This is a genomic window from Aeromonas sp. R10-1, assembly GCF_040908465.1.
GTDB lineage: Bacteria > Pseudomonadota > Gammaproteobacteria > Enterobacterales > Aeromonadaceae > Aeromonas > Aeromonas caviae.
Genome location: NZ_JBFODT010000005.1, coordinates 281,898 through 333,511 on the forward strand (window position 1 = coordinate 281,898; position 51,614 = coordinate 333,511).

At 62.0% G+C, this 51,614-nt stretch carries 64 protein-coding genes, 3 other RNA genes and 1 pseudogene (2 of these 68 cut by a window edge); 50 read left to right on the plus strand and 18 right to left on the minus strand.

Features of this window, described 5'->3' with window-relative positions; translation table 11 throughout:
- The 14 genes from AB5Y93_RS02560 to AB5Y93_RS02625 form a co-directional block, all read left to right on the plus strand.
- Positions 1–295, plus strand: partial view of a ParA family protein gene (locus AB5Y93_RS02560; RefSeq protein WP_010673940.1) — the final stretch only. The gene continues 500 nt to the left of window position 1, outside the view; the window shows 295 of its 795 coding nt (coding positions 501–795); the start codon falls outside the window, past its left edge; it ends in the stop codon at positions 293–295.
- On the plus strand, positions 292–1,158 hold the full coding sequence (locus AB5Y93_RS02565) for a chemotaxis protein CheW (RefSeq protein WP_010673941.1): 867 nt from the start codon (positions 292–294) through the stop codon (positions 1,156–1,158). Before AB5Y93_RS02560 ends, AB5Y93_RS02565 begins: the two co-directional genes overlap by 4 nt.
- Positions 1,159–1,227: 69 nt before the next feature.
- Positions 1,228–1,716, plus strand: coding sequence for a chemotaxis protein CheW (locus tag AB5Y93_RS02570; protein WP_010673942.1), 489 nt, complete (start codon positions 1,228–1,230; stop codon positions 1,714–1,716).
- Positions 1,717–1,787: 71 nt separating this feature from the next.
- Positions 1,788–2,174, plus strand: coding sequence for a DUF2802 domain-containing protein (locus tag AB5Y93_RS02575; RefSeq protein WP_010673943.1), 387 nt, complete (start codon positions 1,788–1,790; stop codon positions 2,172–2,174).
- Positions 2,175–2,393: 219 nt separating this feature from the next.
- The gene (gene ccmA / locus AB5Y93_RS02580; RefSeq protein ID WP_128296031.1) at positions 2,394–3,029 is read left to right on the plus strand and encodes a cytochrome c biogenesis heme-transporting ATPase CcmA; all 636 of its coding nucleotides are present in this window, start codon (positions 2,394–2,396) and stop codon (positions 3,027–3,029) included.
- 3 nt (positions 3,030–3,032) lie between these two features.
- Positions 3,033–3,701 carry a heme exporter protein CcmB gene (ccmB, locus tag AB5Y93_RS02585; protein WP_010673945.1) on the plus strand — a complete coding sequence of 223 codons (669 nt, stop codon included), beginning with the start codon at positions 3,033–3,035 and terminating at the stop codon, positions 3,699–3,701.
- A 166-nt stretch (positions 3,702–3,867) separates the two neighbouring features.
- Positions 3,868–4,608 carry a heme ABC transporter permease gene (locus AB5Y93_RS02590; RefSeq protein ID WP_010673946.1) on the plus strand — a complete coding sequence of 247 codons (741 nt, stop codon included), beginning with the start codon at positions 3,868–3,870 and terminating at the stop codon, positions 4,606–4,608.
- A gap of 2 nt (positions 4,609–4,610) precedes the next feature.
- Complete coding sequence (gene ccmD / locus AB5Y93_RS02595; RefSeq protein ID WP_039039901.1) at positions 4,611–4,817, plus strand: heme exporter protein CcmD; 207 nt, start codon at positions 4,611–4,613, stop codon at positions 4,815–4,817.
- Entirely contained in the window at positions 4,814–5,305 is a 492-nt protein-coding gene (ccmE, locus tag AB5Y93_RS02600) for a cytochrome c maturation protein CcmE (RefSeq protein ID WP_103243523.1), read from the plus strand. Before ccmD ends, ccmE begins: the two co-directional genes overlap by 4 nt.
- A gap of 79 nt (positions 5,306–5,384) precedes the next feature.
- The gene (locus tag AB5Y93_RS02605; RefSeq protein WP_323920844.1) at positions 5,385–7,340 is read left to right on the plus strand and encodes a heme lyase CcmF/NrfE family subunit; all 1,956 of its coding nucleotides are present in this window, start codon (positions 5,385–5,387) and stop codon (positions 7,338–7,340) included.
- Complete coding sequence (locus AB5Y93_RS02610) at positions 7,337–7,867, plus strand: DsbE family thiol:disulfide interchange protein (RefSeq protein WP_041215578.1); 531 nt, start codon at positions 7,337–7,339, stop codon at positions 7,865–7,867. Before AB5Y93_RS02605 ends, AB5Y93_RS02610 begins: the two co-directional genes overlap by 4 nt.
- 10 nt (positions 7,868–7,877) lie before the next feature.
- Positions 7,878–8,360: a cytochrome c-type biogenesis protein gene (locus AB5Y93_RS02615; RefSeq protein ID WP_039039897.1), complete on the plus strand. Its 483-nt coding sequence runs from the start codon at positions 7,878–7,880 to the stop codon at positions 8,358–8,360.
- Positions 8,357–9,619 (plus strand): c-type cytochrome biogenesis protein CcmI, encoded by a 1,263-nt coding sequence (gene ccmI / locus AB5Y93_RS02620; RefSeq protein WP_368228748.1) that lies wholly within the window; start codon positions 8,357–8,359, stop codon positions 9,617–9,619. Before AB5Y93_RS02615 ends, ccmI begins: the two co-directional genes overlap by 4 nt.
- Before the next feature lie 78 nt (positions 9,620–9,697).
- A complete protein-coding gene (locus AB5Y93_RS02625; RefSeq protein WP_368228749.1) occupies positions 9,698–10,510 on the plus strand; it encodes a VacJ family lipoprotein in 813 nt (270 codons plus the stop codon).
- Positions 10,511–10,620: 110 nt separating this feature from the next.
- Here AB5Y93_RS02625 and sodB read toward each other — a convergent pair whose 3' ends face one another.
- The gene (sodB, locus tag AB5Y93_RS02630) at positions 10,621–11,205 is read right to left on the minus strand and encodes a superoxide dismutase [Fe] (protein ID WP_010673954.1); all 585 of its coding nucleotides are present in this window, start codon (positions 11,203–11,205) and stop codon (positions 10,621–10,623) included.
- A gap of 287 nt (positions 11,206–11,492) precedes the next feature.
- On the opposite strand from sodB, the gene AB5Y93_RS02635 reads away from it, so the two are divergent.
- The gene (locus tag AB5Y93_RS02635) at positions 11,493–11,837 is read left to right on the plus strand and encodes a Grx4 family monothiol glutaredoxin (RefSeq protein ID WP_010673955.1); all 345 of its coding nucleotides are present in this window, start codon (positions 11,493–11,495) and stop codon (positions 11,835–11,837) included.
- Positions 11,838–11,904: 67 nt separating this feature from the next.
- On the opposite strand, the gene AB5Y93_RS02640 is transcribed toward AB5Y93_RS02635, so the two are convergent.
- Entirely contained in the window at positions 11,905–13,116 is a 1,212-nt protein-coding gene (locus AB5Y93_RS02640; RefSeq protein WP_010673956.1) for an RsmB/NOP family class I SAM-dependent RNA methyltransferase, read from the minus strand.
- Between the two features lie 211 nt (positions 13,117–13,327).
- Here AB5Y93_RS02640 and AB5Y93_RS02645 point away from each other — a divergent pair, with 211 nt between their 5' ends.
- The 4 genes from AB5Y93_RS02645 (at position 13,328) to AB5Y93_RS02660 (ending at position 17,370) form a co-directional block, all read left to right on the plus strand.
- Positions 13,328–15,295: a reprolysin-like metallopeptidase gene (locus AB5Y93_RS02645; RefSeq protein ID WP_368228750.1), complete on the plus strand. Its 1,968-nt coding sequence runs from the start codon at positions 13,328–13,330 to the stop codon at positions 15,293–15,295.
- Positions 15,292–15,615, plus strand: a complete 324-nt coding sequence (locus tag AB5Y93_RS02650) for a hypothetical protein (RefSeq protein ID WP_128313477.1) — start codon at positions 15,292–15,294, stop codon at positions 15,613–15,615. Before AB5Y93_RS02645 ends, AB5Y93_RS02650 begins: the two co-directional genes overlap by 4 nt.
- Before the next feature lie 157 nt (positions 15,616–15,772).
- A complete protein-coding gene (gene pdxH / locus AB5Y93_RS02655; protein ID WP_368228751.1) occupies positions 15,773–16,411 on the plus strand; it encodes a pyridoxamine 5'-phosphate oxidase in 639 nt (212 codons plus the stop codon).
- Positions 16,411–17,370, plus strand: a complete 960-nt coding sequence (locus AB5Y93_RS02660; RefSeq protein ID WP_010673960.1) for a LysR substrate-binding domain-containing protein — start codon at positions 16,411–16,413, stop codon at positions 17,368–17,370. Before pdxH ends, AB5Y93_RS02660 begins: the two co-directional genes overlap by 1 nt.
- A 213-nt stretch (positions 17,371–17,583) precedes the next feature.
- Here AB5Y93_RS02660 and AB5Y93_RS02665 read toward each other — a convergent pair whose 3' ends face one another.
- Genes AB5Y93_RS02665 through AB5Y93_RS02675 form a run of 3 tightly spaced genes read right to left on the minus strand, consistent with a single transcriptional unit; the run spans position 17,584 to position 20,029 of the window.
- The gene (locus AB5Y93_RS02665) at positions 17,584–18,765 is read right to left on the minus strand and encodes a M20 family metallopeptidase (protein WP_368228752.1); all 1,182 of its coding nucleotides are present in this window, start codon (positions 18,763–18,765) and stop codon (positions 17,584–17,586) included.
- Positions 18,765–19,214, minus strand: coding sequence for a hypothetical protein (locus AB5Y93_RS02670; protein ID WP_010673962.1), 450 nt, complete (start codon positions 19,212–19,214; stop codon positions 18,765–18,767). Before AB5Y93_RS02670 ends, AB5Y93_RS02665 begins: the two co-directional genes overlap by 1 nt.
- Entirely contained in the window at positions 19,211–20,029 is an 819-nt protein-coding gene (locus AB5Y93_RS02675) for a DUF3100 domain-containing protein (RefSeq protein WP_010673963.1), read from the minus strand. The genes AB5Y93_RS02670 and AB5Y93_RS02675 overlap by 4 nt, the downstream gene beginning before the upstream one ends.
- 260 nt (positions 20,030–20,289) lie before the next feature.
- On the opposite strand from AB5Y93_RS02675, the gene AB5Y93_RS02680 reads away from it, so the two are divergent.
- Both AB5Y93_RS02680 and AB5Y93_RS02685 read left to right on the plus strand, forming a co-directional pair.
- On the plus strand, positions 20,290–21,480 hold the full coding sequence (locus AB5Y93_RS02680; RefSeq protein WP_368228753.1) for a GNAT family N-acetyltransferase: 1,191 nt from the start codon (positions 20,290–20,292) through the stop codon (positions 21,478–21,480).
- A 152-nt stretch (positions 21,481–21,632) separates the two neighbouring features.
- The gene (locus tag AB5Y93_RS02685; RefSeq protein ID WP_010673966.1) at positions 21,633–22,139 is read left to right on the plus strand and encodes a GNAT family N-acetyltransferase; all 507 of its coding nucleotides are present in this window, start codon (positions 21,633–21,635) and stop codon (positions 22,137–22,139) included.
- Positions 22,140–22,211: 72 nt separating this feature from the next.
- Here AB5Y93_RS02685 and AB5Y93_RS02690 read toward each other — a convergent pair whose 3' ends face one another.
- Positions 22,212–22,712 (minus strand): SRPBCC domain-containing protein, encoded by a 501-nt coding sequence (locus AB5Y93_RS02690; RefSeq protein ID WP_010673967.1) that lies wholly within the window; start codon positions 22,710–22,712, stop codon positions 22,212–22,214.
- Between the two features lie 182 nt (positions 22,713–22,894).
- On the opposite strand from AB5Y93_RS02690, the gene AB5Y93_RS02695 reads away from it, so the two are divergent.
- Positions 22,895–23,335, plus strand: a complete 441-nt coding sequence (locus AB5Y93_RS02695; protein ID WP_041212649.1) for a GNAT family N-acetyltransferase — start codon at positions 22,895–22,897, stop codon at positions 23,333–23,335.
- 133 nt (positions 23,336–23,468) lie between these two features.
- Here the strand turns inward: AB5Y93_RS02695 and AB5Y93_RS02700 are convergent, their stop codons facing one another.
- The 6 genes from AB5Y93_RS02700 to uxaC all read right to left on the minus strand — a co-directional run bounded on the left by AB5Y93_RS02700 (position 23,469) and on the right by uxaC (position 30,091).
- Entirely contained in the window at positions 23,469–24,089 is a 621-nt protein-coding gene (locus tag AB5Y93_RS02700; protein WP_128296023.1) for a bifunctional 4-hydroxy-2-oxoglutarate aldolase/2-dehydro-3-deoxy-phosphogluconate aldolase, read from the minus strand.
- The gene (locus AB5Y93_RS02705) at positions 24,082–25,029 is read right to left on the minus strand and encodes a sugar kinase (RefSeq protein ID WP_182954547.1); all 948 of its coding nucleotides are present in this window, start codon (positions 25,027–25,029) and stop codon (positions 24,082–24,084) included. Before AB5Y93_RS02705 ends, AB5Y93_RS02700 begins: the two co-directional genes overlap by 8 nt.
- Before the next feature lie 21 nt (positions 25,030–25,050).
- Positions 25,051–25,599, minus strand: coding sequence for a YgjV family protein (locus AB5Y93_RS02710; RefSeq protein ID WP_139736699.1), 549 nt, complete (start codon positions 25,597–25,599; stop codon positions 25,051–25,053).
- Positions 25,596–27,083 (minus strand): UxaA family hydrolase, encoded by a 1,488-nt coding sequence (locus AB5Y93_RS02715; protein WP_368228754.1) that lies wholly within the window; start codon positions 27,081–27,083, stop codon positions 25,596–25,598. The genes AB5Y93_RS02710 and AB5Y93_RS02715 overlap by 4 nt, the downstream gene beginning before the upstream one ends.
- Positions 27,084–27,092: 9 nt before the next feature.
- Entirely contained in the window at positions 27,093–28,556 is a 1,464-nt protein-coding gene (locus tag AB5Y93_RS02720) for a tagaturonate reductase (protein WP_201968722.1), read from the minus strand.
- Between the two features lie 122 nt (positions 28,557–28,678).
- A complete protein-coding gene (uxaC, locus tag AB5Y93_RS02725; protein WP_069652824.1) occupies positions 28,679–30,091 on the minus strand; it encodes a glucuronate isomerase in 1,413 nt (470 codons plus the stop codon).
- 436 nt (positions 30,092–30,527) lie between these two features.
- On the opposite strand from uxaC, the gene AB5Y93_RS02730 reads away from it, so the two are divergent.
- The 4 genes from AB5Y93_RS02730 to exuR all read left to right on the plus strand — a co-directional run bounded on the left by AB5Y93_RS02730 (position 30,528) and on the right by exuR (position 34,294).
- Entirely contained in the window at positions 30,528–31,517 is a 990-nt protein-coding gene (locus AB5Y93_RS02730) for a TRAP transporter substrate-binding protein (RefSeq protein WP_368228755.1), read from the plus strand.
- A 44-nt stretch (positions 31,518–31,561) separates the two neighbouring features.
- Positions 31,562–32,083 (plus strand): TRAP transporter small permease, encoded by a 522-nt coding sequence (locus AB5Y93_RS02735; protein WP_043154535.1) that lies wholly within the window; start codon positions 31,562–31,564, stop codon positions 32,081–32,083.
- On the plus strand, positions 32,083–33,384 hold the full coding sequence (locus AB5Y93_RS02740) for a TRAP transporter large permease (protein ID WP_043154537.1): 1,302 nt from the start codon (positions 32,083–32,085) through the stop codon (positions 33,382–33,384). Before AB5Y93_RS02735 ends, AB5Y93_RS02740 begins: the two co-directional genes overlap by 1 nt.
- 130 nt (positions 33,385–33,514) lie before the next feature.
- A complete protein-coding gene (gene exuR, locus AB5Y93_RS02745) occupies positions 33,515–34,294 on the plus strand; it encodes a transcriptional regulator ExuR (RefSeq protein WP_045525244.1) in 780 nt (259 codons plus the stop codon).
- A 280-nt stretch (positions 34,295–34,574) separates the two neighbouring features.
- Here exuR and ssrA read toward each other — a convergent pair.
- Both ssrA and smpB read right to left on the minus strand, forming a co-directional pair.
- Positions 34,575–34,934: a transfer-messenger RNA gene (ssrA, locus tag AB5Y93_RS02750) on the minus strand.
- 122 nt (positions 34,935–35,056) lie between these two features.
- Positions 35,057–35,545, minus strand: a complete 489-nt coding sequence (gene smpB, locus AB5Y93_RS02755; protein ID WP_010673973.1) for an SsrA-binding protein SmpB — start codon at positions 35,543–35,545, stop codon at positions 35,057–35,059.
- 248 nt (positions 35,546–35,793) lie between these two features.
- Between smpB and AB5Y93_RS02760 the strand changes: the two genes are divergently transcribed.
- Both AB5Y93_RS02760 and AB5Y93_RS02765 read left to right on the plus strand, forming a co-directional pair.
- A complete protein-coding gene (locus AB5Y93_RS02760; RefSeq protein ID WP_010673974.1) occupies positions 35,794–36,228 on the plus strand; it encodes an SRPBCC family protein in 435 nt (144 codons plus the stop codon).
- Positions 36,221–36,577, plus strand: a complete 357-nt coding sequence (locus tag AB5Y93_RS02765; RefSeq protein WP_039039886.1) for an RnfH family protein — start codon at positions 36,221–36,223, stop codon at positions 36,575–36,577. The genes AB5Y93_RS02760 and AB5Y93_RS02765 overlap by 8 nt, the downstream gene beginning before the upstream one ends.
- Before the next feature lie 67 nt (positions 36,578–36,644).
- On the opposite strand, the gene AB5Y93_RS02770 is transcribed toward AB5Y93_RS02765, so the two are convergent.
- The 4 genes and pseudogenes from AB5Y93_RS02770 to AB5Y93_RS02785 form a co-directional block, all read right to left on the minus strand.
- Entirely contained in the window at positions 36,645–37,280 is a 636-nt protein-coding gene (locus AB5Y93_RS02770; protein ID WP_223919685.1) for an NAD-dependent epimerase/dehydratase family protein, read from the minus strand.
- Positions 37,281–37,380: 100 nt separating this feature from the next.
- Complete coding sequence (locus AB5Y93_RS02775; RefSeq protein WP_029314185.1) at positions 37,381–37,719, minus strand: outer membrane protein assembly factor BamE; 339 nt, start codon at positions 37,717–37,719, stop codon at positions 37,381–37,383.
- Between the two features lie 132 nt (positions 37,720–37,851).
- Positions 37,852–38,907 (minus strand): annotated as a pseudogene (gene yiaY, locus AB5Y93_RS02780) (L-threonine dehydrogenase); the annotation flags it as partial.
- A gap of 249 nt (positions 38,908–39,156) precedes the next feature.
- On the minus strand, positions 39,157–39,840 hold the full coding sequence (locus AB5Y93_RS02785) for a helix-turn-helix transcriptional regulator (protein WP_109421871.1): 684 nt from the start codon (positions 39,838–39,840) through the stop codon (positions 39,157–39,159).
- A gap of 443 nt (positions 39,841–40,283) precedes the next feature.
- Here AB5Y93_RS02785 and AB5Y93_RS02790 point away from each other — a divergent pair, with 443 nt between their 5' ends.
- The 22 genes from AB5Y93_RS02790 to AB5Y93_RS02895 form a co-directional block, all read left to right on the plus strand.
- Complete coding sequence (locus AB5Y93_RS02790; RefSeq protein ID WP_368228756.1) at positions 40,284–42,497, plus strand: DNA-binding protein; 2,214 nt, start codon at positions 40,284–40,286, stop codon at positions 42,495–42,497.
- Between the two features lie 42 nt (positions 42,498–42,539).
- Positions 42,540–43,262: an AAA family ATPase gene (locus AB5Y93_RS02795; protein ID WP_069652694.1), complete on the plus strand. Its 723-nt coding sequence runs from the start codon at positions 42,540–42,542 to the stop codon at positions 43,260–43,262.
- 36 nt (positions 43,263–43,298) lie between these two features.
- Positions 43,299–43,904, plus strand: a complete 606-nt coding sequence (locus AB5Y93_RS02800; protein WP_182935434.1) for a hypothetical protein — start codon at positions 43,299–43,301, stop codon at positions 43,902–43,904.
- Positions 43,888–44,448 (plus strand): transcriptional regulator, encoded by a 561-nt coding sequence (locus tag AB5Y93_RS02805; RefSeq protein WP_182935435.1) that lies wholly within the window; start codon positions 43,888–43,890, stop codon positions 44,446–44,448. Before AB5Y93_RS02800 ends, AB5Y93_RS02805 begins: the two co-directional genes overlap by 17 nt.
- Positions 44,449–44,505: 57 nt before the next feature.
- Positions 44,506–44,736: a hypothetical protein gene (locus AB5Y93_RS02810; RefSeq protein WP_010673991.1), complete on the plus strand. Its 231-nt coding sequence runs from the start codon at positions 44,506–44,508 to the stop codon at positions 44,734–44,736.
- A 41-nt stretch (positions 44,737–44,777) separates the two neighbouring features.
- Positions 44,778–45,398: a DUF3164 family protein gene (locus tag AB5Y93_RS02815; RefSeq protein ID WP_368162838.1), complete on the plus strand. Its 621-nt coding sequence runs from the start codon at positions 44,778–44,780 to the stop codon at positions 45,396–45,398.
- A gap of 14 nt (positions 45,399–45,412) precedes the next feature.
- On the plus strand, positions 45,413–45,610 hold the full coding sequence (locus tag AB5Y93_RS02820; protein WP_042074589.1) for a hypothetical protein: 198 nt from the start codon (positions 45,413–45,415) through the stop codon (positions 45,608–45,610).
- Between the two features lie 2 nt (positions 45,611–45,612).
- An RNA gene (locus tag AB5Y93_RS02825) (hammerhead ribozyme type II) lies at positions 45,613–45,682 on the plus strand.
- A 5-nt stretch (positions 45,683–45,687) separates the two neighbouring features.
- On the plus strand, positions 45,688–45,900 hold the full coding sequence (locus tag AB5Y93_RS02830) for a hypothetical protein (protein ID WP_266141548.1): 213 nt from the start codon (positions 45,688–45,690) through the stop codon (positions 45,898–45,900).
- Positions 45,899–45,964, plus strand: an RNA gene (locus AB5Y93_RS02835) — hammerhead ribozyme type II. The genes AB5Y93_RS02830 and AB5Y93_RS02835 overlap by 2 nt, the downstream gene beginning before the upstream one ends.
- Before the next feature lie 40 nt (positions 45,965–46,004).
- Complete coding sequence (locus AB5Y93_RS02840) at positions 46,005–46,235, plus strand: hypothetical protein (RefSeq protein WP_042074588.1); 231 nt, start codon at positions 46,005–46,007, stop codon at positions 46,233–46,235.
- 149 nt (positions 46,236–46,384) lie between these two features.
- A complete protein-coding gene (locus AB5Y93_RS02845) occupies positions 46,385–46,978 on the plus strand; it encodes a gp16 family protein (RefSeq protein ID WP_368228757.1) in 594 nt (197 codons plus the stop codon).
- The gene (locus tag AB5Y93_RS02850; RefSeq protein WP_368228758.1) at positions 46,971–47,405 is read left to right on the plus strand and encodes a Mor transcription activator family protein; all 435 of its coding nucleotides are present in this window, start codon (positions 46,971–46,973) and stop codon (positions 47,403–47,405) included. Before AB5Y93_RS02845 ends, AB5Y93_RS02850 begins: the two co-directional genes overlap by 8 nt.
- Positions 47,406–47,527: 122 nt before the next feature.
- Positions 47,528–47,830, plus strand: coding sequence for a hypothetical protein (locus AB5Y93_RS02855; RefSeq protein ID WP_368228759.1), 303 nt, complete (start codon positions 47,528–47,530; stop codon positions 47,828–47,830).
- A gap of 117 nt (positions 47,831–47,947) precedes the next feature.
- Positions 47,948–48,535: a glycoside hydrolase family 108 protein gene (locus AB5Y93_RS02860; RefSeq protein WP_368223904.1), complete on the plus strand. Its 588-nt coding sequence runs from the start codon at positions 47,948–47,950 to the stop codon at positions 48,533–48,535.
- Positions 48,532–48,843: a hypothetical protein gene (locus tag AB5Y93_RS02865; RefSeq protein WP_336593112.1), complete on the plus strand. Its 312-nt coding sequence runs from the start codon at positions 48,532–48,534 to the stop codon at positions 48,841–48,843. The genes AB5Y93_RS02860 and AB5Y93_RS02865 overlap by 4 nt, the downstream gene beginning before the upstream one ends.
- Positions 48,836–49,057: a hypothetical protein gene (locus AB5Y93_RS02870; RefSeq protein ID WP_368228760.1), complete on the plus strand. Its 222-nt coding sequence runs from the start codon at positions 48,836–48,838 to the stop codon at positions 49,055–49,057. Before AB5Y93_RS02865 ends, AB5Y93_RS02870 begins: the two co-directional genes overlap by 8 nt.
- Positions 49,058–49,083: 26 nt before the next feature.
- The gene (locus tag AB5Y93_RS02875; RefSeq protein WP_042074576.1) at positions 49,084–49,311 is read left to right on the plus strand and encodes a TraR/DksA C4-type zinc finger protein; all 228 of its coding nucleotides are present in this window, start codon (positions 49,084–49,086) and stop codon (positions 49,309–49,311) included.
- Complete coding sequence (locus AB5Y93_RS02880; protein ID WP_081332095.1) at positions 49,292–49,594, plus strand: DUF2730 family protein; 303 nt, start codon at positions 49,292–49,294, stop codon at positions 49,592–49,594. The genes AB5Y93_RS02875 and AB5Y93_RS02880 overlap by 20 nt, the downstream gene beginning before the upstream one ends.
- The gene (locus AB5Y93_RS02885) at positions 49,591–49,887 is read left to right on the plus strand and encodes a hypothetical protein (protein WP_010674005.1); all 297 of its coding nucleotides are present in this window, start codon (positions 49,591–49,593) and stop codon (positions 49,885–49,887) included. Before AB5Y93_RS02880 ends, AB5Y93_RS02885 begins: the two co-directional genes overlap by 4 nt.
- A 12-nt stretch (positions 49,888–49,899) precedes the next feature.
- Positions 49,900–50,475: a DUF3486 family protein gene (locus tag AB5Y93_RS02890; protein ID WP_368228761.1), complete on the plus strand. Its 576-nt coding sequence runs from the start codon at positions 49,900–49,902 to the stop codon at positions 50,473–50,475.
- Positions 50,475–51,614, plus strand: the 5' portion of a protein-coding gene (locus AB5Y93_RS02895) for a terminase family protein (RefSeq protein ID WP_368228762.1). 405 nt of this gene lie beyond the right edge of the window; the window shows 1,140 of its 1,545 coding nt (coding positions 1–1,140); its start codon is at positions 50,475–50,477; the stop codon falls past the right edge of the window. Before AB5Y93_RS02890 ends, AB5Y93_RS02895 begins: the two co-directional genes overlap by 1 nt.

The following is a 51,614-nucleotide window of genomic DNA, read 5'->3' on the forward strand; positions in this document are numbered from 1 at the left end:
CTTCGAGATCATGCAGCGCTCCAAGCGGGAGAAGTTCCGCTACACCATCATTCCGACCATGTTTGACAAGCGTACCCGCGCCTCCCTGATGACATTGCAGTCCATCAAGGAGCAGTATGGGGAGGCGGTGTGGAATGCGGTCATTCCCATCGACACCAAATTCAGGGATGCCAGTCTGGTGCACATTCCTCCCTCCATCTATGCACCGGGCAGCCGGGGCACCTATGCCTATGAGACCCTGCTCAACCATCTCGACGCGCTGGAGCGTCAACGGACCCAGGAGGTGATGCCGTGAGAGAGACCACCCAGGTTCGGGCCATGGACGACTATTTCCACTCCCTGCTGCTGGACGATGCCCTGCTGCGGGAAGATCCCGAAGACGAAGCACCGGCCCCTGCGTTGCAACGTCAGACCGTCGCCGTGCCGGAGGTGGCTGCCACCCCCTATCTTGAAGCCGATACCCGACTGGCCCAGCTGAGCGAGCTGCTTGCCCAGGTGGGACAGGTCCAGTTCGAGATGGATGCCCTGAGCCACGAAGAGGTGCATGTCGAGCCATTCCAGCTCGAGGCGGAGGTGGTTGACAGTGAGCCTCTGGTCGCCCTGGCAGAGCCGGTGGTGGAAGCCGTGGTGGAGGAGGTCGAGCCCGTCGCCCTCGCGGTGGCGGAACCCGCGCCCGCCCTCGAAGCGGCGCCCGCACCGTCGACCTGGGAGAACCTGGATACCGGCAACGAGTTTCAGGCGCTCTTCTTCGACGTGGCCGGGGTGACGTTTGCGGTGCCTCTGACCGAGTTGGGGGGCATCCATCAACTGGGGGAGGTGACCTCTCTCTTCGGCCAGCCGGGCTGGTACAAGGGGATCATGACCTCCCGCGAGCAGAAGATGAACGTGGTGGACACGGCCCAGTGGGTCATGCCGGGCCAGCATCTGGAGATGGACGATTACAAATATCTGATTATGCTGGGAGAATCACCCTGGGGATTGGCCTGTCACCAGTTGAAGGGCACAGAACTGCTGCACCGGGACCAGGTGAAGTGGCGCCATCAGGAGGGCAAGCGCCCCTGGTTGGCCGGCATGGTCAAGGAGAAGATGTGTGCCCTGCTGCACGTCAGGGAGCTCTTGCTGCTGCTTGGCCGGGGCGTGAACATCGAAGGCCGCTGACAACATCGGCATCGCCATGGTTTTATTGCTAATTTTACCCGTTGACGGGTTCATACAAGGATCAAGAAGATGACAGAGAAGCGCAATATTGCACAGAATCTGGCCGAAGACGAAGTGCTGCAGTGGGTGACCTTCCAGTTGGAAAACGAGACCTATGGCATCAACGTGATGCAGGTTCAGGAAGTGTTGCGCTACACCGAGATCGCTCCGGTCCCGGGTGCACCTGACTACGTGCTGGGTATCATCAACCTGCGTGGCAACGTGGTGACCGTCATCGATACCCGCTCCCGTTTCGGCCTGCCGGCCGGGGACGTGAGCGAGAACTCCCGCATCGTCATCATCGAGGCGGAGAAGCAGGTGATCGGCATCATGGTGGACAGCGTGGCCGAGGTGGTCTATCTGCGCTCCTCCGAGATCGATGCCGCCCCGGCGGTAGGCACCGAGGAGAGCGCCAAGTTCATCCAGGGCGTCAGCAACCGTGACGGCCAACTGCTGATCCTGGTGGATCTCAACAAGCTGCTCTCCGACGAAGAGTGGGAAGACATTGGTTCCCTGTAACAGGGACGGGAACGTGCGGACGGGGGCGATGGCACCTGTCCGCCTCCCTGTGACGGTAAGGTGATGGTTTGATGATTGAATTTGCAGCCTTGGGGTTGTCCTTGCTCGCACTGGTGCTGGCCCTTTACGGGATCCTGGGGCACCGTCGTCGCCAGCGAGAGTCCGAGGCCAGGGTGGAAGCGCTGCAGGGGCAGCTCGAGAGTCTGCGCAAGCAGATGATGGAGTTGCACACGGGCGCCATCGGCATGGGTCAGCGTCTGCAAGCCGCAGAAGGGGCCATGCAGAAGATCCACGACAGCCAGCAGGAGCTGACGTTGCAGGATCCGGAGCGCCGCCTCTACAGCCGCGCCGCCAAGATGGTGGAGCTTGGTGCCGATCTGGACGAGGTGATGAGCGAGTGCGAGTTGCCCCAGGCGGAAGCGGAGCTGCTTATTTCCTTGCGAAAGGGACGCAGCTGACGGATGTGTCGCGGGGAGGCCGGTGCCTCCCCGCTTTCTGTTCGGCCCGTGGCCGCCTCTTTCATGATGCCGGGACGGTGGATAATCCTTTGGCATCAATCTCTTTGGTGGGGGCGCGATCTTCCCCACAAATCCTGTTGATTATTGGCATCTTTGAAAAGACGCCTCCGGATCCTGTGTTAAGATGCAGGCCGCCTCATTTTCAACGATTACATCCCCATGCTGCTTCAAGCGAACAATCTGAGCTGCGTGCGTGAAGATCGCACCCTGTTTGAACATCTCTCCTTCGCGGTGCGTGCCGGGGATTTGATGCAGATTGAGGGTCCCAACGGGGTGGGCAAGACCAGCCTGTTGCGCCTGCTCACCGGCCTCTCCCAGCCCTTTGCTGGCGAGGTGTGCTGGAATGGGGAGAATATCCGCCATTGCCGGGATGAATACCACGCCAACCTGCTTTACCTGGGCCATCAGCCCGGCGTCAAGGCGACCCTGACCCCCCTTGAGAATCTCTCCTTCTACCAGAAGCTCCATGGCCCTGCCGGAGACGGCGTGGATCTCTGGCGGGTGCTGGCCCAGGTCGGCCTCGCCGGTTTCGAAGACTATCCCGCGGGGCAGCTCTCCGCCGGGCAGCAGCGACGGGTGGCGCTGGCCAGGCTGTGGCTGAGCGAGCGACCGGCGCTCTGGATCCTGGACGAGCCCTTCACCGCCATCGACAAGCAGGGGGTCAGGGTGCTGGAGCAGTTGTTCCTCGCCCACGCGGACAGGGGGGGCATGGTGGTCCTTACGACCCACCAGGATCTGACCCTGATGCAGGGACGGCTCAAGACCCTCTCTCTGACCTCGCTGTTGCAGGAGTAGCCCATGCTGCGCGCCGTCATACACCTTATTCACCGCGAGTTGCTGATGGCCCTGCGCCAGCGCGCCGACATCTTCAACCCGCTCTGGTTCTTCCTCATCGTCATCACCCTGTTTCCATTGGGGATCGGGCCCGAGCCCCAGTTGCTGGCCCGCATCGCTCCCGGCATCATCTGGGTGGCGGCCCTGCTGGCGGCCATGCTCTCCCTGGAGCGGCTGTTTCGTGACGACTTCAGTGACGGCGCCCTGGAGCAGATGATGCTGATGCCCCATCCCCTGGGGTTGCTGGCCCTGGCCAAAGTGATCGCTCACTGGCTGCTGACCGGTCTGCCGCTGTTGCTGGTCTCCCCCTTGCTCGCCATCCTGCTCTCCCTGGAGCTGAAGACCTATCTGGCCGTGGTGGCCACCCTGGCGCTCGGTACGCCGGTGCTGAGCCTGCTCGGTGCGGTCGGAGTGGCGCTGACCGCAGGGCTGCGCAAGGGGGGCGTGCTGCTCAGCCTGCTGCTGCTGCCGCTCTATATTCCGGTGCTTATCTTCGCCACGTCCGCCATCGACGCGGCGAGCATGGGACTGCCCTATGCCGGTCAGCTCGCCATCCTGGGGGCCATGCTGGTGGGGGCATTGACCCTGACGCCCCTGGCCATCTCGGCGGCGCTGCGGGTGAGTGTCAACTGATTGATTTGGTGAAAAGATTTTCGTTTGAAGCCTTGTTAGGGGCGAGATAGTTGAGATAGATCAAGGGGATGGCTGCTTATTGCTTTCGGGGGATATGATGTTTTTCCCCCATGGGTATGGTAGCCCTCGCCACTTAAAAATTAATAACTGAAAGGTTTCGTGAGCTATGTGGAAATGGTTGCACCCTTATGCCAAACCCGAGCGCGCCTATGGGCTGGCCGGCACCCTGCTGCCCTGGTTTGCCGTGACAAGCCTGCTCGCCTTCATCATCGGCACCGTCTGGGGGCTGGCTTTCGCACCCGCCGATTACCAGCAGGGCGACTCTTTCAGGATCATCTATATCCATGTGCCCTCCGCCATCCTCTCCATGGGCGCCTACTCCACCATGGCGGTGGCCGCCTTCATTGGCCTGGTGTGGCAACTGCGCATGGCAGACATGACGGTGGCGGCCATCGCCCCGGTGGGGGCCGTCTTCACCTTCATTGCCCTCTTCACCGGCGCTGCCTGGGGCAAACCCATGTGGGGCACCTGGTGGGTGTGGGATGCCCGGCTCACCTCCGAGCTCATCCTGCTGTTCCTCTATCTGGGTGTCATCGCCCTCTACAACGCCTTCAGCGACAAGGTGGTGGCGGGCCGCGCCGCCGGCATCCTGGCGCTGGTCGGGGTGATCAACCTGCCCATCATCCACTACTCGGTGGAGTGGTGGAACACCCTGCACCAGGGGGCCACCATCACCAAGTTTGACAAACCCTCCATCTCCCCGGAGATGCTGTGGCCGCTGCTCATCATGATCCTGGCGTTCGCCGCGTTTCTCGGTGCCCTGACCCTGATGCGTTTTCGCAATGAGCTGCTGATGCGGGAGTGGCACCGCCCCTGGGTCGCCGACATCGCCAGGCAGGAGAAGTAAGCATGCACTTTGCCTCGTTCAGTGATTTCATGGCCATGGGAGGCTATGCCTTCTACGTCTGGCTCTCCTTCGGTCTGACCCTGCTCTGCCTGGTCGGCATCGTCATTTCCACCCGGTTGAAGACCCGCAGCCTGCTTGGCGAACTGCGCAACAAGCAGGCTCGGGAGGCACGCCGCAAGGCGGCCCAGCAGATGGAGAACACCCTATGAACCCGCGCCGCAAGAAACGCCTCACCATCATCCTGGCCATCAGCCTGGGCCTTGCCAGCGTGACTGGCCTGGTGCTCTATGCCCTGAGCCAGAACATCGACCTCTTCTACACCCCGAGCGAGCTGGTGGAAGGGAAGGGGCCGGAGAAGGTCAAGCCCGAGGAGGGGCAGCGCCTGCGCATCGGTGGCCTGGTGGTGCCGGGATCTGTGGTGCGGGATCCCCAGAGCCTCAAGGTAGCCTTCAAGCTGGTGGACAACGGCGGCCATCTGGTGACGGTGGAGTTTGACGGCATTCTGCCGGACCTGTTCCGCGAGGGGCAGGGCATTGTCGCTCAGGGCACCCTCAAGGATGCCACCACGGTCGCCGCCTTCGAGGTGCTGGCAAAGCACGACGAGAACTACATGCCGCCGGAAGTGGCCGACGCCACCAACGGCATGCACTTCAAGCCCGAATACACAGAGGCGCAGTTGCAGGGAGCCAAGCAATGATGCCGGTATGCGCCAAGAATTCACTTCTTTATACCGCCAAATCGGCAGGTTTCTCCGTGCAATCGAGAGGGAATAGTCAATGATCCCGGAATTAGGGCAGTTCTCACTGATCCTGGCCTTCGCCACCGCCCTGCTGCTGGGCAGTTACCCGCTGATCGGGGCCCATCTCGGTCGTCTTGGCATGATGTCGGCGGCCCGCCCGCTCGCCTACAGCCAGTTCCTGCTGCTGCTGCTGTCGTTTCTCTGCCTCACCTGGGCCTTTATCGACAACGACTTCACCGTGCAGTACGTGGCCACCAACTCCAACAGCCTGCTGCCCCTGCAATACCGCATCTCGGCGGTGTGGGGAGCCCATGAAGGCTCGCTGCTGCTCTGGGTGCTGACCCTGGGGGGCTGGACGGCGGCGGTGGCCCTCTTCAGTCGCCGTCTGCCGCTCGATGCGGTGGCGCGGGTACTCGGGGTGCTCGGCCTTATCTCGGTGGGCTTCACCGCCTTCGTGCTGTTCACCTCGGATCCTTTCACCCGCACCCTGCCGTATTTCCCGGTGGACGGGCGGGATCTCAATCCGCTGCTGCAGGATCCCGGTCTCATCTTCCACCCCCCCATGCTCTACATGGGCTACGTGGGCTTCTCGGTGGCCTTCGCCTTCGCCATCGCCTCCCTGATGACGGGGCGTCTGGACGCCACCTGGGCGCGCTGGTCCCGTCCCTGGACCATGGCGGCCTGGGTCTTCCTGACGCTGGGCATCGTGCTCGGTTCCTGGTGGGCCTATTACGAACTCGGCTGGGGCGGCTGGTGGTTCTGGGACCCGGTGGAAAACGCCTCCTTCATGCCCTGGCTGGCGGGCACGGCCCTGCTCCACTCCCTCGCGGTGAGCGAGAAGCGCGCCACCTTCAAGGCCTGGACCGTGCTGCTGGCGCTCTCGGCCTTCTCCCTGAGCCTGCTAGGCACCTTCCTGGTGCGTTCCGGCGTGCTGGTGTCGGTCCATGCGTTTGCCTCGGACCCGACCCGGGGTCTGTTCATCCTGGGCTTCCTGCTGGCGGTGATAGGCAGCTCCCTGCTGCTGTTCGCCTTCAAGGGCTCCCAGGTGAAGAGCCACGGCAAGCATGAGCTGTGGAGCCGCGAGACCCTGCTCCTTGGCAACAACATCCTGCTGGTGGCGGGCCTGCTCACCGTGCTGCTCGGCACCCTGTTGCCCCTGGTGCACAAGGAGCTGGGGCTTGGCAGCATCTCCATCGGCACCCCCTTCTTCAACCACATCTACAGCTGGCTCATCATCCCCTTCGCCCTGCTGCTGGGGGTGGGCCCCCTGTTCCGCTGGCGCCGCCAGGATCTCGGTGAGCTCAAGGTCAAGGTGATGCTCGCCCTGGTGCTGAGCCTGGCCGCGGCTCTGCTGTTGCCCAAACTCTTTGCCGAGGCGTTCAAACCCTGGGCTGCGCTCGGTATTGGGCTTGGCGTCTGGATCATCGTCACCAGCGTGCAGGAGACCTGGGCGCGGGCCACCCACAAACACGGTTTTGCCACCGGCGTGCGCAAGCTTGGCAACAGCCACTGGGCCATGATCCTGGGGCACGTGGGGCTTGCGGTGAGCATCATCGGCATCGCCTGCACCCAGAACTACAGCATCGAGAAGGACCTGCGGATGCAGGCCGGTGATCGCGTCCAGTTCGCCGATTACGAGTTCGTCTTCACCGGGATCAAGGAGAAGAACGGCCCCAACTACGACGGTTTCAAGGGCGTGCTGGAAGTGCACCGGGATGGCAAGCAGGTTGCCCTGCTCAAACCCGAGAAGCGGATGTACACCGTGAGCCGCATGCCGATGACCGAGGCGGCTATCGATGCGGGGGTTACCCGGGATCTCTATGCGGCGCTCGGCGAGCAGCTCGACAACGGCGCCTGGGCGGTACGGATCTACTACAAGCCCTTCGTGCGCTGGATCTGGTTTGGTGGCGTCTTCATGGCCCTCGGCGGCGTGCTGGCCATGCTGGACAAGCGCTACCGCTTCGGACGTCGTGACGAGGAGGCCAAGGCATGAGCAAGAAGACCTGGCTCTATCTGCTGCCCTTCATCATCTTCCTGATGGGGGCCGTGTTTCTGTTCAAGGGGCTCTACTCCGATCCCACCAAGCTCGAATCCGTGATGGTGGACAAGGAGGTGCCCGTGTTCACCTTGCAGGACATCTATGATCTGGGCAAGCAGCACGACAGGAGCATCCTCAAGGGGCGCCCCATGCTGCTCAACGTCTGGGCCACCTGGTGCCCGACCTGTTACGGAGAACACACCTACCTCAAGGAGCTGGCGGGGCAGGGGATCTACATCGTCGGCATGAACTACAAGGACGAGCGTGACAAGGCCATCAAGTGGCTGGCGGAGCTTGGCAATCCCTACCAGGTCAACCTCTATGATCCGGACGGCATGCTGGGGCTGGATCTCGGTGTCTATGGCGCGCCCGAGACCTTCTTCATCGACAGCCAGGGCATCATCCGCTATCGCCACGTGGGGGACATCAACCCAGACGTCTGGGCCAGTACCCTCAAACCCATCTTCGATGCCATGAAGTGAGGCCTCCCCGATGAAAACACTGATTGCATCCCTGTTGCTGCTGGCCGGTCTCGTCTGCGCCGGACAGGCCCGCGCCGCCATCGATGTCTACACCTTCGAGAGCGACGCCCAGGAGCAGACCTTTCGCGAGCTGACTAAGGAGCTGCGCTGCCCCAAGTGCCAGAACCAGGATATCGCGGACTCCAACGCCGGGCTCGCCAAGGATCTGCGGGACAAGACCTACCAGATGGTGCGCGAGGGCAAGGAGAAGCAGGAAGTGGTGGACTACATGGTGGCCCGCTACGGCAACTTCATTCTCTATGATCCCCCCCTGATGGCCTCGACCCTGATCCTCTGGCTTGGCCCCTTGCTGGTCATCGTGATTGGCGTCGTCACCGTGGTGGTGCGAAGCCGCCGCCATGCCCCTGCTCCCTTGCAACAGCCTGAAGGTACCCTGAGTGCAGAAGAGCAGGCCAGGCTGTCCGCCCTGCTCAAAGAGGAAGAGAAACCATGACCCCATTCTGGATACTGGGTGCGGCCCTGCTGGTGCTGGCGAGCCTGGCGCTGATCGTGCCGCTGTGGCGCGGCGAGGGCCGGCAGAGCATCAGTCGCTCGGCCCTCAACAAGCAGCTCTATCGCCAGCGCCTGCTGGAGATAGGGGAGGAGCGGGAGCAGGGGATACTGGCGGAGGAGCCGGAATCCCTGGTGGAGCTGCAGCGCAGCCTCCTGGACGACATTCCCGACGTGGAGCAGACCGCCCGTGGCGGCAAGAGCCTGATCTGGATCCCCGGTGTGCTGGTGCTGGCGGTGGTGAGCATCAGCCTGTACGCCAAGCTCGGCGCCTGGCAGGAGGTGAGCCGCTGGCAAGATGCCAGCAGCCGGTTGGGGGAGCTCAGCAACCGCATCCTGGTGGAGCGCGATACCCGGGTGACCGAGCAGGATCTGCTGGACTTCACCCTGGCCCTGCGAACCCGGCTGAAAGAAGAACCGAACGACTATCGCGGCTGGCTGCTGCTGGGGCGCCTGACCCTGGATGGCAATGATCCCGAGATGGCCCGCGAGGCGCTGGAGCGTGCCTACGCCCTCGCGCCCCAGAAGGCCATGGTGGCGGTGCCCTATGCCCAGGCCCTGATGATGACGGGGGAGGAAGCCCGTGCGGATCAGCTGTTGCAGGCGGTCATTGCCGAGGACCCGGCCAACATCGAGGCCCGCTCCGTCCACGCCTTCATGGCCCTGCAAAAAGAGGATTTCCAGACCGCCCTCGACCGCTGGCAGGGGATGTTGCCGCTGCTGGAGCCGGGCTCGGCCCGCTACACCATGGTGGAGCGCTCCATGGAGTACGCCAGGCAGCAGCTTGGCCAGCGTGGCATCGCCGTGACCACCCCGTCTGCCGAAGGCCAGGCACAAGCCGAGGTGCTGGCGGTGAAAGAGGGGGAGTTCCCCCTGCACATCACCCTGGCGCCGGGCATCAAGATGCCGGAAGATGCCCATCTGTTCGTGTTTGCGGTGATCCCCAACGGTCCGCCCATGCCCATCGCGGTCAAGCGCATTGCAGACCCGCATCTCCCGCTCACCCTCTCCCTGGGGGACGGGGATGCCATGATGGAGGGGAGCAAGCTGGCGGCCCATGCCGAGCTGCAGTTCAAGGCGCGCCTCTCCCGAGGTGGCAACGTCATGAACAAGGAAGGCGCCTTTGAAGGGGTTTCGGTCACCGTGCCGACCAGCACCATCCCCACAGCGCCGATTGACATCCGCATCGATCACGCCCTCTAATACGCTTTTGGCCCACCCCTTGGGGTGGGCCCCCTGTATAATTCATATCAATACCCAAAAAAATCTTAGGACTTTCATATGTATCTGCGTTCAGGAGCATTGGCGGTGGCATTGCTGCTCGCGGGCTGTGCGGGCGGCCCTCCCAAGCCGGGCCCGGAGAGCCTGGATCTCGGCGAGACCCCGAGCCGCCCCGGGGCATCCAGCACGGCCAGCGATCCTCGCGACCCCTTCCAGGGGCCCAACCGTGCCATGTGGGCCGTCAACTATGACGTGCTGGAGCCCTATGTGGCGCGCCCCGTGGTACACGGCTATGCCCGCTATGTTCCGCAAGGGGTGAGGGACAGCATCGAGAATTTCGTGGACAACTTCGACGAGCCGAGCAGCATGGTAAACCACCTGCTGGTGGGTGATCTGAAAGGGGCCGGTACCAACCTGGGCCGCTTCACCCTCAACACCACTGTGGGCCTGCTCGGTCTGTTCGACGTGGCCAAGCATGCGGGCCTGGCTCGCAACACGCTGGAGATGGACACCGTGCTCGGCAAGGCCGACATCGGGGATGGCGCCTATCTGATGGTGCCGGTCTACGGTCCCACCACCACCCGGCAACTGGTTGGGGATACCATCGATACCATCTACTTCCCCTATGCCCTGCTGACCTTCCCGCTGAAGGTGGTGCACTGGGCGCTGGATGGCCTCGGTACCCGCTCCAAGCTGATCGATCAGGAGCGCATCATCGACAACGCGCTGGATCCTTACGCCCTGACCAAGGACTTCTACTTGCAGTACAACGATGGCAAGGTGACGGGCCGCAAACCCGAGCTCCAGGAGCAGAAGCCAGAGGCGGCGGATGATGACAACCTCGACGATTACATGGACGAGATAGACCAGTAAGCACGGTCATCTTCCACAAGGCGCCTGCGGGCGCCTTTGTTGTCGATGGCAGGTATTCGACCATAAAAAAACGCCCCGCAAGTGCGGGGCGTTTTGGCAAGAAAGGCTTATCAGGCAGCCAGGTTCTTGGCCACGAATTCCCAGTTGACCAGGGCCCAGAAGGTTTCCATGTACTTCGGACGCAGGTTGCGGAAATCGATGTAGTAGGCGTGTTCCCACAGGTCGACGGTCAGCAGCGGGGTGGTACCGGCTTCGGTCAGCGGGCAACCGGCGTTGGAGGTGTTGACGATGGCCAGGGAGCCGTCAGCCTTTTTCACCAGCCAGGTCCAGCTGGAACCGAAGTTGCCGATGGCAGACTTGGTGAACGCATCCTTGAACTCGGCGAAGGAGCCGAAGGCCTTGGTGATGGCATCGGCCAGGGCGCCAGTGGGCTCGCCACCGCCGTTCGGGGAGAGGCAGTGCCAGTAGAAGGTGTGGTTCCAGATCTGGGCAGCGTTGTTGAAGACGCCACCAGTGGAGGTCTTGATGATCTCTTCCAGAGACTTGCCTTCAAACTCGGTACCCGGCACCAGGTTGTTCAGGTTGACCACGTAGGTGTTGTGGTGCTTGCCATGGTGGTATTCCAGGGTTTCCTGGGAGATGTGCGGTTCCAGAGCATTGATTGCATAGGGCAGAGCGGGAAGTTCGAAAGCCATTTTCTACTCTCCATTGGCTGGTCCGTGCGAAGGCGACGGTTGCAAGACATTGCGTACTCTTTTCTATCTTGAAAAGAATTGTTCTTGAAATGAGGGGGCCAGACGGCCCAAAGCCCGTCGATTGTAGCAGTATCAAAGATGGGCGAACAACCCTTGATTCTTGCCATGATCCGGATCAAGCTGCGGCGTATTGATGCATGACTTCTTTCATTCGCAACGGTTTGCCAGTTTGTGGTCTGCCCGGATTGCAGTAGAATGGCCGCCGAAATCGCTCCAGTGAGGCATTTATGGAAACTATTGAAAAGATCAAACAGCAGTTGGCTGAGAATCCCATCATCCTCTACATGAAGGGATCCCCCAAGCTGCCCAGCTGCGGTTTCTCTGCCCAGGCCTCCCAGGCCCTGATGTCCTGCGGCGAGCCTTTCGCCTATGTCGACATCCTGCAGAACCCGGACATCCGCGCCGAGCTGCCGAAATTCGCCAACTGGCCCACCTTCCCGCAACTGTGGGTCGAGGGCGAGCTGGTCGGTGGTTGCGACATCATGATCGAGATGTTCCAGGCCGGCGAGCTGCAGACCCTGATCAAGGAAACTGCCGCCAAGCACAAGCAGGATGACGCTGCCGCCGAATAAGGCCGCATCCATACCATGCAAAAAGGGGAGCCACTGGCTCCCCTTTTCTTTGTGCCCACGACAGACATCAGGCGATGCGTTCGAGGCGCGCCATGTAGAAGCCGTCGAAGCCGGTCTCGGCCGGGCTGACGTTGTGATCGCCGATCAGGCGGAAGTGCTCGTTGGCGGCGAGGAACTTGTCCACCTGCTGGCGGTTCTCCTCGGGCAGGATGGAGCAGGTGGCGTAGACCAGCAGGCCGCCCACCTTCACCATCTGGCTGTAGCGCTGCAGGATCTCCTCTTGCAGGGCGACCAGCACCGGCAGGCGCTCGGCGGTGTCGCGCCACTTGGCATCCGGGTTGCGCTTGAGCACGCCAAGGCCGGAGCAGGGGACGTCCAGCAGCACGCGATCGGCGCTTTCTTTCAGGCGCTTGACGGTCTTGCTGCTGGTGATGACCCGGGTCTCCACGTTGTGGGCACCGGCGCGGCGGGCGCGCTGCTTGAGGTTCTCCAGTTTCCACTCTTCCACGTCCATGGCCAGCAGACGGCCCTTGCCCTGCATCATGGCGGCCAGGTGCAGGGTCTTGCCGCCGGCACCGGCACAGGCGTCGATGACCCGCATGCCGGGCTTGACGTCGAGGGCCGCGGCCACCAGCTGGGAGCCGGCATCCTGCTGCTCGAAGCAGCCATCGGCAAAGGCCTGGGTACGGAACAGGGCGGCGTCCGAGGTCACTTGCAAGGCAGTCTCCACTCCGTCGACGGGCACTGTGGTGACATGCTCTTTGGCCAGCATGGCTTGCAGCTCGTCCCGGGTGCACTTGAGGGTGTTGACCCGCAGGTAACGCTTGGGCATCCAGGCCAGGGCGGCACGCTCGGCCGGCCAGGCGTCGCCCAGTTGCTCGCTGCCGAGTTTTTCCAGCCAGGCAGGGCAGCCGTCCATCAGCACCGGGTTCTTCTTGGCCTCGGTCAGGCGGCGGCGGAACGCCTCCTCGTTGAAGCGATCCAGGGTCGGGTGGTTGGGCTGATCTATCTTGTGGAAGGCGTGCCAGCTGTGCAGCAGCGGCCAGACATTCTTCTCCGCCTGACGGACCTGGATGCCGGTGAGGAAGCAGTAGAGGCTGAGGCGGCGCAGCAGATCGCCGGTGACCAGGGCAATCCTTGCCTGTTCTTGCGGTTTGAGTTCGATGCCGGAGAAGTGACGTGCATAGGCGCGGTCGAGGGTAAGACCCTGACCCAGCACATCGTCAACGATGGCAACGACCAGATCCCCGAAACGGGGCAACAGTGGGGACTTGAGCATGAGATTAACCTTGGCCAAAGAAAGAGTGAACCGGCCCCGTCGAAGAGGGGTTCTGGAACGGACAAATCCGCGCCATGATAGGGGCTAGTCTGCATTGGTGCAACCTTCCCCATTCGGGGAATGTACAGAGGATGTTGCTGGACTAATCGGACCAGCGGGCAAATGATGCCGTGGCAGTTCAGGTGAATCCGTTTAAAAAGGAATTAAAAAGATGCAGTTGATGAAATATTCTCCGCTGGCGGTGCTGGTGGCGGGTCTGATGACGTCCGGCAACCTGATGGCCGGCGAGTGGCATACGGTCACGGCGCGGGCCACCGCCGCCGATGGGTACGAGGTGAGGGCCAGCCAGTATCGCATCGTCACCGTCTCCACCGATTACCTGGCTGCCCTGAAGGGGGGCGAGCGCCGCTTGACCCTGCCCCTGCCGGATGGCAGGGAGGTGACCTTCAGCCTGCAACCCTATGATCTGCTGCCGGTGGATCTGGCCGCCAAATATCCCGATATCCTGGCCTTCAAGGGGCATAACGAAGCGGCGCCGGGCGAGACCGGGCGCTTCGATCTCGGTCCCCAGGGATTCCACGCCATGTTCAGCCATGAAGGGAAAATGGTGTTCGTCGATCCCCTTCGCAATGGGGAAGGCTATGCCGTCTATTACCAGCAGGATGCCCACAGCCGGCTGGAAGAGGAGGCGGACAAGGTGATCGGGGGCGAGGCCAAAAAGCTGGCCCGCCAGGTGCTGGTGGATGGCAACGAGCGCAAGCGCTATGTCATCGCCATCTCGGCGGCGGGGGAGTACACCCAGTATCACGGCGGCACCGTGGAGGCGGGTCTTGGCGCCATCACCACCCTGCTCAACCGGGTCAACGAGGTCTACCAGCGTGACGTGGCGGCCGAATTCCAGCTCGCCAGCGGCAACGACACCATCATCTTCACCGACGTGGCGAACGATCCCTTCAACAATGATGACGGCGATATCGATGCCAACATGCAGGTGCAGGCCGATGCCCTGACCAAGGGGCTGGGGGCCTTCGACATCGGCCATGTGGTCAACACCGGTGGCGGCGGCCTGGCGGGACTGGGCGTACTCTGCACCCCTGACAAATCGGCGGGGATGACGGGCTCCTCCGAGCCGGTGGGGGATGCTTTCTTCATCGACTACGTAGCCCACGAGATCGGTCACCAGTTCGGAGCAGACCACACCTTCAACGGCACCACAGGCAGCTGTGGTGGCGGCAACCGGGAGGCAAGCCAGGCCTGGGAGCCGGGCAGCGGCAGCTCCATCATGGCCTATGCGGGGATCTGCGGAGACGAAGATCTGCAGCCCCACAGCGAGCCCTATTTCCACAGCAAGTCCATCGAGCAGATGCGGGCCCACATGGCCACGGTGCCAAATTGCGGCACCCCGTTGGCGCTGGTCAACAATGCGCCCCAGGTGGCGGCAGGCAATGACTACGTCATCCCCGCCAACACCCCCTTCGTGCTCAAGGGCGCCGGGGCGGATCTGGATAACGACGCCCTGAGTTACACCTGGGAGCAGATCGATCTGGGGACGGAGTCGAGCAGCCCGGCCACCATGGTGGACGACGGCAGCCGCCCGCTGTTCCGTTTCGTGGCGCCGACCAGCGTGCCGGAGCGCACCCTGCCGAGTCTCACCTCCCTGCTCACCAACACCCTGGCGATAGGGGAGGCCTGGCCTGCCACCAACCGGGACCTGAACTTCCGCCTCACTGCGCGGGACGGCAAGGGCGGTGTCGCCAGCGATGACATGAAGATCCAGGTGGTCAACACCGGCAAGGCCTTTGCCCTGACCAGCCCGGTGGTGACCCCCCTGGGGGCGGGCAAGACGCAGACAATCAGTTGGGAAGTGGCCGGCACCAATGCCGCCCCCATCAACTGCAGCAAGGTGGATCTTTTCATGACCCGGGACGAGGGGGCAAACTGGACTTCCCTTGCCAGCGGCAAACCCAACTCGGGCTCGGCGAGCGTCACCATTCCGGCGGGCCAGGATGGCACTGCCCGTTTGAAGGTGGCGTGCAGCGATAACATCTTCTTCGCCATCAGTCCCCTCAAGCTCTCGGTCACCCAGCGCGGTGAAGAGGGGGGAAGCGGTGGCGGCGGTGCCCTCGGCGTCTGGACCCTGGCCCTGGCGTTGCTGGGCTGGCAGCGGAGGCGGGCATGAGACTTGCCGGGGTGCTGCTGCTCACCCTGCTCGGCGGTTGTCAGGCCGATGCTGACACCCTGGATCAGGCGGTCAGCGCCAGCCTTGCCAGGCAGGATTACCGGCTGATCGTGCGGGCCGGGCGCGGCGAGGTGGCGCCCGGGATCGCGGCGGATCAGCAGGCGGCGGCCAAGGCGCGCTGCGGCGTGCGCTATCTCGATGGATTCGGGGATGTCATCAAGCCGGATCAGAAGGAGGCCCACGCCAGGCTGAGCGCCTATGCGGCGGACTACAACCGGCGCATGCTGGCCCATTGCCCGCCGATTGACGGCAAGCAGTAGGCTGACGGTCATCGGCATAAAGAGGGAGGCATGAGCCTCCCTCTCTTTTTGCTCCGCCATTTGGCCGCCCCGAGGCTTGTACCCATGGCGCGCTCGTCGCACAATGCCTGCACCCATCGCCGCACGGGCGGCAGAGAAAGAGAGAAGGAAAATCAAGATGATGGATGTGGCTGATCTGCGTCGCGAATACACCAGGGGTGGACTGCACCGGGCCGATCTGCCGGCCGAGCCCCTCACCCTGTTCGAGAAGTGGCTGGCCCAGGCGTGCGAGGCCAAACTGACCGATCCCACCGCCATGGTGGTGGGCACCGTGGATGCCGATGGTCAGCCCTGGCAGCGCACCGTGCTGCTCAAGCACTACGATGCCGACGGCATGGTGTTCTACACCAACATGGGCAGCCGCAAGGCGCATCAGCTGGAGGGCAACCCCCGTATCAGCCTGCTCTTCCCCTGGCATACCCTGGACAGACAGGTGCACGTGACCGGTCGGGTGGAGAAGATGAGCGCCTTCGAGGTGATGAAGTATTTCCACAGCCGTCCCAAGGACAGCCAGATCGCCGCCTGGGTCTCCAAACAGTCGACCCGCATCTCGGCCCGTGGCGTGCTGGAGGCCAAGTTCCTCGAACTCAAGCAGAAGTTTGCCAATGGCGAGGTGCCGCTGCCGAGCTTCTGGGGTGGTTTCCGGGTGCGCATCGACACCGTCGAGTTCTGGCAGGGCGGGGAGCATCGTCTGCACGATCGCTTCTATTACACCCGCGAGGGGGACGGCTGGCACATCGAGCGCCTGGCGCCCTGATGAACATCGCCCGGCTCAAGAACTTCACCGAGATAGTGAAGAACAACTTCAACATCTCGGCGACGGCGGAGAAGCTCTATACCTCCCAGCCGACCCTCAGCAAGCAGATGAAGATGCTGGAAGAGGAGCTGGGGCTGGCGCTGTTTACCCGCAAGGGCAAGAACCTGGCGGGCCTGACCCCCATGGGGGAGCAGGTGATGGAGCTGGCCAGGGGAGTGGTGGCCCAGGTGGAGCAGATTGGCCAGCTTTCCCTCGGGGATCAGCTGGCCACCAGCGGGGTGCTGCGCATCGCCACCACCCACACCATGGCCCGCTACAAGCTGCCGGCGGTCATTACCGAATTCTCCCGCCGCTACCCCGAGGTGAGCATCCAGCTGCATCAGGGAGCCCCTGCCCAACTGGCGCAGATGGCGCAAAACGGGGATGTGGAGATGGCCATCGCCACCGAGTCCATGCACCTGTTCGACGAGCTGGCGACCGTGCCCTGCTATCGCTGGGGGCGCAGCGTGGTGGTGCCCCACGGCCATCCGCTGCTGGACTGCCAGCCGCTGGCCATGGCGGATCTGGCCCGGTATCCCCTCATCACCTATGTGTTCGGTTTCACCGGCCGCTCCAAGATGGACAAGGCGTTCGGACGCCATGGCCTCAGCCCCCGCATCGTGCTGACGGCCACCGACAGCGACATCATCAAGCACTATGTGCGCCTGGGGATGGGTGTCGGGGTGATCGCCACCTCGGCGTTCGACGAAGGGGACAGGGAGAGCCTGGTCTGCCTCAACATCGATCATCTGATCGCCTCGAGCGTGGCCCATGTGTGCCTGCGCAGGCACGCCCACCTGCGGGACTACATGTACGACTTCATCCACCTCTATGCCCCCCATGTGAGCCGGGAGACGGTGCAGCTGGCGCTGCTCAACCAGGGAACGCCCGCCCCGTCTGCGACCCTGCCCTGGCTCTGAAGGCCGTCAGGGGGAGTCAGATGTGCTGCATAGAGGCAAAAAAGAGAGGCCAATGGCCTCTCTTTTTTGTGATAAGTGGTGTCCTGCGCTGCCTTTTCCCGGTGATCCCTCTCTCCCGGCTGTCGTGGTCACCAGATTGACGGCGCTCCGGGTGCAGAGCCGCAGATCGCCATCATCCAGCAGGGCTTCGGGGTGCGGCAGCCCCCTTGCAGCTTAGGGGGTTCGGGTCGCCAGATTGACGAAGATCTGGGCACCGATCAGCAGGCAGTCGTCGTCCAGGTAATAGGGGTTCGCGTGCAGGTAGTTGCAGATCCCCTTGGCCTGATTGCCGCTGCCGAGGAAGAACATGGCCCCCATGCGGCTTGGCGTGGCGTTGATCATGTAGCTGAAGTCCTCGCTGCCGGTCATGGGCTGGCCCTTTGCGTTGATCCCGTCGCTGGACAACACATCCGAGGCGGCTTGTTGCAGGCGCTCGCAGGCCTGGGGGTGGTTCTCCACTGCCGGGTAGCCGGCATGGACCATGGTGGTCTTGAAGCCGCGCAGCTCGCTCTGGGCGATGATGTCCCTGAAGCTGTTTTTCAGGATCTGGTCGGTTTCGGCGTCCATGGCGCGGATGGTGCCACGGGCCTGCACATGATCGGCGATGGCGTTGGGAATGGTGCCGCCGTTGATCATGCCGCAACCAAAGACCGCCGGGCTGAACGGGCTGGTGCGCTTGGCGACGATGTAGTCCATGTCCTCGATGATCCGCACCGCCTCCCGGATGGCATCCAGCCCCTTGTGGGGGGTGGAGCCGTGGGCGGAGATGCCGTGCACATCGAGCGTCCAGGCAGACCCCCAGGAGGACATGACCCCCTGGTTGAACTTGATAGTGCCCGTCTCCATGGCGCCGTCGTTGTGCAGGGCATAGACCTCGTCCACCCCCTTCATGCAGCCAAGCTCCACCATCTTTTCGGCCCCGGGGACACGCATGTCCTCTTCCGCCATCTGGAAGATGAAGCGGACGTTGTACCGCAGGCGCTCGCGGTTGGCGGCCAGAAACCTGGCGGCGGTCAGAGCGATCGCCATGTGGGAGTCGTGGCCGCAGTTGTGGGCCATCCCCTCATGGGTGGATTTGAACGCCACCTCGCTCATGTCGTGCATCTCCAGGCCATCCATGTCGGCACGAAAGGCAATGGTGGGCAGGGCAGGGTCGACCGCCAGATCCCCGTGAAAACCGGTGAAACCGGGATACAGGGTGATCCTGTAGCCGAACTCTTCCATCAACCCACGGCAGTAGGCAGAGGTCTTGAACTCGGCCCCGGAGTATTCCGGGATGCGGTGCAGGTGGTGGCGCACTTCGTAGCTGAAGTCGCGCAGAGCCAACAGGTCAGGTTCGATATGGTAGTGGTTCATCAGATGATCCCTTGAATGGAGAAACCGAGCTGGGCAACCAGGGAGGCGCCAAAGAAGCAGCAGGTGGAGACGATCATGAAGATGAGGATCACCTTCCACGACATCTTCTTGAGCTCCTCCAGCTGACCGCCCACCGAGAGGCCGGCGAAGGCCAGGAGCGGCACGCAGCAGGAGAGGAAGGAGATCTTGGCCACGGCGTCGATGAAGAGGCCGCGCACCGGGGTCTCGGGCAGGCAGATGAGAATGCCGATGATGGTGGCATAGGCAAAGGCCGGCAGGGAGGAGGGCAGGTAGCGCTTGGTCACCAGGGAGGCAAACACCACCAGGGACATGGCGATGAAGCTGTCCCCCATCTGCCACAGCGGCAGGCCCGAGGTCAGGGTCTGGGTGAACATGGCCAGCAGGATCGCCAGGAAGACGAAGCGCATATCCATCACGATGCTTTTCATGCTTTCTCTCCTTTGGCTGTCAGGGCATAGATTTTTTCAGCGAGCGGCAGACCCAGATAGGTGAGGGAGAGCGCTCCCAGGGCCGACGAGAGCAGGTTCGAGGCGGCGGCGATGCTGAGCACCTGCTGGGCCATCGCCTCGTCGAGGCCGTTGATGAGGGCACCGGAGGCGGCGCTCAGCATGGAGCCGGATCCCACGCCGGAACCGGCGGCCAGGGCCAGAGGATGCAGTCCGGTGAGGGGGGCGATGCTGCCGAGCACGCTGAACCAGAGGGTGCCGATGACGGAGCCGCACAGGTAGATGGCGAGCACGCCGATGTACTCCTGGGAGCCGGTGCCGAACTTGCCCTGGATCACCGCGACCGAGGGTTCACGGCTGATGGAGGAGCAGGCCCCGATGGCGCGGCGGCCAAAGCCGAACTTCACCGCCAGCGGAATGGCGATGAGGATGGGCAGGAGGTTGCCTATTTCCTGCAGGAAGAGCGGTACGCCGACGCTCAGGATCATCTTGAGGTTGGGGATGATCATCCCCGCATACTGGGTCCCGAGGATCAGCAGGCTGAAACCCACCATCTTGCCGCAGAAGCCCTCTTCTCGCTCGGTGAAGAGTCTCTTCCAGCCGGGAATGCGATCCTTGACGGGCTTGGCGGAGACGATCATGCCGATGATGACGGCAAAGAGCATGGGCAGGATGGGGATGATGGCGATGCCGAGTCTGATCTCCTGCTTCCCGATGAGGGATTGGGCCACGAAGATCAGCAGGGCGGTCGCCAGGGTACTGACTACTACCGTTTTGAGTGGGCTGGTTGGCTGCATAGTGTGTTCTCTTGTTATCCGTTGTCCTTCATGGGCGTCTTTGGTCGCGCCATGATGGGGGCATGATAGGAAGCGAGGAGGGGAAGGAATGTGACCGCCATCAAGTCAGCCATATGGCATTTTTTCATGGGGTATGCCGTTTAACCATGGTAAACATATGGTTTAACAACTCATTGGTAGCTGCTTATGCTGCCTCAGACAGTAGTGTGGTGCCGCCCGGGCACCCGGTGCCTGATCCGGGGGGGGATGTGGGGGAAGGAATGGATCTGTTGATCGAGGGTGCGCTCTGGCGCCCCTCCTGGCAAGCGGCGTTGCAGGCCTGGCAGCACCGGGGAAACCGCTGGTGGCTGCTGCTTGGCAAAGGGGAGGCGAGGGAGATGGCACCCTGGTCGGTCAGCCCGCCAGATGGCATTCTCCGTGCCCGCGACCTGCTTGCCGCCTGGCTGGGTGAGGCCGCCTCCCCGCTGATGGCGACACAGCCGGACCGGCAGATCCTGATCGCTGCCTCCGGCTCCCTGCTGACCCTGGCCAGAGAGAGCGGCCTGCTCACCCTGGGGCCCGCGGGGGCGGATCATCGCCTCGGTGCCGATGACGACCTCGGGGTTGCCCTGCAACGCCTGCTTGCCCGCCTCCTGATGACCCCGGTGCTGCGCGAGCCTGGCGGGCAGGACGCGCTGGTGCTGCGCCCCCTGCTGCCCGGCGATGAGAGCGCCATCCTGCGTTATTGTTCGGATGCGGCGCTCGCCCGTTATACCCTCAACATCCCCCACCCCTATTCGCCGGAGGCGGCGCGGGACTGGCTTGCCCTGAGCGGGCGCAAGGCTGCTCTCGGGCTGGGATGCACCTGGGCCCTGACTCTGCCCCAGGGGCGTGAAGACGAGCCCGCTCCCCTGGTCGGCTCCCTCTCCCTGCACTGGCACGGGGAGCTGGCATGGTGGGTCGGCGTGCCCTGGCAGAACAGGGGGCTGGCCACCCGGGCCGCGAGCCTGGTCAGGGCGTTTGCCTTCGAGCAGTGGCACCTGCCTGCCCTCACCGCTCGCCACATGCCGGGCAACCTCGCCTCAGGCCGGGTGATGGAAAAGACTGGCATGCACCATGACGGGCGTCGGCCAGATCCGGCCGATGGCGCCCTCGAGCTCGATCACTGGCGGCTGGATCGCCCGGCGCGCCTGACAGATGCACGCAAAGAGGCGCTGGCCCCCTGGCTGGATGACGAGGAAGTGGTTGTGGCCATACTGCACGATGAGGGGGTGGCGCTCTTCATGGCGGGGGAGGCGACAGAGGGCGAGCAGACACTCAGCGGGCTGACGGTGCGGCGCTATCCCCTGGCCATGCTGGCGCCAGAGGCACCCGGGGTGCAGGCCCATGGTGGTGGCGCCCTGCTCAAGGAGTGCGGGGATCTGGGCCTCGCCTATCTGCGGCGATTGCGACAGCCTGACGACGGACGCTGATGACTTGCGCAAGGGAGCTGATCGCGAAGCCTGGTACGGGGTCTGTCAGGCGTTTTCCTGAGTCCGCCCTCCCATTTTCAGACAAAGGCAGTGAAGAGGCGCACCACTTCTGTGGAATAATGGCCGCCCTGCTGTACGAGGAGTAACGCTGTATGTTGAGAACCGAGCGTCCCGGCGACATGCTGCCAGTCTATGAGCTGGTGAGTGCCGCCTTTGGTCGTCCCGACGAGGCCGAACTGGTCAACCGCCTGCGAGAATGTGGGGCCGCCGTGGTCACCATGGTCGAGGAGGAAGAGTACGAGTTCATGGGGCACCTGATGCTGAGCCCGATCACCATTGAGGGACAGGAAGGGCCCTGGCTGGGACTGGCACCCGTGGCCGTGCATCCCGACTGGCAGGGGCAGGGCATTGGCTCGGATCTGGTGCGGGAAGGGCTGGACACGGCACTGGAGATGGACTGGAAGGCGGTGGTGGTGCTCGGGGATCCCGCCTACTACGCCCGTTTCGGCTTTCGGCCTGCCAGCGACTTCGGCCTGCACTGCATCTACGAGGTGCCGACGGAGTGTTTCATGGCGATGGAGTTGCAACCCGGCGGGCTCGACGGGGTAAGGGGCGAGGTGCTCTATCACCCCCTGTTCGATGAAGAGCCGGTGGAGTGACCGCCTGCCTATCCATGAAAAAGGACCCTGAGCGGGTCCTTTTTCGTGCCATGCCCATCGCTTGAATGGACGTCACTGGGCCAGGGATTTCAGCTGCTGCTTGCCCGGCGGGTTGTTCCAGTCGATGGGGCCGTGGGTGAAACGGTACTGAAGCCTCGGCAGACTCAGTTCCAGCCACTCCTCCCGGAAGTAGGCATAGCCCTGGTCCCAGTCCGGATCCTGCGCCCAGCCGGTTTGCAGGAAGTGGAGCCGGGTGCCCTGGCCCTCCGGCACGAAGCGCAGGCTGACCTGGGTCTTCTGCTGACGAATGTGGGGAAACTGGGGAGGGAAATTCCAGCTGAAGCTGAGCAGATCATGGGGCATGACCGCCATCACCCGGCACCCTTCGCTGCCACGCTCGCCGAGGGGAGCATCGGGTCTGAAATAGATCTCGAACGGTCCGTTGGGTTCCGGGACCATGAGGCACTCCGGCGCCAGAAAACTGCGCAGCCCGCTCTCCGTGGTCCAGGCCCGCCAGACGTCGTCAATGTGGGCGGGTACCAGAATACTGCCTTCAATTTGCTTGTTATCCATAAATCAGTGAACCTCAAACCAGTCATGGACGGGACCTCGGCAGTATAGCCTCTGAGGCGATAAAATAGGCAGCCCTGTGTCACACGGTTACGTATTCAAGAGGGTCCACATTGCCGATTTGACAGCACGACGGGATCCATCGAGAGTGGGAAGCGACAAGCACGCAACGCAAGGATGGTGTCATGATCAGAATGATGACGGAAGCTGACGAGCCCATGCTGGCGCAGCTCTTCCTCAAGGGAAGGCGCCAGGCTTTCCATTGGGTTGATCCCGCCCTGTTCCGGCTCGAGGATTTTGCCGAGCAGACCCGGGGCGAGGAGATCTGGGTGGCGGAGAAAGGGGGCAGCCCGTGCGGATTCGTCTCCATCTGGGGGGCCGAGAGCTTTGTGCATCATCTCTACGTGGTGGCGGACTGGCACGGGCAGGGCATGGGGCGGGCCTTGCTTGCCGCCGGCTTGGCCGGATACCCCTCCCCGGCATCCCTCAAGGTGGCCATGCGCAACACCACGGCGATGGCTTTCTATCATCGCTTGGGCTGGGAGAACACCGAAGAGACGGGTCATTGCGACATCACGGGGCCCTGGCGCAGGCTGGTGTTGACGCCTGATGACGCAGGGGAATAAGCCGCTGGCAGACTGCTGCAACCGCACCGCACATTGATCTCCAGCCCTTGCAGGGCATAAAAAAGCCACTTCGCGGGAAGTGGCTCTTCAACACATCCGGGGGAGGGCAGACCTTCCCACGCTCAACCGATGATCACAGGGCCGCCACGGCCTCTCTTACCAGGGCGGCCAGCTCTTCCCATCTGCCCTCGTCGATGAGCTTGGCCGGCACCATCCAGGTGCCGCCGCAGGCGATCACGGCATTCAGCCCCAGATACTCCTTCAGATTGGCCGGCGTCACGCCGCCGGTGGGCATGAAGCGCACCGGATAGACGGCGCCCAGGGCCTTGAGCATGGCGGTGCCGCCAGACTGCTCGGCCGGGAAGAACTTGAGGTGGCGAAGCCCCATCTCCATGGCCTGCTCCACCAGGCTGGGGTTGTTGACCCCGGGGATGATGGTGACGTCCTTGTCCAGACAGTACTGCACCGTGGTCGGGTTGAAGCCGGGGCTGACGATGAAGTCGGCGCCCGCCGCAACGGCCGCATCCACCTGCTCGCGGTTGAGCACGGTGCCGGCCCCGATCAGCAGATCCGGGTAGGCCGCGCGCATCTGGCGGATGGCCTCGGCGGCGGCGGGGGTGCGGAAGGTCACCTCGGCGGCGGGCAGGCCATTTTCCACCAGCACCCGGGCGAGAGGGACGGCCTGGGCAGCATCTTTCAGCGCGATGACGGGGATCACCTTGAGGGCTTCGAGGCGGGCGATGAGATCAGACATGGTGCGTTTCCTTGAGTGATGGCATGTGGGAGGGGGGAATGATGGCCCCCGGATACTGGATGACGGCCGCCGCCAGGCGGTGGCCTGCCCGGGCGGCGTCGGTGACGTCGGCCCCTTGCAGGCGTGCGGCGAGATAACCGGCGCTGAAGGAGTCGCCCGCCGCCGTGGTGTCGATCACCTGTTCGGCGGACAACCGCAGGGCGGCGATTTCGATCCGCTGCGCTGCCGTGACCACCAGGCAAGGCTCAGAGCCGCGCTTGACGACGATCTCGCCCACCCCGAAGCCCTGGCTGCGGGCGAGGCAGGTTTCGACCTCCGCGTCGCCCCAGAGTGCCTGCTCGTCATCCAGGGTCAGCAGGGCGATGTCCGCCAGGCGCAGGATGGCGGTGTAGGCCTCTTTGGCGGTCTCCTTGTCTTGCCAGAGGCGGGGGCGGTAGTTGTTGTCAAAGGCAATTCTGGCCCCCCGGGCGCGGGCTGCGGCGAGTCCTTCCAGCAGGCGCTGGCGCGAGGCGGGCGGCAGTATGGCCAGGCTGATGCCGCTCACGTAGACAAGATCGCACTGGCTCAGGGCGGCGAGAATGGCCTCGCCCTCGGGTTGCGCCAGCCAGTAGCGGGCGGCGGCGTCGCTGCGCCAGTAGGTGAACGAGCGCTCGCCGTCGGCCGCGGTGTCGATGAGATAGAGACCAGGGGCCTTGTCTGCCAGGCGCTGCACCCAGTCGGTATGGATGCCCTCTTGCTGCCAGGCGGCCAGCATCTGGCTGCTGAACCCGTCCTGGCCGAGGGCCGTGACGTAGTGCACCGCGAACGCCTGGCTCCCCAGGCGGGCGAGATAGAGGGCGGTGTTGAGGGTGTCGCCCCCGAAACCTTGTGCCAGCAGGCCTTGCCCGGCTCGGCGCAGCTCCACCATGCATTCGCCGATGACGGCTATCTGTCGGGTCATGGTTTCGACTCCTTGCAATCGTTACAGGGGGTTCGCCAGGGGATGACGCCACATGCGATACATGGTGTGGCAGTTGACGAACAGGAAGGTGGTCTCAATCAGGCTGCCGCCGATGGAGCCGATCAGTATGTTGTGGCTGGTCCAGCACAGGCCGCCCGCCAGCATGCACAGCCGCAGCGCCAGCCCGCGGGCCCGGAACAGGCCCCAGGTGCCGATGGTGGTGCCGATGATGGGGAGCCACTGCACCGCACTGGTGATCCCGGGGATGCCCAGTACCCACACCAGCACGAGGAAGAAGAGCATCACCCAGGGGTTGCGGGTGCGCCCCGAGGCGATGGTGCGACCACAGCTGAGGGCGGCGCTGAGAGCCGCCGTGCTGGCACCCATTAGCAGGAAGTGGACCGCGATGGCTCCCTGGTAGAGACACAGCCGCCAGCGAAAGCGGCTGTCATCCCGTTGCAGGAAGGCGCTCACCCCGACCAGCATGGCGGCAAGGCCGATGCCTTGCGCCAGGGGCTGCTGTTCAATCAGGGTCCAGACCGGTTGCAGCCAGCCAAGCTCGAGACTCACAGGGTGACACCACTCTTGAAGATGGCCAGCTCCCGGAAGTCGTTGCGCTCGTTGCAGGTCGGCTTGCCGTTGGCGATATCGACGATGAGGTCGATGAACTGGGCGAGCAGACTGCTCATGGGAGTGCCCTCAATCAGGGTGCCGGCGTTGAAGTCGATCCAGTGTGGCTTGCGCCTGGCCAGATCGCTGTTGGTGGCAAGCTTGACCGTGGGGGCCGGGCCACCGTAAGGAGTGCCGCGCCCGGTACTGAACAGCACCATGTGGCAGCCTGCGCCGGCCAGGGCGCTGGTGGCGACGGCGTCGTTGCCCGGGGCGCTCAGCAGGTTCAGCCCGGGGCGCTGCAAGCGGGCGCCGTAGGGCAGCACGTCCACCACCTGGCTGTGCCCCGCCTTCTGGGTGCAGCCGAGGGACTTCTCCTCCAGGGTCGAGATGCCGCCCGCCTTGTTGCCGGGGGAGGGGTTCTCGTAGATGGGTTGCTGGTGGTCGATGAAGTACTGCTTGAAGTCGTTGACCATCTGCACTGTCTTGTCGAAGGTCTGCTCGTCCTGGCAGCGGGACATCAGGATGCGCTCGGCGCCAAACATCTCCGGCACCTCGGTCAGCACCGAGCTGCCCCCGTGCTGGATCACGTAGTCGGAGAAGCAGCCGAGCAGCGGATTGGCGGTGATGCCGGAGAGGCCGTCCGAGCCGCCGCACTCCAGCCCGAATTTGAGCTCGCCGAGCCGACCGGGTTGGCGCCTGTCTTGCTGCATCTGCGCGAGCAGCTCGCGCAGCAGTCCCAGCCCGTGCTCCACCTCGTCATCGTGCTGCTGGCACACCATGAAGCGCACCCGGGCGGCATCGATCGGGCCCAGGGTCTCCCTGAAGGCGGCGATCTGGTTGTTCTCGCAGCCCAGCCCCACCACCAGAACCCCCCCCGAGTTGGGGTGGTGCACCAGGTTTTGCAGCAGGGTGCGGGTGTTGAGGTGATCCTGACCGAGTTGGGAGCAGCCGTACTGGTGGCTGAACAGATGCACCCCGTCAATGGCGCCGAGATCGGTGTCGCGCTCGAGCTGTTGCTTCATCTGTTTGGCGAGGGCGTTGACGCAGCCCACGGTGGGCAGGATCCACAGCTCGTTGCGAATGCCGACCTGGCCGTCGTGGCGGCGGTAGACCTGGATCTCCCGGTCCGGCAGCGCGGTGCTGACGTCGATGAGCTCCGGCTGGTAGCTGTACTCGTCGAGATCGCTGAGGTTGGTGGCGAGATTGTGGTGATGGATATGTTCTCCCGCCGCGATGGCGCGGGTGGCGTGGCCGATGGGCAGACCGTACTTGATGATCTGATCCCCTTCAAAGAGGGCCACCAGCGCCAGCTTGTGGCCGCGGGGGAGGGGGTCGCTCAGGGTGAAGGAAACACCTTCGTGCGCTATCTGCTCGCCAGCGGCGAGCTCTCTCAGGGTCACCAGCACATTGTCGGTGGGGTGGATGCGAATCACGGCTTGCATGGTCACTCCTTAGCAGCAGGCGGCCAGCGCCGCGCGCAGGCCCTGCTCGCGGATCCGGGTCAGACAGGCATCGACTCGCTCGACCAGGCCGGGCACCTCGCACAGGGACTGGCCCCAGTGGGCCTCCTGGCCGAGCACCTCTTGCACCAGGGCGCGCTGGGGGATCTCGCCGCGCTCCACCGCAGGCCAGAGGCGGGCGTAGGCGTCGAGCCAGGGTTGATCGTCCTGCAGCGGATAGGCGTGTCCGTTGCGCTCCCCGCGATAGAAGGCGAGCAGGGCGGCGAGGGCAAAGCTCAGGCGCGGCGCCAGGGTGCCCTGCTGCTGTTGATAGGTCAGCAACTGCGGCAGCAAACGGGTGCGGAACTTGGTCATGCCGTTCAGGGCGATGGAGAGCAACTGGTGCTTGATGAAGGGGTTGCGAAAGCGCCCCTGCACGTCGCGGGCGAAGGAGAGCAGCTCTTCTTGCGGCAGGCTCAAGGTCGGCACTATCTCATCGCGCATGATGCGCTCGACGAACTCGCCAATTTCCTCGTCGGCCATGGCCTCGCCCACCGTGTCGAGCCCGGCCAGGAAGGCGACCGGCACCAGGGCGGTGTGGGCGCCGTTGAGGATGGCGACCTTGCGCTCCTTGTAGGGCTTGATGTCGTCGACGATGAGGATGTTGAGTGCCTGCCCGGCGGGCAGCTGATCGAGGCAGAGGGCGCTCGCCAGCCATGCAGGCCCCTGGATCACCAGCAGGTAGAAGTGCTCGGCGGTGACCACGAACTGATCCTGATAGCCAAATTGCGCCTGCAGCTCGGCGTGCTCGTCCCGGGGGAAGCCGGTGACGATGCGATCCACCAGGGTGGAGCAGAAGGTGTTGTGTTCGCGCAGCCAGGTCTGGAAGGCGTCTGGCAGCTGCCACTGGGCGGCGTAGCGCAGCACCAGCTCGCGCAGGGCGTCGCCGTTGTAGTCGATGAGCTCGCACGGCAGCAGCACCCAGCCCTTGTCGGCGGCGCCGTCAAAGTGACTGAAGCGCTCGAACAGCAAGCGGGTCAGCTTGGCCGGGAAGCTCGCGGGCGGAGTGTCGTCGAACTGGTCGTCGGCGTGATAGCTGATCCCGGCTTCCGTGGTGTTGGAGAAGAGGAAGCGGATATCCGGGTTGCGCGCCAGTGCCAGCACCTCGTCGAACTGGCGATAGCAGCTCAGTTCGCGGTTGACGCTGCGGATCAGGCGCTGGGTGCTGATGGCCTTGCCGGACTCGTCCAGCCCGCGGATGACGGTGGTGTAGAGGCCGTCCTGAGTGCTCAGGCTGGGGGGAAAGTCGCTGTCGATGGGGCGCACTATGACCACGCCGGCGTCGAGGCGGGTGTGCTCGTTGAGCAGGTCCAGCTGCCAGTCGATGAAGGCGCGCAGGAAATTCCCCTCGCCAAACTGGATCACGCGGTCCGGATATTGGGCCCCCGGGAAGGCATCACGATTCAGGCGTTGCATCTTGTTGTGGTCCTCATGGGGCTGTGCCCCTGTGGCGGATATGGATGATGGGCGCGGTTTGACCCATGGAATGGTCCGCTCCGGCGGCGGGACATGCCCGCCGCCTCATTTTTTATTTCTGGTCAGTTCAGCTCGATGGCGAAGTAGTCGCGGGCGTTGTGGAAGCAGATGTTCTCCACCATCTGGCCCAGCAGCGCGAGATCGGCCGGGGCCTCACCGTCCGCGACCCAGTGCCCGATCATGCGGCACAGGATGCGGCGGAAGTATTCGTGACGGGTGTAGGAGAGGAAGCTGCGGCTGTCGGTCAGCATGCCGACGAAGCGACTGAGCAGGCCGAGCTGGGCGAGCTGGGTCATCTGGCGCTCCATGCCATCCTTCTGATCGTTGAACCACCAGCCCGAACCGAACTGCATCTTGCCGGGAAGGTTGTCCCCCTGGAAGTTGCCGATCATGGTGCCGAGCACCTCGTTGTCCCTCGGGTTCAGGCAGTAGAGGATGGTCTTGGGCAGCGTCCCTTGCGCGTCCTGGGCGTCGAGCAGGCGGGAGAGCGCCTTGGCCACGGGAGCGTCGTGGATGGAGTCAAAGCCGGTGTCCGGCCCCAGGGTCAGCAGGCGGCGGCTGTTGTTGTTGCGCAGCGCCCCGATGTGGTACTGCTGCACCCAGCCGCGCCTGTGGTATTCGCCCGCCAGATAGAGCAGCACGGCGGTCTTGAAGGCGGCCACATCGGCGCTCTCCAGTACGGCGCCCCCCAGACGTCGAGTCAGCATGGCGTCGAGAGCCTGTTCGCCGGCCTGGCCGAAGGGCACTTCGTCCAGGGCATGGTCGGCAATCTTGCAGCCGTGTGCGGCGAAGTGATCCAGCCGCACGCCGAGGGCCCGGGTCAGATCGGCAAAGGTGCGGATCTGGATGTCGCTGACCCGGCCGAGTTCGGCCAGATAGTCCGCAAAGCCATGGGCGTCGATGTTGAACGCCTTGTCCGGACGCCAGCTCGGCAGCACCTTGATGTCGAAGCCGCCGTCGGCCGCGATGGCGGCGTGGTGGCGCAGATCGTCGACGGGATCGTCCGTGGTGCCCACCATCTTGACGTTCATCTGTTTCATGATGCCGCGGGCCGAGAAGTCGGGCTGGGCCAGCTTGTCGTTGCACTGGTGCCAGATGGCCTGTGCGGTCTGCGGCCCCAGCAGCTGGCCCGTGATGCCAAAGGGCCGCTTGAGCTCGAGATGGGTCCAGTGATAGAGGGGGTTGCCGATGGTGTGGGGCACGGTGCGGGCCCAGGCCTCGAACTTGGCGTAGTCGTCGGCATCCCCGGTGCAGAAGCGTTCATCCACTCCGTTTGAGCGCATGGCGCGCCACTTGTAGTGATCCCCCTTGAGCCAGATCTCATACAGGTTGGCGAAGCGGTGATCCTCGGCAATCAGCTGGGGCGGCAGGTGGCAGTGATAGTCGAAGATGGGCTGTCCGGCGGCGAAGCCGTGATAAAGCTGGCGCGAGAATTCGGTATCCAGCAGAAAGTCATCGGTCATGAAGGCGGTCATTCGCTTGCTCCCTACGAGAGTGCTCGGTGAAGTGGAGATAGTTGTTGGACCAATTATTCTTATTGCCAGACATCTCGTCCAGTCACCATATTGAAAAAACACCGGTCGGCTCACAAAATCGTCGAATTAAACCATTTTGAGTCTCAAAGAGGGCCTTCAATGGTGCCTAACAGGGTGAGAAAGAGCGGGAAAGAGGATGAAGAGGCTGGATGAGAGGTTTGTATGACACCTTTTTACTCTTGTGGATCGGGAAAATGTGACCTGCGTTGGGTTTATCACAGCCCATTTGTGGGGGTATGCCGTTTTTGTGATGGTTCTCAACATTCATAGATGTTCTACCAATTACAGTGTGCATCACAAAGATGTAGGACATTAAGACTGACTCCTCAGGGAAGAGGTCTAGCAGATAAACGCACACACTTGAGGTCCCGCTCCAATGAAAATGAAAACCATCGCCGTCGCCATCCTGATGGCCGCCCCCCTGGCCCTGACAGCCTTCTCTTCCCATGCCATGGAGAGAGTGACGCTGAAGCTGGCCCATAACCTGGACACCAACCATGTGGTACACCAGGCGTTGGCCCAGATGGCCAAGGAGATCAGCACCGCCTCCGACGGCAAGATGAAGCTGCGCATCTACCCGGGTGGCCAGATGGGCGGTCCCCGTGAGACCCTGGAGTTGCTGCAAAACGGCGCCCTGGACATGACCAAGGCCAGTGCCAGCGAGATGGAACCCTTCTCGCCCGCCTTCTCCATCTTCAGCCTGCCTTACCTGTTCAAGGATCAGGCCCACTTCAACAAAGTCATTTACGGCCCCGTGGGCGAATCCATGATGGCCCAGACCCGTGATAAGGGCTTCGTCTCCATCGCCGCCTACGTGGCGGGGACCCGCAGCTTCTACGCCAACAAGCCTATTCACACCCCGGCCGACATGAAGGGGATGAAGATCCGGGTGGTCGCCACCCCCACCACCATCAAGCTGATCGAACTGCTGGGTGCGGCCCCGGCCCCGATCCCCTTCGGTGAGGTCTACACCGCACTGCAGCAAGGGGTCATCGACGGCGCCGAGAACAACGAGCCCTCCTACGTGCAGACTCGTCATGTCGAGGTAGCCAAGTTCTACGCCGAAGATCAGCACACTTCTGTGCCCGATTTCCTGGTGATCTCGAGCAAGGTGCTGGACAAGCTTTCCGACGAACAGAAGGCCATCCTCACCACTGCCGCCAAGCACTCGGAAACCTACGAACAGGAGCTGTGGGACAAGGAGGTCGCGGCATCTCGCAAGCAGGCGACCGACGCGGGGGCAACCTTCATCCAGGTCGACAAGGAGGCTTTCCGCACTGCGCTGGCCCCCCTGTATGACGATTTCCGCAAGGATCCGATACGCGGTGAGTGGCTCACCAAGATCGAGAATGAAGCCGGTCAGTAATCATGAGGGGAGGGCGACGAGATCGCCCTCCCGGGAGAACCGCAATGCGTCTTGAAAAGTTCAAGCAACCCATCGACAGGTTGCTCGCCGGGTTTACCGTCGCCGTGATGGCCATGCTGGTGGTCTGCGTGGTCTGGCAGGTGTTCAGCCGCTACGTGCTGGCACAGCCGAGCACCATGACCGACGAGATAGCCCGCTTCAGCATGATCTGGGTGGGATTGCTGGGAGCGGCCTACGCCACCGGCAAGCGTCGCCACCTCAGCATCGACCTGTTCGTTTCCGACCTCAAGGGAGGGCGCAAGCTCGCCAACCAGCTGTTCGTGGATCTCTGCGTGCTGCTGTTTTCCAGCGGCGCCATGGTGTGGGGCGGCCTGACCCTGGTGACCAAGGTCTACAGCACCGGCCAGGTCTCCCCGGCCATGCAGTTGCCGATGGCCTATGTCTACGCCGTGCTGCCCCTGAGCGGCCTCATCATCAGTTATTATTGTGTGCTCTTCATGCTGGAGACCCTGCTCGACAGTCTGGCGCCCACCCCCGATCTTGCCCCCTCAGAGGAGAACATCTGATGGATTGGACCATAGCCCTGGTCATGTTCGGCTCCTTCTTCGTGTTGGTGTTCGCGGGCGTGCCCATCTCTTTCTCCATCGGCCTGGCGACCCTGGCCTCCGGCATGATGATGCTGCCGATGGAAACCATCCTTGCGGTGGTCGGCCAGAAGATGGCCACCGGCCTCGACAGCTTCTCCCTGCTGGCGATCCCCTTCTTCATCCTGGCGGGGACCCTGATGAACTGCGGCGGCATCGCCCAGCGGCTCATCAATTTCTCCCAGGTGCTGGTGGGCCGCATGCCGGGCTCGCTCGGCCACGTGAACGTCATGGCCAACATGCTGTTCGGCTCCATCTCGGGATCGGCGGTGGCAGCCGCGGCCGCGGTGGGTGGCACCATGGCCCCCATGCAGAAGAAGTCCGGCTATGATCCGGCCTATTCGGCGGCCATCAACGTGACCTCCTGCATCACGGGTCTGCTGATCCCGCCCTCCAACGTGCTCATCATCTATGCCCTGACCGCCGGCGGCATCTCGGTGGCCACCCTGTTCATGGCCGGTTACGTCCCCGGCATCCTGATGGGGCTCAGCATCATGGCCGTGGGAGCCATCATCGCCAAGCGCCGTGGCTACCCGGTTGCGGAGCGACCCTCCTTTGCCATGGTGATGCGCGCCTTCTGGGATGCCATCCCCAGCCTGCTGCTGGTGGTGGTGGTCATGGGCGGGATCCTGGGGGGCATCTTCACCGCCACCGAAGCCTCCGCCATCGCCGTGGTCTACACCTTCGTACTCTCGGTGCTCATCTACCGCGAAGTGAAGTTCAAGGATCTGCCGGCCATCATGCTGGACTCGGTCATCACTACCGCCATCGTGCTGCTGCTGATCGGCATCTCGGTGGGCATGTCCTGGGCCATGACCAATGCGGATATCCCCTACACCATCAGTGACGCCTTGATGAATGTCTCCGATAACCCTCTGGTCATCCTGCTCATCATCAACGTGATCCTGCTCATCGTGGGCGTCTTCATGGACATGACCCCGGCGGTGCTGATCTTCACCCCGATCTTCCTGCCCATCGTCACCGAGCTCGGCATGGATCCGGTCCACTTCGGCATCATGATGATCTTCAACCTCTGCATCGGGCTCTGTACACCGCCGGTGGGCAGTGCGTTGTTTGTGGGGTGTTCGGTCTCGGGGGTCAAGCTGCAGGCCCTGATCCGGCCCATGCTGCCCTTCTTCTTCGTCTTGCTGCTGAGCCTGATGGCGGTGACCTACATACCGTCACTCAGCCTCTTCCTGCCGGGACTGTTTGGCATGCATTGAGTCATGAGAGAGCAAGTGAGCCCAGGGCTCACTTGTTCATTTTCATGTAAATTGGTATAACAAGTTACCGTATCCGGGGGACAGTCCCGGCACTTGAATAGTATGAGGCTGGGGTGTGAGTGAGATGAATATGGACTTGGTTGAATCAAAGCGTCTCTATCAGAAAGTCGCCGCCGAGCTGAAACAACGCATTGCCAGCCAGCGTTATCAAGTTGGCGAGCGTCTGCCGGCCGAGCGGCTGATTGCCGAGGAGATGGACGTGAGTCGCACCGTGGTGCGCGAAGCCATCATCATGCTGGAAGTGGAAGGGCTGGTGGCGGTGCAGAAAGGGTCCGGGATCCACGTGATCGCCCGGGAGAGCCAGTATGCCGAAGCGACGCCCACCCTGGATGACGCCCTATTGACGGCGGGCCCCTTCGAGCTGCTGCAAGCCAGGCAACTGCTGGAGAGCAATATCGCCGAGTTTGCCGCGACCCAGGTGACCAAGCAGGACATCATGGAGCTGCTGAAGATCCAGGCCCTGGCCCGCAAGGAGGATCGTGCCCGCGATTCGGAGTGGGACAAGCAGTTCCATATCCAGGTGGCCAAGGCGACCCAGAACTCCGTGCTGGTGATCCTGACCGAGCAGCTCTGGCTGCATCGCGAGCGCAACCCCTACTGGCGCAAGCTCCACGAGCATATCGACGACAAGGCCATCTCCAGCTGGTGCGACGATCACGACCAGATCCTCAAGGCCTTGATGCGCAAGGATCCGCAGGCGGCCAAGCTGGCCATGTGGCAGCACCTGGAGAACACCAAGCAGATGCTCTTCCAGGCCACCATCTTCGATGACGAAATGGAGGATGACCGCTACCTCTTCTCCGAAAATCCCGTCGTTCATCTGACCCAGCATTCCACTGCCAACGGCTAGTGGAAGGTTCTCGGGGGCGAATCCTCGAGGCTGTTTCAACCCCATGGAGGCGCTGGGCTGATGGCGTAGCCCAGAGCTCCCGGGCAAATTGCCGCTCCACTCGCCGGTTTTTGCTGGCGACGCCACCTGGAGCTGGCCCATGTCAAATGCAGCCACCCCTCGCAGAGCCTTTGGCCTGATCTGGAGATGTGCTGCGCTCGTGGGGCGGTTACATCCTCTGAAAGCCAGAAAAATGATACAAAAAGGGCCACTTCTTGCGAAGTGGCCCTTTCCAAACGTTTGGTGGAGCTGGGGGGATTTGAACCCCCGTCCAAAATTACTACATCCTCGGTACTACATGCTTAGTCACTCTTTACATTCGCCAACACGCTGCGGAGAGACACGCCACGCATTGACTAGCTCGATTGGTTTTAATGCTTCCGCCCCGAGCAGGACTTCCACACGATCCTGTGAAGGATGACCTTCCATTTCCCTAGGACACAGGCAAGCTAGGGGAGAAGGGCTCAGCGCAGGTTATTAAGCTGCGAGTGCGTAGTTTTCGTCGTTTGCGACTATTTTTTTGCGGTTTATTAACGAGGCCTACCGCACCTCGGCATGCACCTTGGGTTTCGTGAATCTTGTCGAATCCAGAATCAGCCCCAAGTTGTCAAAAGGGATTGTACGCAAAAATCCTGTCATGGCAAGGCGTTGATGGCAATCGACCGGCCTTGGCCGGTCGATTGCTGGTTTATTGGACGCCTTGCCATGGCGGGTGGCGCACAATCAACCGCGGTGTTTGTTTTTCATGATGCGGGCTTTTTCCCGATCCCATTCCCGGGCCTTGGTGTCTTCCCGCTTGTCGTGTTCTTTCTTGCCCTTCACCAGGCCGATCTCGACCTTGACCCAGCACGCTTTCCAGTAGAGAGCCAGCGGCACTATGGTGTAGCCCTGACGAGCGGTCAGGCTCTCGAGCTTGTCGAGTTCACGGCGACTGAGCAGCAATTTGCGGGTGCGGGTCGGATCGCATACCACGTGGCTGGAGGCGGCGTTCAGCGGCAGGAAGCTGGAGCCGAACAGGAAGGCTTCCCCCTGCATGAAGATGACATAGGCTTCGCTGATGTTGGCCTTGCCCGCCCGCAGGGACTTCACTTCCCACCCTTGCAGGGACAGGCCGGCTTCCACGCGCTCTTCGATGAAGTACTCGTGACGGGCGGTTCTGTTGAGTGCAATGGTGCTGGACCCGGCTTTGTTTTTACTGTTCTTTTTGCTCATGACGGGGGCCTTAGGCAATGTTTAGGAAGGAGCATTATACGTGGGTGGCGGCGGCTGTAAAACGCACAGCGCTCCGAGTGGCGGCTTTGTGAGCAGTTCGATGACGATTTTGAGGGAAGGGCGGGGCGAGAGCAGACCACACTGGCCGGAAAGTGTGCGATTGCCCTGCTTGGTGACCCGCGAACAGTTTCGGCGGTGATTTTGGCTGACAAGGTGATAAAATCGGGCCGATTGGATGAGGAAAACCCATGCCCCGTATTACTCGCAGTGCCCTGGTGATGTTCAGCGCGGAACAGATGTTCCGGCTGGTCAATGATGTTGATGCCTATCCTGAGTTCCTGCCCGGCTGTGTCGGCAGCCGTGTTCACGAGTCAGGTGAAGACTACATGATGGCCTCGGTCGATGTGGCCAAGGCGGGTATCGCCAAGACCTTTACCACGCGCAACCAGCTCGATGCCAATCGCACCATCAAGATGGAGCTGGTGGAGGGGCCTTTCAGCAAGCTGGCGGGATGGTGGACCTTCACGCCCCTGGACGTTGATGCCTGCAAGGTGGAGTTCGATCTCGACTTCGAGTTCACCTCCAAGCTCATTGAGCTGGCCTTTGGCCAGATCTTCCGCGAGCTGGTGAGCTCCATGGTGCTTGCCTTCTCCAATCGTGCCAAGGTGGTTTACGGTGTCTGAGCTCCTCAATATCGAAGTGGCCTATGCCCTGCCCGAGCGGCAGACGGTGCTGTGCATCCGGGTCGCGCCCGAGACCAGCGTGCTGGCGGCCATCGAACAGTCCGGCATCCTGCAAAAGCACCCGGAGATCGACCTGTCGGTCAACAAGTTCGGTATCTACAGCCGTCCGGTGAAGGGCACAGAGTCGGTGCAGGAGGGGGATCGCATCGAGATCTACCGCCCTCTCATCGCCGATCCCAAGGAGATGCGCAAGAAGCGTGCGGAAAAAGCCAAGGAAGAGGGGCGTGCCGATGTGGTCACCGGCGGGCGGCCCGATGTGCACCGCAAGCGAGACGATGCCGGCACCTGACGGGTGATGGGTTGTGACAAGGGGCGCCGTGGCGCCCCTTTGTGATCGTCTCGCCCGGCACGGGGCATCACAGGATGAGCAGGCGCTCGTTTTCCACCGTCTCTATCCCGCTCTCCTGGATGGCAAGGCGCGCCATGGCGTGCGCCACCTGACTGGCCTCGATGGCACGCCAGCGGCGCAGCGACCCGCGCAGCAGGGGCTTTACCAGCGGATAGATGGCCTGGATGATCTGCTCCGAACGGCGCGCAGGTTCGCGATGGCCGAGCAGCATGGCCGGGCGCAGGATGACGAGCCGCTGCCACTCCTGGGCCAGCAGGGCCTGCTCCATCTCGCCCTTGGTGCGGGGATAGAGGGCAGGGGAACCCGGATTGGCGCCCAGACTGGAGACCACCAGCAGGCGGCGGCAGCCGTGGCGACGGGCGAGCGCGGCAAAGGCCAGCACATAGTCGAGATCGACCCGGCGAAATGCCTCGGCCGAGCCGGCATCCTTGCGGGTGGTGCCAAGGCAGCAGAAGGCAAGGTCCACAGGGGAGGGCAGCGTCAATCTGTCCAGCGCGTCGAACGAGGTGGGCAGCCAGGTGCGTCCCGGAGCGGGGTCGCCCGGTTTGCGGCAGAGCAGGAGGAGGTCGTGCTCCGTCCCCAGCTCGCGCAGCAAGGCTTTGCCAATCAGACCGGTGGCGCCGGCAATCAGGAATCGACTCATGATGATCTCCTCGGGGCAATGAGGCGTCCAGAGTGTGGCCCGGCGACATCACCGGTGCCAGAGAGAACAAAACCGGCAGAAGCCGGTTTTGTGATGTCATCTAGAGCGGTGTGGTGAAGGCGGCAGGGAGAGGGAAATCACCGGTCACGGTGGCCAGTCTGTCACCCACGAAGTTGAGGGTCAGCTCCTTGCGCTCCTTGTCGCCCCGACCGGGCTGGAACTCATAGAGGTAGTACCAGGTGTTGGGGTCAAAGCTGTCGCGCAACATGGGAGAACCCAGCACGAACTCGACCTGTTCGCGGGTCATGCCCTGGCGCAGCTTGTCGACCTGCTTTTGTTCCACATAGTTGCCCTGGGGAATATCGATGCGATAGACCAGGCTGCAACCGGACAGGGTGAGGGCGGTCAGGGCCGCGGCAATCAGGTGTTTCATCCGCATATCGGGTTCAGATCATCCATACAGTCTTTTTAGCTCGGCAAATCATACCCACTCCCCGTGCGGAAGTAAAAAGCCATTGATCCATCAGCCAATAAAAAGGGCCGCGTGGCGGCCCTGGCAGATCTTGCCCCCTTACATGGCGGCGCGGAAGATGGCGACGATCTCCGCGTGAGTCGCCTGCCTGGGGTTGGTGAGACCACAGGCATCCTTGAGCGCATTGGTGGCCAGCACGTCGAGGTCGTCGGCCCTGACCCCGAGCTGCTCCAGACCGGCGGGGATCTTGACGTCGCGAGCCAGTTGCCGGATGGCGTCAATGGCTGCCGCCGCACCCTGCTCATCGCTCATGGCGCTCACATCCACCCCCATATGACGGGCTACATCCTTGAGCCGGCCGGCGCACACCCGGGCGTTGTAGGCCTGGACATGGGGCAGCAGCACCGCATTGCACACCCCGTGGGGCAGGTCGTAGAAGCCCCCGAGCTGGTGAGCCATGGCGTGCACATAGCCCAGGCTTGCGTTGTTGAAGGCCATGCCGGCCAGGAACTGGGCATAGGCCATCTGCTCACGGGCATGGAGATCCTCCCCCTGATGCACGGCGGTGCGAAGGTGTTCGGCAATCAGTGCGATGGCCATCACGGCGCTGGCATCGGTGACCGGGGTAGCGGCGGTGGAGACATAGGCCTCGATGGCGTGGGTCAGGGCATCCATGCCGGTGGCTGCGGTGAGGCCGGCGGGCTTGGCCAGCATCAGTTCCGGGTCGTTGACCGACATCAGCGGCGTGACGTGCTTGTCGATAATGGCCATTTTCACCTGACGGGATTCGTCGGTAATGATGCAAAAACGGGTCATCTCGGAGGCGGTACCGGCGGTGGTATTGATGGCGATGAGCGGCAACTGCGGCTTGGCGGAGCGATCCACCCCCTCGTAATCCTTGATGCTGCCCCCATTGGCGGCCACCAGGGCGATGCCCTTGGCGCAGTCGTGGGGTGAGCCGCCGCCGAGCGAAATGACGCAGTCACAGCCGTGGGCCCGGATCATCGCAAGACCCGCCTCGACGTTGGCCACGGTGGGATTGGGTCTGGTCTCGTCGAACACCACGGCATCGATGCCGTGCTCGGCCAGGAGGGTGGCGAGCCGGCCCACCACGCCAATCTGGCCCAGGATCTTGTCGGTGACGATGAGCGCCTTGCTGTAACCAGTCACCAAGAGTGAGAAAACCGGGAGCAGCCGAAAGCAAGTGGGATCTCGTGGGACAAACTCAAGGCTGATAAGGCTTAGAGGGGGATCGGGAGGTTCTAGGCGCGGGCGGCGCCAAAATGAAAGTTCATGGACGGTCTTCGGGGGCGTTGCGCCAAAAATGAAAACCCAGGGCGGGTGGTCGGCAATGTAGTTTGGGGTTTAACTCGGCGTTTAAACCCCATTTTGAAGCGGCCCAGGTTAAAAAAAATCGTGTCCTAGCCAGACTACCTTGCCGATGATGCTCAATGACTCCAGCTCGTTGGGGAGCACGGAAAGCGTCTCATACCCTGCCTTGTTATCGCTGATGATATTTACCCCACCATCGACCCGCTTCTGCAACCGCTTGGCATAGAGCTCATCCCCCAGGCGCAGCACGAACAGGCCTCCGTCCTGGATCTGGTTGCGGCTCAGATCTACCAGGATGGAATCGCCAGAATGAATAGTTGGCTCCATGCTGTCACCCTTGGCGAAGACGACGGCCAGGTTGTCCGGGTTGAGCTGGCGGAACTTGAGCCACTTGCGGCGAAAGGCCAGCTTGCGTTTAACCTCATGCTGGTCATTGAACGTTCCGTGCCCGGCACTGACTGCGATGTGGTAGCCATCGATCAGCGCATATTCCTCTTCAAACAGAGCCTTATCCAACCCATCAGGGTTGAGGCTCTCATCTTGTACGTCTTCCTTTGGGCCACGGCCAGTTGCGAGCCAGTCAATTCTAACCCCTGCGGTGTCTGCGATCTTGATGAGCTGGCTCATGTTTGGCTCAGAACGACCATTCAGATACTGGCGCAAAGTGGTATCAGCCATCCCTGCCCTCAACGCAAATGAGCGCGCGCTTTCCGTCCCGATAATCGATTCAAGTCTGTTCTTGAATTCACTTTCCATAAAAGCCCTCAAGAAGGAAAGCGTGCTTTCTTTTGGCGAGAGCACTTTCCATTGTTTAACTCATTGATTCATGAGGAAAAAAACAAAAAACCTCAAATGAGTGAATGCGTGAAAAGAAAAGAGTGAATCTTTCCATTGCAAGAGTTTTTGAGTTGATCAATACTCTCAATTGTTCGCGCAATGCGCGAAAGATTTCTCAAATTGTATCACGGTGACCCCATGAGCATAAGTACAGCCAACCACATCTACGGAGAGCTTAGGAAGCGTGGTTACTCCGTAAGGAACTGGGCCATTGAACGTGGTTTCAGCCCCCGCACCGTACAGGAGTGTATTCACACTTATGCCCCTTGCAAGCACCGGCAGCCAGCCGATGGCACTGTCTCATCGAGGATCATGGCGGGATTGAGTGAAACCCTTGGCGTAGCTCTGTATGGAGATGGCAAATGAAAGAGTGGTTCACATCCATGGAACTTGTCAGTTTGCCGGGCATGCCAACTACGGTACAGGGAGTTCGATACCGCGCAAGATCTGAGCAGTTCAGTTCACGCAAATGTTCGGATGGTAAAGGCAGTGAGTACCACATCAGCTCGCTGCCCGCAGAAACCCGGCGCTACCTGGCAGAGCAGGCTGTTGCCTTGCAGGGACAAACGGTGACCGATCATGCTGCCGGTGGCAAGGCGATGGCCAAGCTGCTTGCCCGCGAGGTGCCAGTGAAGCCGGATGCGGGGCGCAAATTGCTGACCCTGGGTGCCGCCGCCCGTAAGAAGGTAGATGCCCGGTTGTTGATCCTGCAGGCCGCCGATCTCTTCCTAGCACCTTATCAAGCCTGCCAGCAAGGGGAGGTGGGGCGTCGCGCTTTTATCGAGGCATACCGCACCCGCAGCCTGTCACTCCCTGCGAGCGTCTATGAGCAACAAAAGCCGTTCAGCCTGATCACCTTGCGGCGCTGGCAAGGCACCCTGGCGGATGCCGGTCCAGCTGCGCTGGCGGGCAATTACCAGCGGGAGCGGCCATCCAGCGTTGAGCAAAGCCCGGATCTGGCCCGATTCCTCACGGCATTGATCACTGCCAAACCGCACTTGGCCAACAAGTGGGGGGCGCTGCATGAGTTGGCGACCCAGTACAGCGAGATGAACCAGCTTGGCTGGCAGATCCCGAGCCAGTCCTCCTTGCGTCGCTGGCTGGTCAAGTGGTTGGCAGAGAACAAGGTGGCCTTTACCTATGCCACCAACCCCGACGCTTACAACAACAAGTACCGCACTGCCATCGAAGAGATGTACCCCTGGATGGGCCAGCCCAACGACGTCTGGGAGTTCGACAGTACCCCTGTCGATGCCATGTTGGTGGATGGTCGCCACAGCATCATCGCGGTGATCGATGTGTTCACCCGTCGGGTGCGGTTGTTGGTGGCCAAAACCTCGTCGAGCGAGGGGATCTGCCTGCTGCTGCGTAAGACCCTGCTGGCCTGGGGCACCCTCAACGACAACGGGGTGATGCGTACCGACAACGGCTCCGATTACGTGAGCCAGCGAGTCATGTCCATCTGCACCCTGCTCGGTATGAACGTCAGCCGATCCAACGTCTATTCAGGATGGGAGAAGCCGCATATCGAACGCTTCTTCCGCACTCTCTCTCACGGCCTGATCGAGTTGCTGCCTGCCTTTGTCGGGCACTGCGTGGCCGACCGTCAGGTGATCGAAGCTCGCAAGAGCTTTGCCGAACGACTGGAGGAGAAGCGCAAGCCCAATGCAGAGAAGGAGATCTACGAGCTGGCCATGACGGCGGCCGAGCTGCAGATCTTGCTCGATGACTGGCTCGATGCCCGTTACCACAACCGCAAACACAGCTCACTCGGGATGACTCCCAACGAGAAGTATCAAAGCGCCCGCTACCAACGCCGCGCCATTGTCGATGAGTCGGCGCTGGATCTGCTGCTCAACCATATCGGTGAGGCCACCGTTTCCAAGGGCTTTATCAAGGCCGGTGGCCTCAAGTACAGCGCCCCGGAGCTGCTGGAGAACAGTTGGAAGAGCCAGCGGGTCAGCGTGTTCCTCGACCCGAGCGACGTGGGCCGGGCCATCTTGTACCGCACCGGCGACTGGAACGAGCGGATCGAGGCCGTGAACCTCGATTTGTTGGGGAACGGGGTGAGCCCGGATGCCTTCCGCGCCGCCAAGCGTGCCGATGCCAAGGCTCTGGCGAGTTTCCGCCGTGAGATGCGCAGCCTCGCCAAGACCTTCGGCATCAACGAATTGCATCAGGATGTGGTGCGCCATTTCGTTGACCAGGCCCGTGATGTTGCTCAGTTCCAGCGCAGTGATCTTGGGCTCGATAACCCGGCATTGGCGGCGCTTTCAGGCATTGCCTCACCCAGTGAACCGGCCCAATTCAGCGCGGCAGAGCTGGCTGCGATAGAAGCACGCCGCGAAGAAAAAGCGGCCCGTGCCCAGTCGACGGCCGGGCAGGAATCCAGGGCGCTCAAAACCGAATACGAACAGGCCATCTATCTGGCTGAGAAGGAGTTGGATGCCCCGCTGACCGAGCGGGAGAAGGAGTGGCTGACCAAGTACCTCTACAGCCACAAGCTGATGGCGAAACGGATTATCCGCCATCTGGAAAGTATCAGGGCCACTCGTAACACCCAGGCAAAAGGTTAACGAGCGGCCCTGTAGAACCATGAACATAAGGACAAGAAGACTATGAAACACAAGATCGTCGAAGTCAAAAACATGATCAAGACCGAGCAACTGCTCGACAACCTGCTCAACCGCTCCAGCATCGTGCCGGGCATCGGTTTGATCCACGGCCCATCGGGTTTTGGTAAGACCACAGCCGTGGAGTGGCTGTTCAACCAGGACGAGGTGAACGGCATCTATGTGCGCTGTTACAAGGCCGACACGGTGACGAGTTTGCTGGAGCAGATCGCCAAGGAGATCGGCATTCCCCAGCGCCACAACCTGCGGGCCCAGGTCGATGGCATCGTCGAAGCGGTACGGGCGGAGGAGTTGGCCATCTTCGTGGATGAGGCGGATTACGTGGTCGGCAATGCCCGCATCATGGAGACCCTGCGCGATATCTACGACGCCACCGAACAGCCGTTGATCCTGGTTGGGATGGAAGAGATTGCCCGACGCATCAGTCAGCGCAAGCAATTGTTTAACCGGATTTCCCAGTGGATCGAGTTCAAACCGGCCGACCTGGAAGACGTCTCCCTGATTGCCAGCGAAATGCTGGAAGTAGATGTGGAGATCGACGACGCACTGCTGGACCTCATCCGCAAGCGCTCCAACGGGGTGGTGCGCACCATCGTCTCGGCCCTGGACAAGATCGAGAAGATGGCCATGGCCTCTGATGCCCGGATTATCCGGCTGGAGGACGTGGACGCCAGCGAACTGCTGCATGACGTGCGCCGCAGCCGGTAGCCCAGCAAATAACAACAAAGCACGGGAGGGATACCAGTGGTTGATATCAACGATAAGTCCAAGACGGAAGAGGCTTGGCTGTGGATGTGCAAACAGGACTCGTTCGATATGAGTGAGTTACTCGCAGCGACAGACGTTAAGCAAGCAAATTTATATGCGCTGATGCGTCGTTGGTTAGCGAGCGGCCACCTCAGTTGTGTTGTTGAAGGGGCATTGCGTCAGAGAGAGGTGTTCGGCTGCAACCGGTATCAAGTTTCGAATGTGAATGAACCACCCAAATTTGGCACCAATCAAGGAAATTGCATCTCTCGGAAAAAGCGGAAAAGCAGGCGCAAGACCAGCCAACAAAAGATGTGGAACACCATGAAAATCAGTCGGGTGTTCACGTTGACGGAATTGGCGATGACCTCGAATTCAACCAGTAACCATGCCGGCGTTTATGCAAAGGCGTTGGCCAAGGCTGGTTACGTAAAAGTTCAGGCCAAAGCCATGCCACATCGTGGAGAGGTCGCCAAGTACCAGTTGCTGAGAGATACAGGTCGCTTTGCCCCCATTGTTCGCAAAAACGGCTGTTGGGATCAAAACCAACAGCGGCTCTATCCGTTCCTGGTTGAGGAGGAGAAACATGGACACGTGGCTTGAGGTTCTGCAAGCCGAAGTCGGGGCCAGTTCGTTGTCCGTGGTGGCTGAAAAACTGGGTCTGTCCCGCACCACGATCAGCCAGGTCTGCAACGAGAAGTACCCAGGAGATCTGGCCCGGGTGCAGAAGCTGGTGGAGGGGAACCTGATGGGACACAAGGTGACCTGCCCCATTTTGGGGGAGATCCCGGTGCATCAATGCCTGGCCCATCAGCGGCGGCGGGCGGACGAGGTTGGGACCAGACCGATGGACATCAAGCTCTGGAAGGCCTGCCACAGTGGCTGCCCCCATAGCCAGCTCAGTGAAGATCAGCAACTGCGTCGGCCGATGCGTCTGGCCGTCGAACAGGTTGGCAGAGGCGTGGAGAAGGGTGCCCGCTATGACGCCGAGGTGACTCTCTCCAGGTTACGCCGCCAAGCGAAAAGCGATGGCGAGAACGCCAGCAGCAGCTTGCGCATCTTGGCTGAGCTGTTGGCCGAGGAGCTCAAGATCCTGGGCATCAAATACAACCGGCTGCTCGACAAGGTTGAGAAGCACGGCCAGTAAACCAGCGGGCTCGGGGTGTGCAGTGGGCCCAGTGATTTACATCACAAGGAGAACGGGATGAACAGAAATCTGCAGAAGACCGCCGAGCAGTTGCGGATCTGGCTGACGGCGAAGGGGTGCAAAGTGAGTACCAGCCGGGTGTGCCACACCCCCTTGCTGGCGGTGACTGGCCCCTTGCCCGAAGCGATGACCAAGCGGGCAGTGTGGGGGCGGGAGTGCCTCGCGGGTGTGGTGCGGGATGTCGCCATCGTGCGTTTCGGTGGCTGCCTGCTGCACTGGCGTCAGTAAGCGACCACCGAACCACAATGGGATAAATCAAGGAGAGCCTTATGCAAGAAGCACAGACCAAAGACACGACCCCGATGCGGCAGAACGCCCAGGGTCACTGGGTACCGGAGAACCTGATCTCCCCTGCTGACAAGCTGCGCGATGAGGTGGTGATGGGCATCATCGCGGCTGCCAAGGAAGAGCGCTCACGCCTGGCTGCTTTCAAGATCGGCGCCATGCAGCAGATCACCGATTTTGTGGACCTCTCGGCCGAGCGATACGGGGTGGCCTGGGGCGGTACCAAGGGCAATGTGACCCTGCTCAGTTTCGACGGTCGTTACAAGCTGATCCGGGCGGTGGGGGAGCACCGCAAATTTGATGAACGGATCCAGGCGGCCAAGGTACTGATCGACCAGTGCATCGCCCGCTGGAGTGATGGCGCCAGCCCCGAGATCCGCGCCTTGGTGGACCACGCTTTTCGGGTTTCCAAGGCCGGTCATATCGACGTCAACCAGGTGCTCTCCCTGCGTCAGCTCAATATCGACGACGCCGACTGGGAGCAGGCCATGCAGGCGATCGCCGACGCCATCCAGGTGACCGGTACCAGCCAATATTTGCGGCTCTACGAGCGTGACGGCCAGGGGCGTTACGTCCAGATGAGCCTGGATCTGGCGAAGTTGTAAGGGAGGAGTGCGCGATGGATATCAACGTAGAACAGGCAGAAGAGCAGCTGCAGCTCTGTGAACAGATCAGCGAGACCGAAGGCACCTGCTATCCCGATGACACCTATGAGGATGGCATCAAGGCCGCTTTGTTATGGGTGCTGGGGCTGGGCCCGGCGCCGCTGAGCGAAGAGGAGTACCAGGATCTGATGCCGCTGCAGTTCGAGCAGTAACGATGCGAAACAGGGCGGCCGCGCCGCCCTGTCTGCCCGGCGTGGTGGCCGGGTACTGATGAGTAGCCGGAGGACGGATGGATAACGTGAAAGCACTTCTGAACACCAGCGTGGCCGATGCGAAAAGCTCCCTGGAGTGCCTGCTGATGAGCAATCCGCAGCAGGCTCTGGACGATGCGCAACTGGCCGTTGATTTCATCAATCAGTACGGTCAGGCCATCAATCAGAAGTCCAGGATGGCCATGCTGGACACCATTGTGAGCAAGGCACGAAAGCGCCTGCTCAAGTAAGCGAAACGGGGGGCGTTCCCCCGTCTGCCTGGCGTGGTGGCCAGGCACTGATGAGCAGCCGACCTGGGCCCAGGTCTTCACCGCCTCGAACAAGGAGCACGGCGATGACCAAAACAGAGATGGATATTCGGCTTACCAAGATATTCAGCGCGGCCGCCATTGCACAGGCGACCCCTGATAAACGGGCTGTGTGCAGACAGCTCAAGCAGTTTGATAGAGAGGCTCGTGCCCAAGGGCTGTTTGCCCTGGCTGGGGAGGCCAGCCAGATGCGCTGGCAACTCGTGGCAGAGCTGCAGCAAGCCAGAGCAGCAGAGGTCAGTCATGGCGGCGTCTAATTGGCAGGCCCTGCTGGCCTATGTGATGAAGTTTGGCCCCTTGAACCAGCAAGGTGCCGAGCAGTGGCTCGATAGTCATTGCCCTGAGTGGCGCAATGGAAACGATGTGCCTGCCGGTCAAATCTGGGTGGCAAAAGTGGGGAGAAGTCATGACAGCAAGCAATGAACGCACCCGCTTGATCCGGCTGGTGCAGGTGGGCCGCCGCTCCCTGGGGCTGGATGACGAAACCTATCGTGAGCTGCTGACCCAGCAGAGTGGCAAACGCTCGGCGGCAGAACTGACGCTCCAGGAGCTGGACAAGGTGCTGCTGGCAATGAAGGGGGCAGGGTTTAAACCGACTGTTAAACGTGGCGTAAAAGGAGGCAAGCAGAAGCGTTTAAGCCCGGTCAGCGGTACCCCGGTTCGGACTGCTGAGATAGGGGTGATTCGGGCCATCTGGATCACCATGGCCAAGCACGGCCTGCTGCGCGATGGCAGCGAAACGGCGCTCGATCACTATGTGGAACGCCAGACAGTACGGCTCAACAAGGGGGTCGGGGTGACCAGGGTGGCCTGGCTCGATGGTGTACTCGCTTACTCGGTGCTGGAGTCCCTCAAGCACTGGCACAAGCGGGAGATGATCAAGGCCCTGTTGGCGGCCAAGAAGCCGGCCCCCATCAATGAGAAAACCGGGCGGGTGGCGGGCTATCAGGCCGTTATAGCGGCCTTCGAGCAGATGCAGGCGGAGGTGCAACATGGATAGCAGCCAAGAGAATCTGGACCTGTTCGCCGATGACCATGAATCCTTGGGTCAGTTGGTGGACCGGCTGGATCAGATCCCGGCGGCCGAGCTGACCGCCAAGTGGCCCAAGGCGCTGGCCGAGCTGGTCGATGTGCTCGCCTGTGAGCTGGGGCGCGGTGGGATGGCGGCGGATAAGGCCTTGGCCCAGGCCCGCAAGCTGGCATTGGTGCAGGCCCACTATATGGGGGGCCGCGCCTACTACATCCCCACCGGTGATCATCTCAAGGCGGCGCTGCGGGACCGAGCCATTTGGGATGAGTTCAATGGCCGCAACATCGACCAACTGGCTCGCAAGCACGGTCTCTCGGTACCGCAGATCTATGCGGTGGTGGCAGAGCAACGGCAACTGTATAGAGACCGGGTACAGCTAAGGCTGTTTAACGGCTAGATCATTATAATTAAAAACGATATTTAATGTGAATATGTCGTTTCAGTAAGAAGGCTGTTCTCGACAGTATCAATAAGCTTAATTAGTCTATGGGCTTTCATTAACAGACAGAGGATAAATTTATGGGTAGTGCAAAGAGATTTATGGAAAAACAGGAAGACCAATTTCGTGTTGCTACTGAGATTGCTATTGAGGCGGGAGTTCTCCAACGTTGTGAGCATTGCGATTCCACCGTTTTTCAAGGTGATGAAGATGTGACCGAGGCGTACAAGCTTGGGAACAGCAAATTCTCACGTGATGAAGTTACTACGGTATTCGCCACTCGTGCTGAGATGACGGATGCAATTAAAAGTGCATGCGAGTCAGGTGATCATGCTGGGGAGTGTTGCTTCCATTGTGACGAAAAAATCTTTGGGGATGATTAGGGTTAAAGCAAATTAAGCTTCTTTTTGACCTATCAGGTCTTAACTAACCCACCATAAACCCGTCCCATTAAGGCCCCTCGGTACGCTGCGATAACGCAGTTAATCGAGGGGCCTTTTATGTTGCCTGATACCTATCCCATAGCGCTTGCCTGGTTGCTCCGTCCCGATGTGGAAGGGGGCGAGGTCAACCACCCGGCCGACCGTGGCGGCCACACCAAGTTCGGCATGGCCGATGCCGCCGACGGCAAGAAAGACGGCATGCTCGATCTCGATCGCGATGGCAGGCCGGACATTGCCGTCGGCGATGCGACCCCTGCCCACGCCCAGTTGTTTTACCGAGCGAACTACTGGTTGCCCGCCCGTTGCGACCGGGTTGATAGCGTCTGCCCGCTGATTGCCATCGCCCTGTTCGACGGAGCCGTGCATCACGGCCCTGGCCGTTCGGTGCGCCAGTTGCAGCAGGCGCTCGGTGTCATGGTCGATGGGGTGCTGGGCTCGCAAACCTTGCGGGTGCTGGCCGCCAAGACGGGGCGGGACGGTGGTCGGGCCCTGCTGCTCACGCTGCTTGAGATCCGCGCCGGCTTCATGCTCGGCATCGTGCGCAAAGACCCGAGCCAGTGGGCCAATGCCCACGGCTGGATCAACCGCCTGCTGCGCCTGCAGAGCTACCTGCTCTCTACCCGGTTCGGGGAGGGGGCGGCATGAGCAAACCCAGCCTCATCAACAAGCGCCGCCAGGCGTTGCAGGGGATCCAGGCCGCTGGCTATTTCGGCATCCCCGAACTCAAGAACCCCCGTTACCTCGCCTGCTTCAAGGATGGGCGCCGCGCCCATCTGAAGGCCTATCTGGCCGAACCCGCCTCCATGGACCTGGAGACGATCCCGCTCTACAGCCATCACGCCACTCGCCAATCCCTGTACGAGCAGGGCTGGCGGTCGGTAGGGGAGCTGGATCGCCTGCGGGCCCGTGCCCGTCTTACCCCAACCCAACCTAAGGAAGCCCATCATGCCTGATTCCCTGTTACCCCAAGCCAAGCCTGCGCTCCAAAGCCGCACCGTCATCGGCGGCGTCATCGCCGTGGGGGCCGGTATCGCCGGCCTGTTCGGCGTGCCGGTCGATGTCGGTACCCAAACCAGCCTGGTCTCCACCGCCGTGGATCTGGCCAGTGCCATCGGCGGCCTGCTGGCCATCTGGGGGCGCCTCAAGGCGACCCACGTCATCAAATAAGCCATCAAGCAGGGCAGGAGACACCCTTGAGCGACCCCATAGACCGCGCCCAGCAGCTCGACGCCGAGCGGACCGGGCGCCTTATTGACGCCCACCGGGCAAGGCCCAAACCCCGTGGCGATGGCATCTGTTGCGATTGTGATGAGCCCATCCCGATTGCGCGGCTGCATGCCGAACCCGATGCGCCGCGCTGCATCGAGTGCCAGACCCTATTCGAGCGCAAGGAGGCAATCCGTGTGGGATTTCATCGTTAAGAACTGGGGGCCCCTGTACGCCCTGGCCAGTCTGGTGGGGTTGATTGTCATCATCCTGCTCTCCAAGACCTATGCCAAACGGGAGGATGTCACCGGCCTGGCCGCCAGGGTGGCCAGGGTCGAGCAGCAACTTTCGGATCTGCCGACCGAGAAGGAGCTGCACACCCTGCAACTGGAGATCAGCGAATTGCGTGGCGAGCTGCGGGCACTGGCGCCGGAGCTGCGCCAGGCTCGCCGCCTGGCCGACCTGCTGCTGGAAAATGAACTCAAGGAGAGACCATGAGCATTCAAGGAATATTGGACGCCCAGCAACGCCTGGTGATCTTGCGATCCTTGCTCGATATCGGTGGGGCCGCCAACGAGTCGATCCTCAATGACTGCCTCGACCAGCTGGGTACCGGCCGGGTGTCCCGGGATCGGGTCAAGACCCTGCTGGCCTGGCTGGATGAGCAGGGGCTGGTGCGCATCGAGAAATTGGCCCAGGTGCAGGTGGCCCACCTCACCGGTCGGGGTCAGGATGTGGCCGAAGGGCGATCCAGCGTGCCTGGCGTCAAGAAGCCCCGTGCCGAAGATTGAGGGAGGATGACCATGGCCGAGAAACCGACCCGGGGCCGGGCCAGCAAGGTGTGGCTGCTGCCCGAAGCTATCCGCAACGCCCTCAACGAGATGTTGCGCGACAAGGCCAACAGCCAGGCCGCCATCCTGGACGAGATCAATGGCCTTATCGAAGGTGCTGGGCTGCCCGATGCTCTCAAGCTCTCCCGCTCTGGGCTCAGCAGGCACGCCAGCCAGGTGGAGCTGGTGGGCCAGCACCTGCGCGACTTGCGGGAGACCACGGCGGCCTTGACGGCCCAGCTCGGCGACAAGCCGATGGGGGAGACCACCAAGCTCATCCTGGAACTCGGCCGCTCCCAGCTGTTCAAGGCGATGCTGGCCCAGGTGCAGAACCCGGAGGAGGCGGTGGATATCGACATGCTGAAAAACGCCATGCTGGCGGCCCAGCGCCTCGAATCCACGGCCATGCAGAGCCATAAACGGGAGAAAGAGATCCGCCAGGCCTTTGCCGAGGAGGTGGCCGCCAAGACCGAGGCCATCGTCACCCAGGCGGGCCTGAGCGGTGAGGCCGCCGCCGCCATTCGCCGCGAAATCCTGGGGATTGCCTGATGACCACGATCGTCCAACAACTTGCCCAGACCCTCGGTACCGAATACAGCCCCGATGAGGTGCTGCTGCCGTACCAGAAGATTTGGATTGCTGACGAGAGCCCGCTCAAAATCGCTGAAAAATCTCGCCGTACCGGGATTACCTGGGCGGAGGCGGCCGACGCCGCCCTGACGGCCTCCAAGACTAAAACGGCCGGGGGTTGTCACCACTTCTATGTGGGCAGCAACAAGGAGATGGCGCGAGAGTTTATCGATGCCGTGGCCATGTGGGCCAAGGCGTACAACAAGGCGGCCGGCGAGATCCAGGAGGAGGTGTTCACCGACGACGAGGACAAGGCGATCCTCACCTTCGTGGTCTATTTCGCCTCGGGCTTCAAGGTGCAGGCCCTCTCCAGCAACCCCTCCAACCTGCGGGGGATGCAGGGGAATGTCACCATCGACGAGGCGGCGTTCCACGACCGGCTGGCCGAGGTACTCAAGGCTGCGATGGCGCTGACCATGTGGGGGGCCAAGGTGCGGCTTATCAGCACCCACAACGGCGTCGATAACCTGTTTAACCAGCTGATAAATGACAGCCGGGCGGGTCGTAAAGACTATTCCATTCACACCATCAGCCTGGACGACGCCTGCCGTCAGGGGCTCTATCGTCGCATCTGCCAGGTCAAGGGCACGCCCTGGACGTCGGAGGCCGAGGAGAGCTGGAAGGCAGGGCTGCTCAAGGCTACCGCCACCGAAGAGGATGCTCTTGAGGAGTATTTCTGCGTGCCCAAACAGAGCAGTGGCGTCTACATCAAGCGCACCCTGATCGAGCGGGCCATGCAGCCGGATATCCCCATCCTGCGTTTCACCGCGCCTGCGGACTTCGAGCTGCAAAGCGAGGAGACCCGCAAGGCGGTGGCGGAGATCTGGTGTGAGGAGAACCTCAAGCCCTGCCTGGAAGCGCTCGATCACTCCTGCCGCCATGTACTGGGGGAGGACTTCGCCCGCAAAGGGGATCTCTCGGTGTTCGTCCCGCTTTCCATCGCGACCAGCCTGCGCAAGACCGTGCCCTTCGTGGTGGAACTGGTCAACGCTCCCTATGAGACCCAGCGCCAGATCCTGTTCTACCTGCTGCAGGGGCTACACCGCTTCACGGCGGCC

What these genes read in the sequence shown, in the direction of transcription:
- AB5Y93_RS02840 (WP_042074588.1), top strand. Translation starts at nt 46,005, where the DNA reads ATGACCAAAACAGAGATGGATATTCGGCTTACCAAGATATTCAGCGCG.
- AB5Y93_RS02575 (WP_010673943.1), top strand. Translation starts at nt 1,788, where the DNA reads ATGATTGAATTTGCAGCCTTGGGGTTGTCCTTGCTCGCACTGGTGCTG.
- AB5Y93_RS02650 (WP_128313477.1), top strand. Translation starts at nt 15,292, where the DNA reads ATGAGACTTGCCGGGGTGCTGCTGCTCACCCTGCTCGGCGGTTGTCAG.
- AB5Y93_RS02670 (WP_010673962.1), bottom strand. Translation starts at nt 19,214, where the DNA reads ATGAAAAGCATCGTGATGGATATGCGCTTCGTCTTCCTGGCGATCCTG.
- AB5Y93_RS02735 (WP_043154535.1), top strand. Translation starts at nt 31,562, where the DNA reads ATGCGTCTTGAAAAGTTCAAGCAACCCATCGACAGGTTGCTCGCCGGG.
- AB5Y93_RS02770 (WP_223919685.1), bottom strand. Translation starts at nt 37,280, where the DNA reads ATGAGTCGATTCCTGATTGCCGGCGCCACCGGTCTGATTGGCAAAGCC.
- AB5Y93_RS02590 (WP_010673946.1), top strand. Translation starts at nt 3,868, where the DNA reads ATGTGGAAATGGTTGCACCCTTATGCCAAACCCGAGCGCGCCTATGGG.
- AB5Y93_RS02855 (WP_368228759.1), top strand. Translation starts at nt 47,528, where the DNA reads ATGGGTAGTGCAAAGAGATTTATGGAAAAACAGGAAGACCAATTTCGT.
- ccmD (WP_039039901.1), top strand. Translation starts at nt 4,611, where the DNA reads ATGCACTTTGCCTCGTTCAGTGATTTCATGGCCATGGGAGGCTATGCC.
- AB5Y93_RS02760 (WP_010673974.1), top strand. Translation starts at nt 35,794, where the DNA reads ATGCCCCGTATTACTCGCAGTGCCCTGGTGATGTTCAGCGCGGAACAG.
- uxaC (WP_069652824.1), bottom strand. Translation starts at nt 30,091, where the DNA reads ATGACCGCCTTCATGACCGATGACTTTCTGCTGGATACCGAATTCTCG.
- AB5Y93_RS02685 (WP_010673966.1), top strand. Translation starts at nt 21,633, where the DNA reads ATGTTGAGAACCGAGCGTCCCGGCGACATGCTGCCAGTCTATGAGCTG.
- AB5Y93_RS02885 (WP_010674005.1), top strand. Translation starts at nt 49,591, where the DNA reads ATGAGCATTCAAGGAATATTGGACGCCCAGCAACGCCTGGTGATCTTG.
- AB5Y93_RS02730 (WP_368228755.1), top strand. Translation starts at nt 30,528, where the DNA reads ATGAAAATGAAAACCATCGCCGTCGCCATCCTGATGGCCGCCCCCCTG.
- AB5Y93_RS02615 (WP_039039897.1), top strand. Translation starts at nt 7,878, where the DNA reads ATGAAAACACTGATTGCATCCCTGTTGCTGCTGGCCGGTCTCGTCTGC.
- AB5Y93_RS02890 (WP_368228761.1), top strand. Translation starts at nt 49,900, where the DNA reads ATGGCCGAGAAACCGACCCGGGGCCGGGCCAGCAAGGTGTGGCTGCTG.
- AB5Y93_RS02845 (WP_368228757.1), top strand. Translation starts at nt 46,385, where the DNA reads ATGACAGCAAGCAATGAACGCACCCGCTTGATCCGGCTGGTGCAGGTG.
- AB5Y93_RS02690 (WP_010673967.1), bottom strand. Translation starts at nt 22,712, where the DNA reads ATGGATAACAAGCAAATTGAAGGCAGTATTCTGGTACCCGCCCACATT.
- AB5Y93_RS02675 (WP_010673963.1), bottom strand. Translation starts at nt 20,029, where the DNA reads ATGCAGCCAACCAGCCCACTCAAAACGGTAGTAGTCAGTACCCTGGCG.
- AB5Y93_RS02805 (WP_182935435.1), top strand. Translation starts at nt 43,888, where the DNA reads ATGGACACGTGGCTTGAGGTTCTGCAAGCCGAAGTCGGGGCCAGTTCG.
- AB5Y93_RS02715 (WP_368228754.1), bottom strand. Translation starts at nt 27,083, where the DNA reads ATGCAAGCCGTGATTCGCATCCACCCCACCGACAATGTGCTGGTGACC.
- AB5Y93_RS02705 (WP_182954547.1), bottom strand. Translation starts at nt 25,029, where the DNA reads ATGACCCGACAGATAGCCGTCATCGGCGAATGCATGGTGGAGCTGCGC.
- AB5Y93_RS02810 (WP_010673991.1), top strand. Translation starts at nt 44,506, where the DNA reads ATGAACAGAAATCTGCAGAAGACCGCCGAGCAGTTGCGGATCTGGCTG.
- AB5Y93_RS02665 (WP_368228752.1), bottom strand. Translation starts at nt 18,765, where the DNA reads ATGAACCACTACCATATCGAACCTGACCTGTTGGCTCTGCGCGACTTC.
- exuR (WP_045525244.1), top strand. Translation starts at nt 33,515, where the DNA reads ATGGACTTGGTTGAATCAAAGCGTCTCTATCAGAAAGTCGCCGCCGAG.
- ccmA (WP_128296031.1), top strand. Translation starts at nt 2,394, where the DNA reads ATGCTGCTTCAAGCGAACAATCTGAGCTGCGTGCGTGAAGATCGCACC.
- smpB (WP_010673973.1), bottom strand. Translation starts at nt 35,545, where the DNA reads ATGAGCAAAAAGAACAGTAAAAACAAAGCCGGGTCCAGCACCATTGCA.
- AB5Y93_RS02695 (WP_041212649.1), top strand. Translation starts at nt 22,895, where the DNA reads ATGATCAGAATGATGACGGAAGCTGACGAGCCCATGCTGGCGCAGCTC.
- AB5Y93_RS02850 (WP_368228758.1), top strand. Translation starts at nt 46,971, where the DNA reads ATGGATAGCAGCCAAGAGAATCTGGACCTGTTCGCCGATGACCATGAA.
- AB5Y93_RS02645 (WP_368228750.1), top strand. Translation starts at nt 13,328, where the DNA reads ATGCAGTTGATGAAATATTCTCCGCTGGCGGTGCTGGTGGCGGGTCTG.
- sodB (WP_010673954.1), bottom strand. Translation starts at nt 11,205, where the DNA reads ATGGCTTTCGAACTTCCCGCTCTGCCCTATGCAATCAATGCTCTGGAA.
- AB5Y93_RS02865 (WP_336593112.1), top strand. Translation starts at nt 48,532, where the DNA reads ATGAGCAAACCCAGCCTCATCAACAAGCGCCGCCAGGCGTTGCAGGGG.
- AB5Y93_RS02610 (WP_041215578.1), top strand. Translation starts at nt 7,337, where the DNA reads ATGAGCAAGAAGACCTGGCTCTATCTGCTGCCCTTCATCATCTTCCTG.
- AB5Y93_RS02870 (WP_368228760.1), top strand. Translation starts at nt 48,836, where the DNA reads ATGCCTGATTCCCTGTTACCCCAAGCCAAGCCTGCGCTCCAAAGCCGC.
- ccmE (WP_103243523.1), top strand. Translation starts at nt 4,814, where the DNA reads ATGAACCCGCGCCGCAAGAAACGCCTCACCATCATCCTGGCCATCAGC.
- AB5Y93_RS02700 (WP_128296023.1), bottom strand. Translation starts at nt 24,089, where the DNA reads ATGTCTGATCTCATCGCCCGCCTCGAAGCCCTCAAGGTGATCCCCGTC.
- AB5Y93_RS02635 (WP_010673955.1), top strand. Translation starts at nt 11,493, where the DNA reads ATGGAAACTATTGAAAAGATCAAACAGCAGTTGGCTGAGAATCCCATC.
- AB5Y93_RS02775 (WP_029314185.1), bottom strand. Translation starts at nt 37,719, where the DNA reads ATGCGGATGAAACACCTGATTGCCGCGGCCCTGACCGCCCTCACCCTG.
- AB5Y93_RS02605 (WP_323920844.1), top strand. Translation starts at nt 5,385, where the DNA reads ATGATCCCGGAATTAGGGCAGTTCTCACTGATCCTGGCCTTCGCCACC.
- AB5Y93_RS02860 (WP_368223904.1), top strand. Translation starts at nt 47,948, where the DNA reads ATGTTGCCTGATACCTATCCCATAGCGCTTGCCTGGTTGCTCCGTCCC.
- ccmB (WP_010673945.1), top strand. Translation starts at nt 3,033, where the DNA reads ATGCTGCGCGCCGTCATACACCTTATTCACCGCGAGTTGCTGATGGCC.
- AB5Y93_RS02625 (WP_368228749.1), top strand. Translation starts at nt 9,698, where the DNA reads ATGTATCTGCGTTCAGGAGCATTGGCGGTGGCATTGCTGCTCGCGGGC.
- AB5Y93_RS02640 (WP_010673956.1), bottom strand. Translation starts at nt 13,116, where the DNA reads ATGCTCAAGTCCCCACTGTTGCCCCGTTTCGGGGATCTGGTCGTTGCC.
- AB5Y93_RS02830 (WP_266141548.1), top strand. Translation starts at nt 45,688, where the DNA reads ATGGATAACGTGAAAGCACTTCTGAACACCAGCGTGGCCGATGCGAAA.
- AB5Y93_RS02740 (WP_043154537.1), top strand. Translation starts at nt 32,083, where the DNA reads ATGGATTGGACCATAGCCCTGGTCATGTTCGGCTCCTTCTTCGTGTTG.
- AB5Y93_RS02720 (WP_201968722.1), bottom strand. Translation starts at nt 28,556, where the DNA reads ATGCAACGCCTGAATCGTGATGCCTTCCCGGGGGCCCAATATCCGGAC.
- AB5Y93_RS02570 (WP_010673942.1), top strand. Translation starts at nt 1,228, where the DNA reads ATGACAGAGAAGCGCAATATTGCACAGAATCTGGCCGAAGACGAAGTG.
- AB5Y93_RS02790 (WP_368228756.1), top strand. Translation starts at nt 40,284, where the DNA reads ATGAAAGAGTGGTTCACATCCATGGAACTTGTCAGTTTGCCGGGCATG.
- AB5Y93_RS02795 (WP_069652694.1), top strand. Translation starts at nt 42,540, where the DNA reads ATGAAACACAAGATCGTCGAAGTCAAAAACATGATCAAGACCGAGCAA.
- AB5Y93_RS02815 (WP_368162838.1), top strand. Translation starts at nt 44,778, where the DNA reads ATGCAAGAAGCACAGACCAAAGACACGACCCCGATGCGGCAGAACGCC.
- AB5Y93_RS02785 (WP_109421871.1), bottom strand. Translation starts at nt 39,840, where the DNA reads ATGGAAAGTGAATTCAAGAACAGACTTGAATCGATTATCGGGACGGAA.
- AB5Y93_RS02820 (WP_042074589.1), top strand. Translation starts at nt 45,413, where the DNA reads ATGGATATCAACGTAGAACAGGCAGAAGAGCAGCTGCAGCTCTGTGAA.
- AB5Y93_RS02660 (WP_010673960.1), top strand. Translation starts at nt 16,411, where the DNA reads ATGAACATCGCCCGGCTCAAGAACTTCACCGAGATAGTGAAGAACAAC.
- ccmI (WP_368228748.1), top strand. Translation starts at nt 8,357, where the DNA reads ATGACCCCATTCTGGATACTGGGTGCGGCCCTGCTGGTGCTGGCGAGC.
- pdxH (WP_368228751.1), top strand. Translation starts at nt 15,773, where the DNA reads ATGATGGATGTGGCTGATCTGCGTCGCGAATACACCAGGGGTGGACTG.
- AB5Y93_RS02680 (WP_368228753.1), top strand. Translation starts at nt 20,290, where the DNA reads ATGGATCTGTTGATCGAGGGTGCGCTCTGGCGCCCCTCCTGGCAAGCG.